General features: G+C 71.7%; 50 protein-coding genes and 1 pseudogene. 20 read left to right on the forward strand and 31 right to left on the reverse strand.

Annotation, left to right across the window (positions count from 1 at the left end; translation table 11 throughout):
* The 3 genes from ACFY6U_RS46450 to ACFY6U_RS46460 all read right to left on the reverse strand — a co-directional run.
* The coding region (locus tag ACFY6U_RS46450; RefSeq protein ID WP_390048355.1) for an enoyl-CoA hydratase/isomerase family protein at window positions 1–411 on the reverse strand (411 nt) is incomplete at its 3' end.
* Window positions 408–1,310: a fumarylacetoacetate hydrolase family protein gene (locus tag ACFY6U_RS46455; protein WP_390048357.1), complete on the reverse strand. Its 903-nt coding sequence runs from the start codon at window positions 1,308–1,310 to the stop codon at window positions 408–410. The genes ACFY6U_RS46450 and ACFY6U_RS46455, both read right to left, overlap by 4 nt.
* Before the next feature lie 17 nt (window positions 1,311–1,327).
* Complete coding sequence (locus ACFY6U_RS46460; RefSeq protein WP_390048359.1) at window positions 1,328–2,623, reverse strand: CaiB/BaiF CoA transferase family protein; 1,296 nt, start codon at window positions 2,621–2,623, stop codon at window positions 1,328–1,330.
* 991 nt (window positions 2,624–3,614) lie between these two features.
* Between ACFY6U_RS46460 and ACFY6U_RS46465 the strand changes: the two genes are divergently transcribed.
* Window positions 3,615–4,172, forward strand: coding sequence for a TetR/AcrR family transcriptional regulator (locus ACFY6U_RS46465; RefSeq protein WP_390048361.1), 558 nt, complete (start codon window positions 3,615–3,617; stop codon window positions 4,170–4,172).
* A gap of 102 nt (window positions 4,173–4,274) precedes the next feature.
* Here the strand turns inward: ACFY6U_RS46465 and ACFY6U_RS46470 are convergent, their stop codons facing one another.
* The gene (locus ACFY6U_RS46470; RefSeq protein ID WP_390048362.1) at window positions 4,275–5,048 is read right to left on the reverse strand and encodes an IclR family transcriptional regulator; all 774 of its coding nucleotides are present in this window, start codon (window positions 5,046–5,048) and stop codon (window positions 4,275–4,277) included.
* A gap of 289 nt (window positions 5,049–5,337) precedes the next feature.
* Here ACFY6U_RS46470 and ACFY6U_RS46475 point away from each other — a divergent pair.
* Window positions 5,338–5,511 (forward strand): annotated as a pseudogene (locus ACFY6U_RS46475) (aldehyde dehydrogenase family protein); the annotation flags it as partial.
* A gap of 173 nt (window positions 5,512–5,684) precedes the next feature.
* Here the strand turns inward: ACFY6U_RS46475 and ACFY6U_RS46480 are convergent.
* Window positions 5,685–5,966, reverse strand: a complete 282-nt coding sequence (locus ACFY6U_RS46480; RefSeq protein ID WP_390048364.1) for a transposase — start codon at window positions 5,964–5,966, stop codon at window positions 5,685–5,687.
* A gap of 5 nt (window positions 5,967–5,971) precedes the next feature.
* Window positions 5,972–6,625 (reverse strand): winged helix-turn-helix domain-containing protein, encoded by a 654-nt coding sequence (locus ACFY6U_RS46485; RefSeq protein ID WP_390048366.1) that lies wholly within the window; start codon window positions 6,623–6,625, stop codon window positions 5,972–5,974.
* 483 nt (window positions 6,626–7,108) lie between these two features.
* Between ACFY6U_RS46485 and ACFY6U_RS46490 the strand changes: the two genes are divergently transcribed.
* Window positions 7,109–7,600 carry a hypothetical protein gene (locus ACFY6U_RS46490; protein WP_390048367.1) on the forward strand — a complete coding sequence of 164 codons (492 nt, stop codon included), beginning with the start codon at window positions 7,109–7,111 and terminating at the stop codon, window positions 7,598–7,600.
* A gap of 61 nt (window positions 7,601–7,661) precedes the next feature.
* Here the strand turns inward: ACFY6U_RS46490 and ACFY6U_RS46495 are convergent, their stop codons facing one another.
* The 8 genes from ACFY6U_RS46495 to xylB all read right to left on the reverse strand — a co-directional run bounded on the left by ACFY6U_RS46495 (window position 7,662) and on the right by xylB (window position 17,257).
* Window positions 7,662–9,185, reverse strand: coding sequence for an aldehyde dehydrogenase family protein (locus tag ACFY6U_RS46495; RefSeq protein WP_390048369.1), 1,524 nt, complete (start codon window positions 9,183–9,185; stop codon window positions 7,662–7,664).
* A 96-nt stretch (window positions 9,186–9,281) separates the two neighbouring features.
* Window positions 9,282–10,538, reverse strand: coding sequence for a GAF domain-containing protein (locus tag ACFY6U_RS46500; RefSeq protein WP_390048370.1), 1,257 nt, complete (start codon window positions 10,536–10,538; stop codon window positions 9,282–9,284).
* Between the two features lie 102 nt (window positions 10,539–10,640).
* Window positions 10,641–11,243, reverse strand: a complete 603-nt coding sequence (locus tag ACFY6U_RS46505) for an N-acetylmuramoyl-L-alanine amidase (RefSeq protein ID WP_390048372.1) — start codon at window positions 11,241–11,243, stop codon at window positions 10,641–10,643.
* A gap of 52 nt (window positions 11,244–11,295) precedes the next feature.
* Window positions 11,296–12,309, reverse strand: coding sequence for an acetamidase/formamidase family protein (locus tag ACFY6U_RS46510; protein WP_390048374.1), 1,014 nt, complete (start codon window positions 12,307–12,309; stop codon window positions 11,296–11,298).
* Entirely contained in the window at window positions 12,306–13,793 is a 1,488-nt protein-coding gene (locus tag ACFY6U_RS46515; protein ID WP_390048376.1) for an APC family permease, read from the reverse strand. Before ACFY6U_RS46515 ends, ACFY6U_RS46510 begins: the two co-directional genes overlap by 4 nt.
* A gap of 162 nt (window positions 13,794–13,955) precedes the next feature.
* Window positions 13,956–14,447: an NUDIX hydrolase gene (locus ACFY6U_RS46520; protein WP_390048377.1), complete on the reverse strand. Its 492-nt coding sequence runs from the start codon at window positions 14,445–14,447 to the stop codon at window positions 13,956–13,958.
* Between the two features lie 101 nt (window positions 14,448–14,548).
* Window positions 14,549–15,757, reverse strand: coding sequence for an ROK family protein (locus ACFY6U_RS46525; protein ID WP_390048379.1), 1,209 nt, complete (start codon window positions 15,755–15,757; stop codon window positions 14,549–14,551).
* 54 nt (window positions 15,758–15,811) lie between these two features.
* A complete protein-coding gene (gene xylB / locus ACFY6U_RS46530) occupies window positions 15,812–17,257 on the reverse strand; it encodes a xylulokinase (protein WP_390048381.1) in 1,446 nt (481 codons plus the stop codon).
* A 228-nt stretch (window positions 17,258–17,485) separates the two neighbouring features.
* Between xylB and xylA the strand changes: the two genes are divergently transcribed.
* From xylA to ACFY6U_RS46545, 3 genes are all read left to right on the forward strand, one after another.
* The gene (gene xylA / locus ACFY6U_RS46535; protein WP_390048383.1) at window positions 17,486–18,652 is read left to right on the forward strand and encodes a xylose isomerase; all 1,167 of its coding nucleotides are present in this window, start codon (window positions 17,486–17,488) and stop codon (window positions 18,650–18,652) included.
* Between the two features lie 196 nt (window positions 18,653–18,848).
* A complete protein-coding gene (locus ACFY6U_RS46540) occupies window positions 18,849–19,355 on the forward strand; it encodes a hypothetical protein (protein ID WP_390048385.1) in 507 nt (168 codons plus the stop codon).
* Window positions 19,356–19,576: 221 nt separating this feature from the next.
* Window positions 19,577–19,759 carry a hypothetical protein gene (locus tag ACFY6U_RS46545; protein WP_181809683.1) on the forward strand — a complete coding sequence of 61 codons (183 nt, stop codon included), beginning with the start codon at window positions 19,577–19,579 and terminating at the stop codon, window positions 19,757–19,759.
* Window positions 19,760–19,777: 18 nt separating this feature from the next.
* On the opposite strand, the gene ACFY6U_RS46550 is transcribed toward ACFY6U_RS46545, so the two are convergent.
* From ACFY6U_RS46550 to ACFY6U_RS46560, 3 genes are all read right to left on the reverse strand, one after another.
* Entirely contained in the window at window positions 19,778–20,632 is an 855-nt protein-coding gene (locus tag ACFY6U_RS46550; RefSeq protein ID WP_390048387.1) for a hypothetical protein, read from the reverse strand.
* A 159-nt stretch (window positions 20,633–20,791) separates the two neighbouring features.
* Window positions 20,792–21,097, reverse strand: a complete 306-nt coding sequence (locus tag ACFY6U_RS46555) for a hypothetical protein (RefSeq protein ID WP_390048389.1) — start codon at window positions 21,095–21,097, stop codon at window positions 20,792–20,794.
* A gap of 185 nt (window positions 21,098–21,282) precedes the next feature.
* Complete coding sequence (locus ACFY6U_RS46560; protein WP_390048391.1) at window positions 21,283–21,882, reverse strand: class I SAM-dependent methyltransferase; 600 nt, start codon at window positions 21,880–21,882, stop codon at window positions 21,283–21,285.
* Between the two features lie 150 nt (window positions 21,883–22,032).
* On the opposite strand from ACFY6U_RS46560, the gene ACFY6U_RS46565 reads away from it, so the two are divergent.
* The 5 genes from ACFY6U_RS46565 (at window position 22,033) to ACFY6U_RS46585 (ending at window position 27,025) form a co-directional block, all read left to right on the forward strand.
* Window positions 22,033–22,806: an MHYT domain-containing protein gene (locus ACFY6U_RS46565; protein ID WP_390048393.1), complete on the forward strand. Its 774-nt coding sequence runs from the start codon at window positions 22,033–22,035 to the stop codon at window positions 22,804–22,806.
* Between the two features lie 36 nt (window positions 22,807–22,842).
* Window positions 22,843–25,365: a nitrate- and nitrite sensing domain-containing protein gene (locus ACFY6U_RS46570; RefSeq protein ID WP_390048395.1), complete on the forward strand. Its 2,523-nt coding sequence runs from the start codon at window positions 22,843–22,845 to the stop codon at window positions 25,363–25,365.
* Complete coding sequence (locus tag ACFY6U_RS46575) at window positions 25,362–25,799, forward strand: roadblock/LC7 domain-containing protein (protein ID WP_350781344.1); 438 nt, start codon at window positions 25,362–25,364, stop codon at window positions 25,797–25,799. The genes ACFY6U_RS46570 and ACFY6U_RS46575 overlap by 4 nt, the downstream gene beginning before the upstream one ends.
* Before the next feature lie 18 nt (window positions 25,800–25,817).
* On the forward strand, window positions 25,818–26,231 hold the full coding sequence (locus ACFY6U_RS46580; RefSeq protein WP_390048397.1) for a DUF742 domain-containing protein: 414 nt from the start codon (window positions 25,818–25,820) through the stop codon (window positions 26,229–26,231).
* A gap of 188 nt (window positions 26,232–26,419) precedes the next feature.
* Window positions 26,420–27,025 (forward strand): ATP/GTP-binding protein, encoded by a 606-nt coding sequence (locus ACFY6U_RS46585; RefSeq protein WP_390048399.1) that lies wholly within the window; start codon window positions 26,420–26,422, stop codon window positions 27,023–27,025.
* Window positions 27,026–27,028: 3 nt separating this feature from the next.
* Here ACFY6U_RS46585 and ACFY6U_RS46590 read toward each other — a convergent pair whose 3' ends face one another.
* Window positions 27,029–27,457: a PPOX class F420-dependent oxidoreductase gene (locus ACFY6U_RS46590; RefSeq protein ID WP_294002205.1), complete on the reverse strand. Its 429-nt coding sequence runs from the start codon at window positions 27,455–27,457 to the stop codon at window positions 27,029–27,031.
* 95 nt (window positions 27,458–27,552) lie between these two features.
* Between ACFY6U_RS46590 and ACFY6U_RS46595 the strand changes: the two genes are divergently transcribed.
* Together ACFY6U_RS46595 and ACFY6U_RS46600 are read left to right on the forward strand one after the other, a co-directional pair.
* A complete protein-coding gene (locus ACFY6U_RS46595; RefSeq protein ID WP_351492031.1) occupies window positions 27,553–27,966 on the forward strand; it encodes a roadblock/LC7 domain-containing protein in 414 nt (137 codons plus the stop codon).
* A gap of 126 nt (window positions 27,967–28,092) precedes the next feature.
* Window positions 28,093–28,962: a DUF6397 family protein gene (locus ACFY6U_RS46600; RefSeq protein WP_390048402.1), complete on the forward strand. Its 870-nt coding sequence runs from the start codon at window positions 28,093–28,095 to the stop codon at window positions 28,960–28,962.
* 46 nt (window positions 28,963–29,008) lie between these two features.
* Here the strand turns inward: ACFY6U_RS46600 and ACFY6U_RS46605 are convergent, their stop codons facing one another.
* Together ACFY6U_RS46605 and ACFY6U_RS46610 are read right to left on the reverse strand one after the other, a co-directional pair.
* Window positions 29,009–29,875: an acyl-CoA thioesterase II gene (locus ACFY6U_RS46605; RefSeq protein ID WP_351492027.1), complete on the reverse strand. Its 867-nt coding sequence runs from the start codon at window positions 29,873–29,875 to the stop codon at window positions 29,009–29,011.
* 64 nt (window positions 29,876–29,939) lie between these two features.
* A complete protein-coding gene (locus tag ACFY6U_RS46610; protein ID WP_390048404.1) occupies window positions 29,940–32,453 on the reverse strand; it encodes a DEAD/DEAH box helicase in 2,514 nt (837 codons plus the stop codon).
* A gap of 145 nt (window positions 32,454–32,598) precedes the next feature.
* Between ACFY6U_RS46610 and ACFY6U_RS46615 the strand changes: the two genes are divergently transcribed.
* Complete coding sequence (locus ACFY6U_RS46615; RefSeq protein WP_390048406.1) at window positions 32,599–33,393, forward strand: metal-dependent hydrolase; 795 nt, start codon at window positions 32,599–32,601, stop codon at window positions 33,391–33,393.
* Window positions 33,394–33,434: 41 nt separating this feature from the next.
* Here the strand turns inward: ACFY6U_RS46615 and ACFY6U_RS46620 are convergent, their stop codons facing one another.
* The 4 genes from ACFY6U_RS46620 to ACFY6U_RS46635 all read right to left on the reverse strand — a co-directional run bounded on the left by ACFY6U_RS46620 (window position 33,435) and on the right by ACFY6U_RS46635 (window position 37,975).
* Window positions 33,435–33,695, reverse strand: coding sequence for a type B 50S ribosomal protein L31 (locus tag ACFY6U_RS46620; protein WP_293999140.1), 261 nt, complete (start codon window positions 33,693–33,695; stop codon window positions 33,435–33,437).
* Between the two features lie 45 nt (window positions 33,696–33,740).
* Window positions 33,741–34,211, reverse strand: coding sequence for a DUF5709 domain-containing protein (locus tag ACFY6U_RS46625; protein ID WP_390048408.1), 471 nt, complete (start codon window positions 34,209–34,211; stop codon window positions 33,741–33,743).
* Window positions 34,212–34,415: 204 nt separating this feature from the next.
* On the reverse strand, window positions 34,416–36,197 hold the full coding sequence (locus ACFY6U_RS46630) for an ABC transporter ATP-binding protein (RefSeq protein WP_390048410.1): 1,782 nt from the start codon (window positions 36,195–36,197) through the stop codon (window positions 34,416–34,418).
* Window positions 36,194–37,975 carry an ABC transporter transmembrane domain-containing protein gene (locus ACFY6U_RS46635; RefSeq protein WP_390048412.1) on the reverse strand — a complete coding sequence of 594 codons (1,782 nt, stop codon included), beginning with the start codon at window positions 37,973–37,975 and terminating at the stop codon, window positions 36,194–36,196. Before ACFY6U_RS46635 ends, ACFY6U_RS46630 begins: the two co-directional genes overlap by 4 nt.
* Window positions 37,976–38,172: 197 nt before the next feature.
* Here ACFY6U_RS46635 and ACFY6U_RS46640 point away from each other — a divergent pair, with 197 nt between their 5' ends.
* Window positions 38,173–38,976: a L,D-transpeptidase family protein gene (locus ACFY6U_RS46640; protein WP_390048414.1), complete on the forward strand. Its 804-nt coding sequence runs from the start codon at window positions 38,173–38,175 to the stop codon at window positions 38,974–38,976.
* 26 nt (window positions 38,977–39,002) lie between these two features.
* On the opposite strand, the gene ACFY6U_RS46645 is transcribed toward ACFY6U_RS46640, so the two are convergent.
* Together ACFY6U_RS46645 and ACFY6U_RS46650 are read right to left on the reverse strand one after the other, a co-directional pair.
* Window positions 39,003–40,985: an N-acetylmuramoyl-L-alanine amidase gene (locus tag ACFY6U_RS46645; RefSeq protein WP_390048576.1), complete on the reverse strand. Its 1,983-nt coding sequence runs from the start codon at window positions 40,983–40,985 to the stop codon at window positions 39,003–39,005.
* Between the two features lie 278 nt (window positions 40,986–41,263).
* Window positions 41,264–42,778, reverse strand: a complete 1,515-nt coding sequence (locus tag ACFY6U_RS46650; RefSeq protein ID WP_390048416.1) for a M1 family metallopeptidase — start codon at window positions 42,776–42,778, stop codon at window positions 41,264–41,266.
* Between the two features lie 142 nt (window positions 42,779–42,920).
* Here ACFY6U_RS46650 and ACFY6U_RS46655 point away from each other — a divergent pair, with 142 nt between their 5' ends.
* Window positions 42,921–44,516 (forward strand): peptide-N4-asparagine amidase, encoded by a 1,596-nt coding sequence (locus ACFY6U_RS46655; RefSeq protein ID WP_390048418.1) that lies wholly within the window; start codon window positions 42,921–42,923, stop codon window positions 44,514–44,516.
* Between the two features lie 205 nt (window positions 44,517–44,721).
* Window positions 44,722–46,062: a cation:dicarboxylate symporter family transporter gene (locus ACFY6U_RS46660; protein ID WP_390048420.1), complete on the forward strand. Its 1,341-nt coding sequence runs from the start codon at window positions 44,722–44,724 to the stop codon at window positions 46,060–46,062.
* A 64-nt stretch (window positions 46,063–46,126) separates the two neighbouring features.
* Here the strand turns inward: ACFY6U_RS46660 and ACFY6U_RS46665 are convergent, their stop codons facing one another.
* Window positions 46,127–46,579, reverse strand: coding sequence for a MarR family winged helix-turn-helix transcriptional regulator (locus ACFY6U_RS46665; protein WP_390048422.1), 453 nt, complete (start codon window positions 46,577–46,579; stop codon window positions 46,127–46,129).
* A gap of 94 nt (window positions 46,580–46,673) precedes the next feature.
* Between ACFY6U_RS46665 and ACFY6U_RS46670 the strand changes: the two genes are divergently transcribed.
* Window positions 46,674–48,596, forward strand: a complete 1,923-nt coding sequence (locus ACFY6U_RS46670) for an ABC transporter ATP-binding protein (protein ID WP_390048424.1) — start codon at window positions 46,674–46,676, stop codon at window positions 48,594–48,596.
* Window positions 48,597–48,667: 71 nt separating this feature from the next.
* The gene (gene mltG, locus ACFY6U_RS46675) at window positions 48,668–49,576 is read left to right on the forward strand and encodes an endolytic transglycosylase MltG (protein WP_390048426.1); all 909 of its coding nucleotides are present in this window, start codon (window positions 48,668–48,670) and stop codon (window positions 49,574–49,576) included.
* A 12-nt stretch (window positions 49,577–49,588) separates the two neighbouring features.
* Here mltG and ACFY6U_RS46680 read toward each other — a convergent pair whose 3' ends face one another.
* On the reverse strand, window positions 49,589–50,674 hold the full coding sequence (locus ACFY6U_RS46680) for an NAD(P)-binding domain-containing protein (protein ID WP_390048428.1): 1,086 nt from the start codon (window positions 50,672–50,674) through the stop codon (window positions 49,589–49,591).
* A gap of 93 nt (window positions 50,675–50,767) precedes the next feature.
* Here ACFY6U_RS46680 and ACFY6U_RS46685 point away from each other — a divergent pair, with 93 nt between their 5' ends.
* Window positions 50,768–51,196, forward strand: a complete 429-nt coding sequence (locus ACFY6U_RS46685) for a secondary thiamine-phosphate synthase enzyme YjbQ (protein ID WP_390048430.1) — start codon at window positions 50,768–50,770, stop codon at window positions 51,194–51,196.
* A gap of 23 nt (window positions 51,197–51,219) precedes the next feature.
* Here ACFY6U_RS46685 and ACFY6U_RS46690 read toward each other — a convergent pair whose 3' ends face one another.
* The 3 genes from ACFY6U_RS46690 to ACFY6U_RS46700 all read right to left on the reverse strand — a co-directional run bounded on the left by ACFY6U_RS46690 (window position 51,220) and on the right by ACFY6U_RS46700 (window position 55,888).
* Window positions 51,220–52,710: a glycoside hydrolase family 76 protein gene (locus ACFY6U_RS46690; protein WP_390048432.1), complete on the reverse strand. Its 1,491-nt coding sequence runs from the start codon at window positions 52,708–52,710 to the stop codon at window positions 51,220–51,222.
* A gap of 49 nt (window positions 52,711–52,759) precedes the next feature.
* Complete coding sequence (locus ACFY6U_RS46695; RefSeq protein WP_390048434.1) at window positions 52,760–54,244, reverse strand: glycoside hydrolase family 76 protein; 1,485 nt, start codon at window positions 54,242–54,244, stop codon at window positions 52,760–52,762.
* 132 nt (window positions 54,245–54,376) lie between these two features.
* Window positions 54,377–55,888, reverse strand: a complete 1,512-nt coding sequence (locus ACFY6U_RS46700) for a glycoside hydrolase family 3 protein (RefSeq protein WP_390048436.1) — start codon at window positions 55,886–55,888, stop codon at window positions 54,377–54,379.
* Window positions 55,889–55,960: the final 72 nt, after the last annotated feature.

Consider the following 55,960-nt stretch of genomic DNA (forward strand, 5'->3'; position numbering starts at 1 on the left):
GATGGCCAGGACACTGCGGGTGTCCGCGTAGCGCAGGTCCGCGCCCAGGGCGAGGGCCATGCCCGCGCCCAGGCAGTAGCCGTGGATACGGGCGACGACGGGCACCGAGAGCGCCGACAGCTGCGTGAACAGGGTCGTGGCCGCGTCGTCCGCCGCCTGTCGCGCTACATCGTCCTGCCGGCCGGGGAATTCGCTGATGTCCGCGCCGGATACGAAGGCCTGTTCGCCGGCGCCGCGGAGGACGACCACGCGCACCTGCTGGTCCTCGTCCATCTTCCGTAGCGCGGTGGCGAGTTCGGTCATCATCGCCACGGACAACGCGTTGCGCCGGGACGGGTTGCTGATCTCGACAGTGCCGACGGCGTTCCGGACCTCGGTGCGAATGCGTGGTGCGGTGGTCGCGCCGGTCATTCGGCCTTCTCCGCCACGAAGCGGTTGCGCAGCGCGCCGATCCCCTCGATGCGCACTTCGAACTCCGAGCCGTCGCGCAGCAGGACCTTCGGCTCGCGAACGAAGCCCACCCCGGAGGGGGTGCCGGTGAGGATCAGGTCACCCGGCTCCAGGGTCATCACGGTGGTGATGTAGGCCAGCAACTCCGGTACACCGAACAGAAGTGAGGAGGTGCGGTCGTCCTGGAGAACCTCACCGTCGAGCGTGCCCTTGATGGCGAGGTCGGGCCGTGCGCCGCCGAGTCGCGTGGCGGGCACGACGACCGGCCCGACGGGGGTGAGACCGTCCCAGGCCTTGCCGGCGACCCGCTGCGTGGTGTGGAACTGGAAGTCACGCACGGAGACGTCGTTGGCCGCGGTGTACCCGAAGATGATGCTCTCCGCGTCCTCGGCCGCGATCCGACGCGCCCGGGCACCGATGACCACGGCGAGCTCGCTCTCGTAGTCGATCTGGTCCGACTCCGGTGGCAGGGCCACTTCGGCGAAGGGCGCTGCCAGTGAGGTGTGCCATTTCGGGAAGAGATCGGGGTGAGCCGGTCCCGTGTCGCGGCCGCCCTCGTGCACGTGCGCGAGGTAGTTCTGGCCGATGCAGATGACCTTGCCAGGGCGTCCGACCGGGCTCAGCAGCCGATGGTCCGGCGCGTCGATCACAGCGCCGGCCTCGATGGCGGCCAGGTCGCCGCCGGCCGCTTCGAGCAGCGCGGGCAGGTCGTCGAAGACGTCTTTGTCCACCAGGGCCAGGCGTGCCTTGGTCGCCCCGTCCCGACGCAGCGCGACCACGGGGCCGCCGCCGTGCAGGACCCGCGCTAGGCCGAGACCGTCCGTCCAGTCCACCGGTGACGTGTGTGCCGCAGTCATCATGAAAGTGCCCTCCTGGTTCATTTCCGCGCCTCGGCGCCGAGGACGGCCCGGGTGGCCGCCTTCGTCTTCGCGTGATCGGCGCCGGTAGCGGCGTCCCCGGCGGCGTGCACGCCGACGACACCGTCCGTGACCAGTGCGGCGATCCGATCGTCGTCGTATCCCAGTCCGGTGAGGACCGCGACCGTGTTCGCGCCCAGCTCGGGTGCGCGGCCCCGGGCGCGCGGTGCGCCGTCGGCGACGATGGGAGTGTTCACGATCGTCGGCTCCGCGAAGCGCTCCTCGTCGTGCACGAACAGGCCGCGCACGGCGAACTGTTCGTCGGTGAGGATGTCGCCGATGCCGTTGACCGGACCGCACGGGACCCCTGCCGCGCGCAGCGCGTCCATCCAGCGATCCCGCGGGGCCGTAGCGAAGCGTGCCTGGATGATCTCCGAAAGGGATGCCCGGTGCAGGAAGCGTTCGTACTCCGTGGCGAAGCGTGAATCGTCGCTCAGATCGAGCTCGAGCACCGTGCAGAGCGCCTCCCACGCCCGGTCGACCGCACCGAGCACGAGAGTGACGCCGTCCTGGCAGGTGAACGCCTCGTAGGGGGCGGCCAGTCGGTGAGCGGTGCCCAGCGGGGCCGGTTCCACCCCCGTCGCCACGTAGTCGGCGACCTCCCACAGCGACCAGGCGGCCACCGAGTCCGCGAGCGCGACGTCGATGTACGCGCCGCCGCCACCGGCGCGTGCGCGCAGCAGGGCGGCCAGGACGCCGATCGCTCCCCACATGCCGGTCCCCACATCGGACACGGGGAACCCCGCCTTGGCCAGTTGCCCCTCGACCGACCCGGTCACGGACATCAGTCCGCTGTAGGCCTGCGCGATCAGGTCGATGCCCTTCGCGTCGCGCATCGGGCCGAACTGCCCGAAACCGGAGATGGAGCAGTAGACGAGGTCGGGGCACTGTGGCCGCAGGTCCTCGTAGCCGAGGCCGAGCCGCGCCATGGCGCCCACCCGGAAGTTCTCCACCAGGACGTCGCTGCGTCGTGCCAGGGAGCGCACGATGTCGGCGCCGGCGGGGGACTTCATGTCGACCGCGAGGCTCTGCTTGTCGCGGTGGGTCAGGTCGAAGGGGATCGACCTGCGCTCCGGGCCCATCCGCCGGGCGCGCATGCCGTCACCCCTGACCGGTTCGATCTTCAGAACGTCCGCGCCGAGGTCGGACAGGATGGTCGTGCAGTAGGGGCCGGCCAGGGCCCCGGTCACGTCGAGGACGCGTACGCCTCGAAGGAAGGCCGGGCCGGGCCCGGCGAACTCCGTTGTCGCTGTCATGGCGCCCTTCACTTCACCTCGGTCCGTAATGTGGACCAGTGGACCGCAATAAGGACCTTCGGTAAACTTAGGCCCGTAATTCCAGGAGCGTCAAGCGGGTGGGGGAGATGCTCCCGGGGCCCGTGGGCTGGGCGCTACGACACGGTGAGCTCGCACCACCGGGCAGATCCGGTGGCTGATGAGGTCACCTCAGGGGCGCGTCCAAGAGCAACGCGTCCGGAAGTGGACCGCATGTTGGATCGGTGGATCTACTGGCGGTCCGAAGCATCTTGGCGGTAGGTTCTTGAACGCCTCCGAGCGTTCGGACATTGCCGAGAGGCTTCTCAGGGGCGGCCGACGGCCACGCACCCGCCGGCTGTCTCGCGAGGGTTCAGGAGCGCAGATGCCTGTGAATGCTGACCCCGCGATCGTCGGGTTGGGGCCGGGGAGGCGTTCGCGCCCCACTGGGTCAGTCCGGTCACCGCGGTGCGCTCTCAGGGGCCGCCCGGGTGAGCGCGCCGGACAGCGAGATCGCGTGGCTCACGCAGGACGCGGCGGACCTTCGCCGACTCGGCGAGACGCACCTTTCGTCGACCACCGCGACGCCACCACACTCCTCGTGCGTCCCGGTATCGACGTCTTCGCGGGCGCATCCGGAGCGGTACAGGCGCCCGCGCTCGTCGATGACCTCATGTCCCAACTGTCCCCGGCCGCCGCAACCACCGCATCGACGGGAAGCGCTGATGAGCATCCCCCATGGCGATCGCCATGTCTGCCGTCACGACGGCCCACCCCCGCAAAGAGGACGTCGTCCGCGAGGGTACGGCCCAACTGGGCCCGGCCACGCGTGCCGAACCCGGGTGTGGGCCGACAAGCTGCCTGAATCGCTGTGAGACGGCGCGTTGGATCTCACCTGCCCTTTCTCAGCGCCCGGCTGGTTTGTTCTGTACGCATCCATCTCGTTCCATTCGGAGGCCCTCGTATGCCGGACCAGCCGATCAGCCGCAGACGAATGACGGACGAGAGGTGGGTCGAACTGCTCACCACCGCTCTCGACGTGATGCGCGAGGTCGGCTACGAGGCCTTGACCATGGAGGCGGTGGCGGTTCGGGCCCGCTGCAGCAAGGCCACGCTGTACCGCATATGGCGGGGCAAGCCGCAGATGATCGTGGAGGCCCTGTACGCCGCGCGGCCGGTGGACATAAGCGCCATCGATACCGGTACGTTGCGCGGTGACCTGCTGGCCCTGTACGGCCAACTGGTGGTAGGTGTGCAGCGGGACACCGAGTTGTTGGCGGCGCTCGCCCATGCCGTGCTCATCGACCCGGATCTCGCTGCGGCCATGCGCACGTCACTCGTCGAGCCCGAGTCCGCCGCGATGGGCCAGTTCGTGGACCGGGCCGTCCGACGCGGCGAACTGACCGCCCGGCCTGCCGCCGTCGAATTCCTGCCGCAACTGATGTTCGTCGCGCTGATGGCCCGGCCGCTGACCGAGGCCGCCTTCCTCGACATGGACTACGCAACACGTTACATAGACCTGGTCATCATGCCGGCGCTGCTGACCGACTGACCCGTATTCCTTCGACACTTGTCGTGACTCATGAGCCATGTCCCGGACTTCCGCCGATGTCCACGGACGTTCGGTACGCACCTGGCGGACGTCGGGCGTTCGTCAACGGCGTGCGAGTTCCGCCGAGATCCGCTCGGTCGCCTCTCTTACCAACTGACCGTAGGGCTCGTGGAGTTCGTCGGTGAGTCGGTAGCTGGGCAGTGAGATCGACAAGGCCGCCACTGGTTGCCCCTGTCGATCGTTGATCGCCGAACCGATCGCGGAGACGTCCGGTCGCCACCGCCCGGGGTTGACAGCAACACCTCGTCTCGCGACGGCTTCGATCTCGGCCAGAAGTTCCTTACGGGTCAGGCGCGTGCCGTTGGCCAGTTCGACGACGGACGGGATCCGGGTGACCAGTTCCGCAGCCGGGAGGCGGGAGAGAAAGGCCCAGCCCGACGCCGTGAGGATCATGGGAACCCGTTCGCCGACCTGTGCGACCGTTTGAACGGGTCGTGAGGACGGCATCTTGTCGATCAGGACCAGCGACTCGCTGTCCGGGGCGGACAGGTGGATGTTTTCGTCGGTTCGTCGGCCGAGTTCTTCGAGGACGGGGCGGGCTCGTTCCCGCAGGTCGTCCTGAGTCATGACCCTTGCTCCGACTGCGAGTGCCCGGGCGGTCAGGACCCAGCGCTGTTCTCCCGGTGCTCCCTGCGGGGCCAGCCAGCCGGCCTCGCCGAGGGTGCGCAAGATCCTGTGGACCGTCGCCTTCGGGATTCCCAGCGACCTCGCGAGGGCGCTGATGCCGACGGGCTGTGACTGGGCCACAGCTTCGAGGACATCAAGGGATCGCAGCACCGACTGCATTCCCTGCCGCGTGTCCGACGACTCGCTCACGCTTTCTCCTTCGCTGGTGGTCCCCATCATCGTAGTGAGGGCGCCCTGGCAAGTGCTCCTGATCGGAGCTGAGGCTCTTCGGTCTGCATGATGGATCGCCTGACCGCATGATGGTTCGATTCTATGCTTCGTGATGGTCAGCGCAATGCCGTCATTGGGACATCCGTGTCATTACACGCCGAACCTGTCGGCATGAAGACCTGGCCCGGCACGCAGTCAAGGCCGTCAAAGACGCCGCCGAGTCCTTATCTGCAACATCGTTCACGATGCGATCTGTCGTGTCCCCTGGGCCGCCGCCCACGACCTCCAGCGCGTCACGCTCGAACTCGGCGGCAACGACGCGGCGATCGTCCTGGACGACGTCGACATCGATGCTGTCGCAGAGCCGCTGTTCCAGTCCGCCGTCGCCAACTCCGGCCGGATCTGCGAAGCGACCAAGGGCGTCTACGTCCCAGAGCGCCTGTAGGCAGGCTCCTTGTGCTTGGCCCGCGGAGACAGCGCAGACTTCTTCGCTCGACGGTCCGGTGCCGCTCTGCAGTAGACGTCTCGGATTCTGATGCACTCGGAAGTGCATGTATGAGGTGTCCTCTTGCCCGGCCTGCTCTGGCTGAACTCACTGACCTTGGCGTTTTGGGGTCAGTTCGGTCTGCCGAGGGCGAGGCCCGTCCCGGCGAGGAACCCGCCGAGGATGGTGTGCCGGTACTGCACCGCCTTGAGACTCCTGCGGACGAGGGTCTCCAGCTCGCTGAGGGTGCGGGCGGCGAGGTTGGCCAGGCTGCGCTTGATATGCGCCCACAGGCCTTCGACCGGGTTGAGCTCGGGCGCATACCCGGGCAGCAGGATGACGGTCAGCCATTCCCGCTCGGCCACGAGTGCCTTCATCGTCTTGGAGATGTGGGTGCTCAGCCGGTCCCACACCGCAATCAGCGGGGCCTTGAGCAGTTGGTGGGCACCGTCGAACAGGTGGATGTAGTCGCTTTCGCCGAGCGAGCGGCGCTCGCCCCTGCGGCCGGTATGCCAGCGCAGCCGGTAGCACAGGCGGGCGGGGAGGCCGGTAGCACAGCAGCCCGGCCGCCGAGAGCCGTCCCCGGCTGCGGCCGGATACCTTGACTCTCGGGGTGATGCCGCGTCGGCCCCAGGTGCGGCCCTTGGGCGGACGGCCGGTCACGCCCGCTTCGTCCTCGAAGCAGACGAACGCGCCGGTCGCCGCCCGGAGGGTTTACCTCCTGCCAGGTCGCCTCCCGCCATGTGGTGATCGCGTCCTCGTCACGTTCGGCGGCGGGCCGGGCGGGCATCTGCACGCTGAAGCCCATCCGGTGCAACAGCCGGGTGACTCCGGAGACGCTGTAGGAGAGGTGAAACTTCCGCCCGATCAGCGTGCGCACCCGTGCGGCGGTCCCCACCTGGTCGTCCGACCAGCCGTGCGCGGCCGGCCCTTCTTCCAGCCAGGCGGCGAGCTTGGCCTGCAGGCCGGGACGGAGTCGGCAGTCGTAGCCCGGGGGTCCCTGGGACCGCAGCGCTTCCCGCCCGCCCGACTCCCAGGCACGGCGCCACTGGTAGACCGACTTCTCACTCACCCGTAACTCCCGGGCGACTCAAGGGACTCTTACGTCCTCCTCGAAGAGGCCAGCGGCCCGCATGCGTACCTCTTCGCGACGCTTGCGCTGCTCGGCGGTCAGCCCGCCCCCGTCCGGATACCGCATACTTCCGAGCTACCAGTCAAGAGGGACCCTGTCACCAGTTCCGACGACGCCCCAGACGCTATAACGCCAAGGTCAGTAAGTACCAAGGGTTCGTCCTCCAGCGAGACGTGCCCAGGGGCGATCCGCGACGGCTCCGGGCTGCAAGTGCGGTACGACGGTACCGACGCCGACGAGCATCCGGTAGGCCGGTGGGTCGCCCAGGGAAGTGGCAGTGCCTCGGTCGATGCCGTCGGTGAACCCGCTCCGAGCACCGGTCCCGCGATAGGCGAGAGCCTGGGCGCGGCATTGATCGGTGCCTTGCGTGGGACCCATCGTCCCGGCGTCGGTCACTCGACACGCCCGGTGCCGATTCCTCCAGTGCTCGTCCGCATGTTGTGCCAACACATAGGAAGCTTCGGTGTTGCACCCGACGGACGCCTGTTCGACAACGCAGAGGGGAACTACATCGACGCCTCGGCGTACGGCATCACCTGGGGGCGAGCGCGTGAGGCTGTTCTTGCGCTTGACGAGCACACCCTTGACCTGGCGAAGTGTCCCTACGACCTGCGCCACGCCGGCATCTCGTTCTGGTTGGCCTCCGGCGTCGACTCCGCAGAGTGTGCGCGCCGGGCTGGACACAGCATCCAGGTCCTCTTCCGCTACTGCGCCAAGTTCCTGGCTGATGCGCGGAACCACGCCAACATCCTGATCGAAGACTACATGCGGCGATGGGAGGAGGCGACGGACGATGACGATGCGGAGAGCGCCTTAGCGGGACCTTGGCCCGGAAATGCCCCGGAACTGCTGGTCAGATCTGGGATACGGGTGGGAGATATCGGGAGTAAGGGCGTGTTTCGACTCGCTGCTTAGATGTGCGCTGAGAAGGGCGCCTGCCGGGCATCTGCCCTGGTCAGGCGCCCTTTTTCTGCGTCTAGAAGAAGCCCAGCTTGCGTGGCGAGTACGAGACCAGGAGATTCTTCGTCTGCTGGTAGTGCTCCAACATCATCTTGTGCGTCTCGCGGCCGATTCCCGACTGCTTGTAGCCGCCGAACGCCGCGTGCGCCGGGTACGCGTGGTAGCAGTTGGTCCACACCCGGCCGGCCTGGATCGAACGGCCCGCGCGGTACGCGGTGTTTATGTCGCGGGTCCAGACGCCCGCGCCGAGCCCGTACAGGGTGTCGTTGGCGATCTTGATCGCGTCGTCGAAGTCGTCGAAGGACGTCACCGAGACGACCGGCCCGAAGATCTCCTCCTGGAAGATCCGCATCCGGTTGTCGCCCTCGAAGATGGTCGGCTGGACGTAGTAGCCGCCCTTCAACTCTCCGTCGTGGTCGATGCGTTCGCCGCCGGTGAGGATCTTCGCACCCTCCTGCCGGCCGATGTCGAGGTAGGAGAGGATCTTCTCCAGCTGGTCGTTGGACGCCTGGGCGCCGATCATCGTGTCGGTGTCGAGCGGGTGCCCCGGCTTGATCTGGCGGGTGCGGGCGACCGCCGCCTCCATGAACTCGGCGTAGTGGCCGCGCTGGACGAGGGCCCGGGACGGGCAGGTGCAGACCTCGCCCTGGTTGAGCGCGAACATCGTGAAGCCTTCGAGGGCCTTGTCACGGAAGTCGTCGTCGTGCGCCCAGACGTCGTCGAAGAAGATGTTCGGGGACTTGCCGCCGAGTTCGAGCGTGACCGGTTTGATGTTCTCCGAGGCGTACTGCATGATCAGCCGCCCCGTGGTGGTCTCGCCGGTGAAGGCGACCTTCGCCACCCGAGGGCTGGACGCGAGCGGCTTGCCCGCCTCCACGCCGAACCCGTTGACGATGTTCACCACACCCGGCGGCAGCAGGTCCGCGATCAGGCTCATCCAGTAGTGGATGGAGGCCGGGGTCTGCTCGGCCGGCTTGATGACGACCGCGTTGCCGGCGGCGAGGGCCGGTGCGAGCTTCCAGGTGGCCATCAGGATGGGGAAGTTCCAGGGGATGATCTGTGCGACGACCCCGAGCGGCTCGTGGAAGTGGTACGCCACCGTGTCGTCGTCGACCTCGCCCAGCGAACCCTCCTGCGCGCGGATCGCCCCCGCGAAGTACCGGAAGTGGTCGATGGCCAGGGGGATGTCGGCGGCCAGCGTCTCGCGCACCGGCTTGCCGTTCTCCCAGCTCTCGGCGACCGCGAGCGGTTCGAGGTGGGCCTCCATCCGGTCGGCGATCTTCAGGAGGATGTCGGAACGCTCCGTCACCGACGTACGGCCCCAGCCCGGCGCGGCCGCGTGCGCCGCGTCCAGCGCCCGCTCCACGTCCTCGGCGGTGCCACGCGCCACCTCGGTGAACGGCTGCCCGTTCACCGGCGACGGGTTCTCGAAGTACTGCCCGCGGGCGGGCGGCACGTACCCGCCGCCGATGAAGTGGTCGTAGCGCGCCTGGTAGGAGACGATCGCGCCCTCGGTGCCGGGCGCCGCGAAACGGGTCATGGTGGCCTGCCTCCTTGCAGATGCGCTGCCCTCCGTCGGGCAGCTCCCGGCGCGGAGGCTAGGGCAGCGGACGTTGCGAACACGTTGCGCGGCAGGTCAGCCGGCCGGCGCCGCGAGCTCCGCCTCCAGGGCCGCCAGCCGGGACCGTACGACCGCCGTCGGCCGCACCGCCGCCAGCGCCCGCCACACCTCGACGTCGTCCTCGCCCCACGGCGCGTGCGCCCACTCCGCGAGCAGATCCGGGTCCTGACACCCGATCAGCCCGGCCCGCAGCCCGTCCGCCAGCCGCTGCCTGAGCCGTACGACCGCGGGTGCCTGCGAGCCGGGCAGCAACGGGCCGGCGTACGCCCCTACGGCAGCCGTCACCGCGCCCGCCTCCAGCCGCCGCTCCACCACGGTCACGTCCGACTCGACCGGCGCGGCCAGCCGGTACGGCCGGGAGGCGAGCAGCCCCGGGCCCAGCAGCCGGCGCAGCCGGACCAGTTCCGCCCGCAGCGTCACCGGCGTCACCTTCTCGTCCTCGTACAGCGCGTACAGCAGCTCGTCACCGGTCAGCCCCTCCGGGTGGCGGGACAGCAGCACCAGCAACTCGCTGTGCCGGCGGCCGAGCCGGATCCGGCGGCCGTCCAGCCGGAGCTCGGCCTCGTCCCGGCCGAGCGCCGTCAACGCGGGCGTCTCGTCGGTGGGCATCGGCGGATCGAGCAGCGCCAGCTGAGACTCGGCGGCCCGCGCCACCGCCTGGACGAAACCCAGGCTGTGCGGGTGCGCCAGCCGGTCGCCGCCGGTGATGTCGACGGCACCCAGCACCCGCCCGGTGCGCGGATCGTGCACCGGCGCCGCCGCGCACGTCCACGGCTGCACCCGGCGGATGAAGTGCTCCGCCGCGAACACCTGCACCGGCCGGTCCACGGCCACGGCCGTCCCCGGCGCGTTGGTCCCGACCGCACTCTCCGACCAGCGGGCGCCCGGCACGAAGTTCATCCGGTCCGCCCGGCGCCGGGTCGCCGGATGCCCCTCGACCCACAGCAGCCTGCCGTTCGCGTCGCACACCGCCAGCAGGTGCTCACCGTCCGCCGCGAACGTCCCCATCAGCTCCCGGAACAGCGGCATCACCCGGGCCAGCGGATGCTCCGCCCGATACGCCCCGAGGTCACCGTCTGTCAGTTCCACGCGCGCCGCGCCGTCCGGCCCCACCCCGGCCCGGGCGGAACGCCGCCACGACTCGGCCACCACGGACCGCACCGGGCGCGGCACGGTGCCTGCCGTGGTGAACGTCTCGTGCGCCCGGCGCAGCACCCGGACGCGCTCGGCAGGGTCGGTCCCCGGCTCCAGGGCCACCCACGGATCGGTCAACTCGGCCTCCCGACGGCGATGCGGCTGGGGACATCGTCATGCGGGGTGTTCGCGCCGACAACCGTTTCGACCACCCTCCCTCCGAGGACCGGTCCACCAGCCTCACTCCGACTGCCCCACCAGCCTCATGTAGCGGACCCAGTCCCAGTGCCTGCCCGGATCGGTGTGGTCGGTCCCCGGCACCTCGACATGCCCGATGACGTGCTCCCGGTCCTTCGGGATGCCGTATCTCTCGCAGATCGACGCCGTCAGCCGCGCCGACTCCTTGTACAGGGCGTCGGTGAAGTACTCCGGCCTGTCCACCCAGCCCTCGTGCTCGATGCCGATGCTCCGCGTGTTGTACTCCCAGTTCCCCGCGTGCCAGGCCACGTCGGTCTCCCGCACGCACTGCGCGACGTGCCCGTCGGCCGAGCGCACCAGGTAGTGCGCGGACACCCGCTTCTTCGGGTTCTGGAAGATGGAGAGCGTGCCGGCGTACGCCTGCTGCGTCACATGGATGATCACCCGGTCGATCGCGTACTCGTCGGGACGCTGGGCCGGGGTCCGGTTCTCGCTGCTCGCCGCCTGCCACTCGGCCGACGGATAGTCGACGACTCCGGTCTGCGCGCCCGCCCGGCCCGCGGGCAGCAGCGTGTACGGGACGGCGGCGAGGGCCGCGCCCTTCAGGAGCCGTCGTCTGCTGGGGAGCGGTCGTACCCGGTCCATGGATGGGGTGCCTTTCGGAAGCGTGCTCGAAGCACGGGGAGCCGAGGGGCGGTCAGCGGCCCAGGGCCGCCGCCGTCTCGCGCAGTCGCGCATGCAGTCCGCGGTAAGTCTCGCGCGCGGGCAGCCACTCCTTGCGGAGCTTGGCCACACACGTGTAGTTGGTGTCGCACACGTTGGCCAACGGCGCTTCCACCGTCTGGGTCGCGTACTGGTACGCGTCGAGTTCGCCGAACCCGTAGTCGCGCACCAGCCACTGCACCAGGTCGAGCTGCGATATCCGGAAGGCGTCCTCCAGCGGACGCGCCGACCCCGTCGAGACGATGTGCGTGTCCGACTCCAGCCGGGGCCACGGCGTCGCGATCCCCTTCAGCAGTTCGACGATCACCACGGTGTTCATCGCGCACTCCACCGCCACCCCGCAGGTCTCGCCCTCGCCCTGCCGGGCGTGCCCGTCGCCGAGGCTGAGCAGCGCTCCCTCGACGTTGACCCCGAGATAGCAGGTGACGCCCGCCCGCATCTCGGGCGTGTCCATGTTTCCGCCGTGCGCGTCCGGCACCAGGGCCGAGCGGACCTCCAGGTTCGCGGGGGCCACCCCGACCGTGCCGTGCATCGGGTCCATCGGCAGCTCCAGCTCGATGCCGCCCTCGTGCGCCCGGAACAGGGCCGTGCGCCGGGCCCGGTCCAGCTGCCAGATCCAGACCGTCTCCGGCAGCGGCGGCTGAAGGGTGGCAGTGGTGTGCGTGGAGGTGAGCGCGCCGAACAGGGGTACCGTCGTCGACGCCGCCCAGTCCCGGGCCGGTTCGATCGACACGAAGTGCACGGCGACGGTGTCGCCCGGCTCCGCGCCCTCGATGTGGAAGGGGCCGGTCTGCGGGTTCAGGAACGGGAACTCGCACACCTCGGAAACCAGGTCCTTCTCCGACCGCACCCGGCCGGCGAAGCAGTCCTCCGTGTACAGGTCGAGGACCGTGCCGGGCGCGATCCGCGCCACCGGCGGCACCCCGCCGAACGTCCAGGCGTAGTCGTCCGGTCCGGGACGGACGGTGAGGATACGGGGGTCGCTCATCGCGGTGGTGCTCCGTTCTGTGCGGCGACGGTGCCAGGGGTGTCCTCTTCGAGGTGGACCCGTGCGGTCTCGGCTATGCGCTCGGGGTGACGCCGGATCAGCACCAGCAGGACGACCACTCCGAGCGCCATCCACACCCCGACCACCGGACCGGCGTACGACACCGGGGCGGTCAGCTCCGTCACGAAGTCGAAGACGGGCAGACCGGCCGCGGTGAGCAGGGCGGGGACGAACGCCACGATGCCCAGCACCGGGAGGAGCAGGTGCCGTACGGGCTTGAGGGACGGGCGACCGCGACGCAGGAAGTAGCCCGCGCAGGCCAGGTTCACGACGATGTAGACGCCGATGACGACCGTGACGATCACCGTGGCCAGCAGCAGGAACGCGGTCACCGGGTCGTAGCCGAAGCCCAGCCCCAGCACCGCGCCGACCGCCACGACCGTCTGGACCGCGATGCCGGCGACGGGGGAGCGGTACCGGGGGTGGAGCGTGCCGAGGACGCGCGGGAGGACCCGGATGCGGGCCAGCGCGAAGGCCGTTCGCGTGGAGACGTTGGCACAGGCGTTGGCGTTGGCGATCGTGGAGTTCACGACCGCCAGGAACACGAGCACCCAGAAGAGCCCGAAGGAGGCCCGGGCGACTCCCTCCCAGGACGCCTCGCCCGCCGCCCCGAAGGAGGCGAACCTGCCGGGGCCGAAATACACGCTCATCGCATAGGTCGTCACCACGTAGAACAGGCCGATCCCCACGGCGGCGCCGAGCACCGCGCGGTGCATCGTGCGGCGCGGGTCGCGGGTCTCCTCGGCGAGCGGCGCGGCCGCCTCGAAGCCGGCGAACGCCAGCACGGTGTAGACGGAACCGGCGAAGACCCCGCTGACCCCTCCGTAGCCGTCCGCGGTGTGCGACGTACCGAACACGGAGAGGGTGTTGTGGCCGCCGGCCCGGATGATCAGCCATCCTGAGAAGACGAGGAACACCGCGATCTCGAAGACCCCGAGGACGGTCCCGAAGCGCGCCGAGGCCCGCACCCCCAGATACCCGGCGACGGCGATGACGGCGGCGCCGGCCAGCGCCCACGGCCACCACAGGTCGGCCGGACAGGAGGCCCACTCGTCATGCAGGGTCCCCGCCGCGGTGAACCCGAGCTGGAGCAGCAGCAACGGCGGAACCAGCGCCTCCACGAACACGTAGCCCCAGCCGACCAGGAAGCCCACGGCCGGATGCAGCCCCTGCGCCGCGTACGTGGCCACCGAGCCGGCCGCCGGCAACTCGCGCGCCAGCTCGGCCACGCACGACGCGGTGAACAGGCAGGCCACCAGAGCGATCAACACCGCCAGCGGCAGGCTGCCTCCGGCGAATGCCGCCCCCGCCGGAATGGACGCGGCGACGGCGGCGGCGGGCGCCATCGCCGTGATGCTCTGGAACAGCACCTCCCGCAAGCCCACCGCGTCCCGCCGCAGTCCCGCGGCCGCCTCTCCCGACATACGTCCCCCTGACGTGCGTGTTCCCCTCGTTCCGGCGGATGCCTCGCGTGAATCACGGTACGGCGCTTGTGGGTTGGGCAGAAGAGTGCCTGGGGGATCCGTGGACGGAGCGGCGACTGTGGACAACCGCGCCACTCGGACGGGTGATGGGGAGGGCGAGCCTCACACGGGCTCGCCCTCCCGCAGACAGACGCAGGAACCCGAACTCGCCGCCGAATGGAGCGCGACGAGGGCCGAGAGCGGCGCGACGAGCGGCGTCGACGCCAACTCCCGCAGGGAGAACAGCGCATACCGGTCGTGCTCGTCGCTGAGCCGTACCGCCGTCTCCTCGGGGAGGATCCCGCCGTCGAAGAAGCAGTCCAGGACGGGGCCGGTGCCGTGCACATCGGCCCGATGGTCGATACCGAGCAGCCTGAGCGTCGGACCGAGAACGATGCCGGTCTCCTCCAGGGTCTCCCGCCGGGCCGCGGTCAGGGGATCCTCGCCGTGGTCGAGCATCCCGCCCGGCAGCCACCACTCGCCCGCCACCGGCTGGCCGGGGCCGTAGCGCAACAGCAGGACCCGATCACGTTCGTCCCGTATGAACACGCATGAGGCGATGAGAGCCTGGGGCTGGGTCCTGATCCACTCCTCGCGGGGAACCCACTCGGCCACGCCAACCTCCCGAAGTCCGACGGAACTTCAGGGTGACTCCCCACGGCGTGGCCGACCCGAACCACCGCGCGCGAAGGCGGAGACTTCCGGCCGCGACTCGGTCAGATCCGCTCAGCCACGGTCGCCGGATCGTCCAGGACGGCACGGATCACCGAGTGGGCCGCGCCGAGGAGAGGGCCCTCGGAGCCCAGGCGGGAGACGGAGACCGGGCAGGCCGGGCCCGTTGTGCGGTCGGCCAGTTCCGCTTCCAGGGACGGCAGGAGCCAGGGGGCGAGGCCCGCCAGGGCGCCGCCCAGGACCACGGACTCGGGGTCGAGGAGGTTGACGGCACCGGTCAGGGCGATGCCCAGGGCCGTACCGGCGTCCCGCAGGGCGCGTCGTACGCCCTCGTGGTCCGCGCCCGCCCGCTGCGCGAGCAGCCCTACCGCGTCCTCGCGGGATTCGAGGCCGGCCGCGCGCAGCACCGCCTCCTCGCCGGCGTACTGCTCCAGGCACCCGCGCCCGCCGCAGGCGCAGCGCGGCCCGTCGGGGTGGACCGGCACATGGCCGAGCTCGCCCGCGAAACCGCGCTTCCCGCGTAGCAGTTGTCCGTCCACCACGACGGCCGCGCCGATACCGATCTCCGCCGACACGTGCAGGAAGTCGCTGGGTGTCGCGTCCCCGAGCCACAGCTCGGCGAGGGCGCCGAAGTTGGCCTCGTTGTCCACCGTCGGCGGGAGGTCGGCGGGCAGCAGCGCGGCCAGGTCCGTGTCGTGCCAGTCCAGGTTCGGGGCGTGGACGACCGTGTGTCCGTCGCGGGCCACGAGACCGGGGACGGCGACCGCGAGACCGGCCGGCCACAGACCGTCCCGTTCCGCGTCCGCCGCGACCCGCCGGACCAGCCCGGTCAGCTCCGCCAGCACCGGGCGTGGATCCCGGCCCCGGTTCGCACCGTGCCGCACGGCACGCGCGCGTACCTCGCCGCGCAGGTCCACCGCGCACACGGCGAGATGGTCGACCCCGACCTCCGCCCCGAGACCGGCCGGTCCGTGCCCGCTCACCGCGAGCGCCGAGCCCGGCCGTCCGACCCGGCTGGGCCGCTCGGGACCCAGCTCCTCCAGCAGCCCCCAGCGGATCAGCTCGTCGACGAGGGTCGACACGGCCGCTCTGGTGAGGCCGATGCGTGAGGCGACCGCGGCCCGCGACAGGGAGCCCTCCGCACTGACCGCGTGCATCACGCGCGCGAGGTTGCGCCGGCGCATGCCCTGCTGGGTGTCCGGCAGGGCACGGCCGGTCGCCGTCGGACGGGCCTCGTGCAGCGGTGCGGTCATGCCTCCATCAATCCTCTGGGACCTTCTGGAACCCTCTCGACAGTCCTCTGCCGATCAGTGGTTCTCCGGCGCCCGCTCCAGCAGCGGGGCCGCGTCGGAGAGTACCCCGGAGATCCTGGACAGCGTCGCGGAGTCCCGCTCCACCGCGTCCAGCACGGGCCCCGCGGCCGTGTTCCAGCGCCGCGCCACCGCCGCCGGGTCCTCACCGGTGAGCAGCCCGGCCGCCTGCGCGGCGGCGCCGAGGGCGACCAGCTCCTTCGCCTCGGGCACCTGCACCGGCCGTCCCGACAGCCGCCGTACCGTCTCCTGCCAGGCCCGGCCCCGGGCGCCGCCGCCGATCAGCAGCAACGGGCTGGTCCGGTCGGCGTCCTCGTCGAGCACCAGGTCCAGGGCGCCGAGCAGCGCGTGCACGGCGCCGTCATAGGCGGCCTGGAGGAGCTGGCCGGCGGTGGTGTCGTGGCGCAGACCGTGCAGCAGCCCGGAGGCGTTCGGCAGGTTCGGGGTGCGCTCGCCGTCCAGGTACGGCAGCAGGGTCACCGAGGTGCCGGGCTCGACGGCCTCGCGGTCCAGGCCGAGGAGCGCCGCGACCCGGTCGACCGCGAGGGTGCAGTTCAGCGTGCAGGCGAGCGGCAGCCAGTCGCCATGCGCGTCGGCGAAGCCCGCGACCGTACCGGTCGGGTCGGCGGGACGGTGCTTCGAGACCGCGTACACCGTCCCCGACGTGCCGAGGCTGAGCACGGGCGTGCCCGGGCGCAGCCCGAGCCCCAGCGCGGCCGCCGCGTTGTCACCGGTGCCGGGCGCCACCAGGGTGCCCTTGGAGAACGGCAGGTCGTGACTGTCGCGCACGGTGCCGGCGACCTCGCCGGGACGGACCACCCGGGGGAGGAACGCCGGGTCCAGGCCCACGTGGGCCAGGGTCTCCTCGTCGTACGCCTCGGTCGCCGACGCCCACCAGCCGGTGCCGGAGGCGTCGCCGCGGTCGGTCGTGCCCTGCCCGGTCAGCCGCTCCGTGAGGTAGTCGTGGGGGAGCCGTACGGCCCTGGTCGCGCGCACCGCCTCCGGTTCGTGCTCCGCGAGCCAGGCCCACTTGGTGACCGTGAACGACGCGCCCGGCACGCTCCCGGTGCGCTCCGCCCAGGCCTTCGGGCCGCCCAGCTCCTCGATCAGCCGCTGGGCCTGCGGCGCCGAACGGACGTCGTTCCAGAGCAGTGCGGGCCGCACCGGCTCGCCGTGCTCGTCCAGTGTGACCAGACCGTGCTGCTGCCCGCCGATCGACACGGCCGCCGCCTCGTGCGCGGCGTCCCCGCACTGGCGCAGCGCCTCGCACAGCGCGTCCCACCACTGGCGCGGATCACTCTCCCGGCCCGCGCCGGTGGTCACGGTGTGCGGTGCCTGGCCGCTCGCCACGACCTCGCCGGTGGACGCGTCGACGACCAGCGCCTTGGTGGACTGGGTGGACGTGTCCACGCCGACGACGAGCGGACCCTCGGCTGCTGACATCGGGCTCTCCCTTTTTCCGCGGCTCGCGGTTTATCTGACCTGCAGTTTTCCCGGTTCGTCGGGGTGTCGCGACCCGGTTTTTCGTCCTTCGGGGACAGGGTGACCCTTCCCAGGGACGCGTCGGCATACTAATTTGTAAACCGCGATGACGAAATAGTCGGCACGACAGTCATCCATCAGTCATCCACCGCAGTCATCGAGCACAGCCCCCGAGCAAGGAGCCGCGGCATGAGCTTCCAGCCCACCCCCGAGGACAGGTTCACCTTCGGCCTGTGGACCGTCGGCTGGCAGGGAAGGGACCCGTTCGGCGACGCCACCCGCCGCGCCCTCGACCCCGTCGAGACGGTCCAGCGCCTGTCCGAACTGGGCGCCCACGGTGTGACGTTCCACGACGACGACCTGATCCCCTTCGGGTCCTCGGACACCGAGCGCGAGTCGCACATCAAGCGCTTCCGGCAGGCCCTCGACGCCACCGGCATGAAGGTGCCGATGGCCACCACCAACCTCTTCACCCACCCGGTCTTCAAGGACGGCGCGTTCACCGCGAACGACCGTGACGTGCGTCGCTACGCGCTGCGCAAGACCATCCGCAACATCGACCTGGCCGTCGAGCTGGGCGCCGAGACGTACGTCGCCTGGGGCGGCCGGGAGGGCGCCGAATCCGGCGCCGCCAAGGACGTCCGGGTCGCCCTCGACCGCATGAAGGAGGCCTTCGACCTCCTCGGCGAGTACGTCACCTCCCAGGGCTACGACCTGCGCTTCGCCATCGAGCCCAAGCCGAACGAGCCGCGCGGCGACATCCTGCTCCCCACCGTCGGCCATGCCCTCGCCTTCATCGAGCGCCTGGAGCGCCCCGAGCTGTACGGCGTGAACCCCGAGGTCGGCCACGAGCAGATGGCCGGCCTGAACTTCCCGCACGGCATCGCACAGGCCCTGTGGGCGGGCAAGCTCTTCCACATCGACCTCAACGGCCAGTCCGGCATCAAGTACGACCAGGACCTGCGCTTCGGCGCCGGTGACCTGCGCGCCGCCTTCTGGCTGGTCGACCTCCTGGAGAGCGCCGGCTACGCGGGCCCGAAGCACTTCGACTTCAAGCCGCCGCGGACCGAGGACCTCGACGGCGTGTGGGCGTCGGCCGCCGGCTGCATGCGCAACTACCTGATCCTCAAGGAGCGCGCCGCCGCCTTCCGCGCGGACCCGGAGGTCCAGGAGGCCCTGCGCGCCTCCCGTCTGGACCAGCTGGCCCAGCCGACCGCTGCGGACGGCCTCCAAGCCCTCCTCGCCGACCGCACGGCCTTCGAGGAGTTCGACGCGGACGCGACCGCCGCACGCGGAATGGCCTTCGAGCAGCTCGACCAGCTGGCGATGGACCACCTGCTGGGCGCGCGGGGCTGATCACGCACGCGCGCGTGAAGGCCGCTTTCGCAGCGACGCCCTCACGCGCGCGTGTCGTCCTCTGTGCCCGGATTCCGCGCCCGCACGGCCGGTTCGTACCGGAAATGCTCCGGAATCGTGCGGTCCACGGCATGAGTCCGTGCCAACTCCCGCGCCGGGCTCGCGCGATGACCGGAACGCGGTGACTCTGGGCGGTATGGCCACGCCGCCCGTACCGCCACGACCGCCCGGCCCGCCACCCGGCACTCCGCCGCCCGGCGGAGGCTACGACCCGCCTCCGCACGGACGTTACGGCCCGCCTCCGTACGAAGGCTCCGCGCCGCCCCCGCACAGCGGCTTCGGCGCCCCGCCCGGCGACCAGGAGCCGCCCACCGCCGTCGGGTGGACGCCACCACGCCCACCGGAGCCGCCCCGCCGGCGCAGGGGCCCGTTGCTCGCCGTTCTGGCCCTGCTGGTGGCCGCGGTGGCCGTCGCCGCCGTCGTCCTGATGGTGTCCGGCGGCGACGGCTCGACCGACCGGAAACCCGGCGCGAGTAGCCCGAGCCCCTCCGGCCCGGCCCGCCCTTCGCTCGGCCTCCCGACCGAGCTGCCCAGCAGCCTGCCGTCGGGCCTGCCGAGCGCACTCCCTTCGCAATGGCCCTCGGAGCTGCCCAGCGAGCTGCCGAGCGGCCTCGACTCACTGCTGCCCTCACTGCTGGGGTAGCGAGTCGTCCCCGGAGGTCCGGCACGGCAGGCGACCGGGAGTGGTTACGCTGAGAGGGGGCTGCTTCACAATCTGTTCGAGCCGGTACGCCGGGGGCCGGTATCGGGGGCCAGTAGGGGGAGCTCGTCAGGGATGTCTCAGGGTCGTGGTCCGGAACCGCGGGAGGCGCGGGCCCGTTTTCAGATCAGAGAGCGGCAAGGGCCGCGAAGGAGGCGACGCTGATGTCGAAGAACGCGAAGATCGCCGCAGGAGGTGTGGCGGTCGGGCTCATCCTGCTGATATGGCTGCCCTGGTGGGTGACGTTCCTGATCGTGGTGGGCGTCCCGGTGGCCGCGTACCTCACCCTCGACCCCTCGCAGCGGCGCAGGCTGCGCAGGGTCACACGCAAGGAGATCGGCCGCTGAGCCACCGGCCCGGGAGGCTCACAGGGGCCGTACGGCCACCTTGTCGAGGGCTTCCAGGAGGCCGGGGAGCTCGGGCCCCCGGCCGACCGGGAGGACTTCGCCGGGTTCCTCGTCGAGGAGCACGAAGGCGATGTCGTCGGTCCGGGCCACGAGCGACCAGCCGGGCCCGTCGGCGCGCAGGGTGCGGGCGTCGCCCGGGGCGAACGAGGAGCGCACCCGGCCCAGCGGCGGAGGCGTGTCCACGTAGGCCCACGCCTCGGCCAGGACCCGCCGGACCCCGGCATGACCCTTCGGGGCCTCCGAGGCCGCCTCGGCGTCCTGCGGAGCCTCCTGGCGGGTTTCTGAGGCCACGGCGGCCGCCGCCGGTGCCGGGAAGTGGTCGTCGCTGATCTGTTCCCGCCAGATCGCCCACTGCAGCGCGATCTCGTCGGCGCCCAGCCGCCGCTGCGCCGGACCCCAGGTGCTGGTGTCCGGCGGGGCCAGCGGTGCCTGGTCCGCCACCTCCGGGCCGGGGTCGTGCGGCGCGGGGACGTCGGGAGCCGCCACGGCGACCGCCAGCGGCCAGCCGGGCAGGGCGGCGACCACCGTGCGCTCGTCCGGCGACAGGTCGTACTCCATGCCGCAGTCCCAGGACGCGATCGCGACGGCGACCAGCGAAACGTCGTCGATCACGACCGTCCAGCGCGCTCCTTCGCCGTCCTGGCCGAGCACCAGACCGTACCCGTCGGCGCGCGGTGCCAGCCCCAGCGCCGCACACGCCTCCGGGTAGTCGTCGCCCAGCACACTCGGAAACTTCGCCGGCGTCAGCAGCACCGCCGTGAGCACGTACAGTGCTTCGTCCGCGGCGACGGCCTCCTCATCAGTCCCGGCCATCCCTGCCTCCCCAGTGGTTCGTCCAACGGCGCGCACCCTAGTGCGACGGGAAGGCCGTTGTCACGACCGGCCTCCACACCTAGCTGCAGGTTTCCACCGGGACGGGACGAAACGACCTGGCGAGCACGGAAGAGCCACGACCTCGGCGGTACCGAAGGGTCAGGCCACCGGCAGCCCGAGGAGGTCCCGCGCCACCGTCGCCGGCGACTCGTCGCGCTCGCGGGCCAGGGCGACCACGGCCCGGCACGCCAGCTCGCTCACCCCGAACGACAGCGCCTCCGGCGACACCCAGCCCGCCGCCTCCTCGATCCGGTCCTGGTCGTCCTCCGCCCGGGCCGCGACATAGGCGGCCGCGGCCTCGAACAAGTTGTGCGCGCGACCCTCACGGTTCGCACGCCGTTCCGGCACCGCTCCGCCGTCGGCGCCACGTCCTCTGCCTACGTACCTGCGGATCCGGTCGAACACGCGGGTCTCCTTCCCCTGCCGGCTCTCGCCTGCGAACGACTGCCCTTCTCCGTCGAACGTAGGGTTGAAGCTCCGGCAACAGAAGAGGGCGTGGCGAAGAGGGATCAGCCCCGACGCCTGAGCCGGGGTGCCGGGCACAACGTCATGTTCGGCCGTCCCGCCGCCTTCGCCGCGGCGGTCACCGGCTAGCGTCCGCGGACCGCCAGTGCCAGGAACCGGGCGTCCTCGTCCACGTACGACGTCATGTGCCAGCCCGAACCGGCCAGCAACGGGTCGAGGTTGGCCTCGGCGCGCAGGTCGTCCGGCGTGATCTGCCGCCCCTGGCGCGCGGCCAGGGCGGACCGGCCGATCGGGTGGAACAGGGCGAGGGTGCCGCCGGGGCGGACCGCGCGCGCCAACTCCCGCAGGTTCTCCGCCGGACGGGGCAGATGGGCGATCAGGCCCGCGGCGAAGACGGCGTCGAGGGACTCCGACCGCACCGGCAGTGCGGCGACGTCGGCGAGCAGCAACTGCCCGTCACGGTCGCGGCCGGCCCGCCGGGCGGCGTGGAGCATCGCCGGCGTGAGGTCCGTTGCGAGGACCACGCCGGTGGGCCCCACGGCCCGCCGAAGCGGCGGCAGGGCGCGCCCGGTGCCGCACCCCGCGTCGAGGACCCGGTCACCCGGGCGCAGCCCCAGCTGGGTGACCGCGGCCGCGTACGCGGGACCGTCGTCGGGGAACCTGCTGTCCCAGTCGGCCGCCCGTGCGGTGAAGAACTCCCGGACATGTGTGTGGTCGTCGCTCATGGTCTGCATGATCCCTCACCGTCACGGATGACGACCCTGCGCGCATGTTCGAGCGGGACGCGATCGTTCCGGCACATCTCTGAGTCATATTGCGGCACCTTTCGAAATGCGCCCCCTTTGTGCGCCCGTGCCCCCTAGCGTCCCTGGGCCATGGGACATCTGCACCACGCCACCTTCGGCTGGCTGACCCCCGTGCTGTCGTACGCCATGGCCTGCATAGGCGCCGCACTGGGGCTGCGCTGCACCGTCCGCGCGCTCGGCAGCACCGGCCGTTCGCGCCGCAACTGGCTGCTCACCGCGGCCTCCGCGCTCGGCACCGGCATCTGGACCATGCACTTCGTGGCCATGCTCGGCTTCAGCGTCAGCGGCACCGACATCCGCTACGACGTACCGCTGACCATCCTCAGCCTGCTCGTCGCCGTGGCCGTCGTCAGCGCCGGCGTCTTCGCCGTCGGCTACAGCCGCGACCGCAACCGGGCACTCCTGCTCGGCGGACTCACCACCGGGCTGGGCGTCGCCAGCATGCACTACCTCGGCATGGCGGCCGTCCGGCTGCACGGCGCCGTGCGCTACGACCCGATGCTCGTCGGGCTCTCCGTCCTCATCGCCGTGGTCGCCGCGACCGCGGCCCTGTGGGCGGCGCTCAACATCAGGTCGCCCGTCGCGGTCACCGTCGCCTCCCTGGTCATGGGAGCGGCCGTCAGCAGCATGCACTACACCGGCATGTTCGCCGTCAGCGTGCACGTCACGCCGTCCGGCAGCCCCCTGCCCGGGGCCACGGCGATGCAGTTCATCTTCCCCCTCGCCGTCGGCCTCGGGTCCTACCTGTTCCTCACCTCGGCCTTCGTCGCGCTCTCGCCCACGGCCGGGGAACGCGAGGCGTCCGCCTCGGCCCAGCGGCCCGTCGCGGGCGCCGCGCGCTGACCCGGTGCCGCCCCACCTTTCCTGAGCGAGGAGGCCATGCGTACACCCCGTAGGACCCCGACAGCAGGCCCGGAGACACCGTCACCGCGGCCGGTGCGCGGCCGTCGCGCGCACGCCGGACCACCCGCCGACGAACAGGTCGACGACCTTGGTGGCACCGCTGCGGACAACGCGGCCACCCGGCCCGGCGGCTGGCGGATCCGCCCACGGACCGTGCGGGCCAAGGTCGTCTGCCTGCTCATGGTGCCGGTGATGTCCCTGCTCGCCCTGTGGGCGTACGCCACGGTCACCACGGCACAGGACGTCGCCCGGCTGCGCCAGTCCCAGCACGTCGACGCCGCGCTGCGCACCCCGGTGGCCACCGCCGTCGCCGCGCTCCAGGCCGAACGGGCCGCGGCGGTCCGCTACGCGACCGACCCCGGCGCCGAACAGGCCGCGGACCTCAGGAAGCTGGGCACCGACACCGACCAGGCCGTCTCGGCACTACGGCTCGGCAAGGACAGCACCGTCGCCGACGGCGAGGAACTGCCCTCGGGCGTCGCCCAGCGCCTGAAGGCCTTCGTCACCGGCGCCGAGCAGTTGCGCACCCTGCGGCGCGCGGTGCAGAACCGAGGCGCCGGCTGGGACGCGGTCTACAGGCAGTACACCCAGGCCATCGCCTCGGCCTTCGGCGTGGACGGCGCCCTCACCGGCGTCCAGGCCGACGACATGGGCTCCGACGCGCGCGTGCTCCTCGAGTTCTCCCGGGCGGGCGAGGCGCTGGCCCAGGAGGACGCGGTCCTCGGCGGTGCCCGGCTGGCCGGCAGCCTCGACGGCGAGCGGCTGCGGCTGTTCACCGGCGCCGTGGACACCCGCCGGATCCTCACCGACGCGGCCGTCGCCGATCTGCCCGCTGTCCAGCGCACCGCCTGGCATCGGCTCGCCGACGGCGACGACTACACCGCGCTGGGCGCCGCCGAGGACAGGATCCTCGCGAGCTCACCCGGAGCCAAAGCGGTCGGTGCGGCCCCCGAAGCCACCTGGAACACCGCGCACGCGCGCGTGCAGGACGGCATGTGGAGCATCCAGGCCGGTACGGCACGCGCGGTGGCGGGCCGGGCCGACCCGTTCGCGCGCGGCCTGCTCACCCCGGCCGGCGCCGCCGTCCTGTTCGGTCTGCTCGCCGTGGTCGCCTCGCTCGTGATCTCCGTACGCATCGGACGCGGCCTCGTCGTCGAGCTGGTGAGCCTGCGCAACAGCGCCCTGGAAATCGCCCGCCGCAAACTCCCCGAGGCGATGCGCAGACTGCGGGCCGGCGAGGAGATCGACGTCCGTGCCGAGGCGCCCCCCGGGCCGCCCGCGGAGGACGAGACCGGACAGGTCGCCGAGGCCCTCGGTACCGTGCACCGCGCCGCCCTGCGCGCCGCCGTGGAACGCGCCGAACTCGCCAGCGGCATCTCCGGGGTCTTCGTCAACCTCGCCCGCCGCAGCCAGATCCTGGTCCACCGGCAGCTGAGTCTGCTGGACAGCATGGAACGCCGCTCCGACGACCCCAGCGAACTGAGCGATCTCTTCCGCCTCGACCACCTCACCACCCGAATGCGCCGGCACGCGGAGAGTCTGATCATCCTTTCCGGTGCCGCCCCGGGCCGGGCCTGGCGGATGCCCGTGTCCCTGATCAACGTGGTACGGGCCGCCGTGTCCGAGGTCGAGGACTACGCGCGGGTGGAGGTACGACAGCTCCCCGAGGCGTCCGTCGTCGGCGCGGCCGTCGCCGACCTCACGCATCTGCTCGCCGAGGTCGTGGAGAACGCCGCGCAGTTCTCGCCGCCGCACACGCGCGTGCGCGTGACGGGCGAGCCCGTCGGCAACGGCTACGCCCTGGAGGTGGAGGACCGCGGGCTCGGCATGGGCCAGGAGACCCTCGCCGAGGCCAACCGGCGCATCGAGCAGTCCGAGGCCCTCGACCTGTTCGACAGCGACCGGCTCGGGCTCTTCGTGGTCAGCAGGCTCGCGGCCCGACACGGCATCAAGGTGCATCTGCGCACGTCACCGTATGGCGGCACCACCGCGGTGGTCCTGCTGCCGAAGGCCCTGCTGCACGGTGGCCAGGCGGAGCGTCCCGCCCGCCCGGCGGCCGACACCGAGCAGGCACCGGAACGCGCCTACGCGCGCGTACCCGGCACCGCCCTCCCGGAGCCCGCCCCCGTCGGCCGGCCCGCCCTCGCCGCCACCCACACCTCACCGCGCCCCGCGCCCGAACCGCCGCCCCCCGGAGTCACCACCTTGAGGCCGCACCGCCCACCGCGCGACTCCGATCACTCCGATAACTCCGATCATTCCGACGACGACCTGCCACGCCGGGTGCGGCAGGCGAGCCTCGCCCCCCAACTGCGTGATCCCCGCGCCGAGGAACCCGCGCCCGCCCGTGGCCGGGACGAGCGCACCCCCGAACTCGTCCGCGACCGCATGGCCGCCTACCGCGACGGCTGGGCGCGCGGCGGCGGCAGACGACCCGGCCGCGGCGCCGCCCCGGAACCCGAATCGGGCACCGACCGCACCGAAGGAGACCGCCCATGATCCAGGACCCGAGCACGAGGGCAGACCGGCGCTCCGGCGAACTCGACTGGCTGCTGGACGACCTGGTGCTGCGCGTCACCGAGGTACGGCACGCCGTCGTGCTCTCGAACGACGGCCTCGCCGTCGGCGCCTCGACCGGCCTCAAACGCGAGGACGCCGAGCACCTCGCTGCCGTGGCCTCCGGCTTCAACAGCCTCGCCAAGGGGGCCGGACGGCACTTCGGGGCGGGCGGGGTGCGCCAGACCATGGTCGAGATGGACGATGCCTTCCTCTTCGTGGCCGCCGCAGGCGACGGCTCCTGCCTCGCCCTGCTCACCGACGTGACCGCCGACATCGGCCTGGTCGCCTACGAGATGGCCCGCCTGGTCAAGCGCGTCGGCGAGCACCTCTACACCGCGCCGCGCGTCGCCGCCAGGCCGCCCGCCGCCGGCTGAGCCGGAAGACCGCCACCGATGACCGAGTACATGACCGACACCCCGCACGAGCCGGGCAGCCAGTGGTACGACGGCGAGGCCGGGCCCCTGGTCCGCCCCTACGCCATGACCGGGGGCCGCACCGAACCCGGCCCCGCCGGCGTGAAGTTCGACCTGATCGCCCTGGTCACGCTCGACCCGGGCAGGTCCGGCGCCGACGACGACACCCCGCTCGGCCCCGAACACCGCGCGCTGGTCGACCTGTGCCGGCTGGAGACGCAGTCCGTCGCCGAACTCGCCGCCGGTGCCGACCTCCCCGTCGGCGTGGTCCGGGTGCTCCTGGGCGACCTGCTGGAAATGGGCCGCGTCACGGTGAGCCGCCCGGTGCCACCCGCCCAGCTTCCCGACGAGCGGATTCTGCGCGAGGTCATCGAGGGATTGCGGGCACTGTAGATGAGCATCCGGAACCAACCGGGCCCGAGCCGGTCAGAACAGACGCGTTCCGGTCCAACCGCCCGCGACGGAACCGCAGTTGCCATGATGCTGGCTTCGCGTCGTCCCCTGCCGCTCCGCCGCTGTCCCGACGTCCGCCGCAGCAGGTCCTCCAGGCACTCCCGCAGGCCCTCCCGAGAGAAGTGATCATGGTCTCCGAGCACCCCGAGTCCACCACCGACGACACGTCGGCCATGGCGCTCAAGATACTGGTCGCCGGCGGCTTCGGCGTCGGAAAGACGACCCTGGTCGGCGCCGTCAGCGAGATCCGGCCCCTGCGCACCGAGGAGATGCTCAGCGAAGCGGGCCAACTGGTGGACGACACGGACGGCGTGGACCAGAAGGTCACCACCACCGTCGCCATGGACTTCGGACGTATCACCATCCGCTCCGGCCTCTCCCTGTACCTCTTCGGCACCCCCGGCCAGGACCGCTTCTGGTTCCTCTGGGACGAACTGTCGCAAGGAGCACTCGGTGCCGTCGTCCTCGCCGACACCCGCCGCCTGGAGGACTGCTTCCCGGCAGTCGACTACTTCGAGCACCGGCACATCCCGTTCGTCGTCGCCGTCAACTGCTTCGCCGGCGCCCGCTCCTACGGTGCCCACGACGTCTCCCGCGCCCTCGACCTGGACCAGGGCACGCCCGTGGTCCTGTGCGACGCCCGCGACCGGGACTCCGGCAAGGAGGTGCTGATCCGGCTCGTCGAGTACGCCGGGCGGATGCACACCGCCCGGCTCCTCGACTCGGTGGGCTGAGCCTCAGCCCGTCAGGTCCTTGAGCGCCACCACCTTCTCCACGGTGACCCGGACCAGCAGTTCGCCCGGGACGCCGTTGCGGGCACCGAACTCCTCCGCGCGCTCCGCTCCCATGTAACGAGCCGCGATCCGGGTGGCCGAATCACGCAGTTCGCCCAGGTCCTCCGACAGCCGGGCGCGCCCGTTCAGCACCACGAAGTGGAAGGGGGGCCGGTCGTCGTCCACGCAGAGGGCGACACGCCCGTCACGGGCGATATTGCGCCCTTTCACCGTGTCCTTGCCGGTGTTGAAGACCAGCTCGTCACCGTCGAGCAGGAACCAGATGGGGGCCACATGAGGGCTGCCGTCTGCGTTGACGGTGGACAGTTTGCCGGTGCGGGTGCCGTGCGAGACGAACGCCCGCCATTCCTCGTCGGTCATCTTCTCTGCCATACCCCCATCCTCCTTGCCCGGACGCCGGTGGTGGGGAAGGCTGGCGGGGAGATCCTCCAGCCAGGGGGAGACGGCACACGGGGAGACGCGACGACATGGCGCAGAACCAGGGACTCGGCTGGCTGCTCGACGACCTGACCGAGCGCGTGGAGCACGTACGGCACGCGCTGGTCCTCTCGAACGACGGGCTGGTCACGGGAGCGAGCACCGGCCTCCGCCGGGAGGACGCGGAGCATCTGGCCGCCGTCGCCTCCGGGTTGCACAGCCTTGCCAAGGGCTCCGGACGGCACTTCGGGGCCGGCCAGGTCCGCCAGACGATGATCGAGTACGACGAGGCGGTCCTGTTCGTCACCGCGGCCGGAACCGGCAGCTGCCTGTGCGTGCTCAGCGGTGCCGAGGCCGACATCGGTCAGATCGCCTACGAGATGACCCTGCTGGTCAACCGCGTCGGCGAGCACCTCGCGGTGGACGCCCGGCAACCGGAACGCTCCTCCGCGATGGAGCTCTGACCAGCGGATTCACCCCCGCCCTGGAGTTATCCACAGGCCCGTCACGGGTCTCGCCGAACCGGCTACGGTTTTTTGCACGGCTAGCGCACCCGGCGCGAGCCACCCGCTCCACGGGGGAGAACGACCATGTCCGGTACCACTCTTGCCCACAACCGCCCGCCCACCTGCGCACCGAGCCGCGCCGCCCGCGAACTGGGGCTCAAGCGGGGTGAGTTCGACCTCGCGATGCACCTCGGACGGATCCGCACCGTGCCCGACGAGGGAGGCGGTGGAGGCCGGCGGGTGCCACGGACCGAGATCGACCGGCTCCGGGGCCGATCCGCATCCCTCAGCGAGAGCGTGCGGGTCGTGGGGACGACCGAGGCCGCGGCCCTGATGGGGATCCCGGCGGGCAGGTTCACCCGCGTCGCGAAACTCGGCCTTGTGACTCCGGTGAAGTGGTACCCCAATCGCTACCGGGCCGTGGTCTGGCTCTACCTCGCGGAGGAGCTGCGGCGGTTCGCGGCCGAGGAGAAGAACACGCGGCTGCTCACGGGCCGTACGCCCGCGGAACTGAGCGACCGGCTGAGGGGCGGCGCGGACCAGCGGGCCCGGAACTGGCGCGGACGCCACTGCGGCTTCCTGCTGAGGCAGGCGGACGGACCGTGGGAGCGGGCCGGGGTGGTGGCCGGTTTCCTGGACCCCGGTGAGATCGACGACGTGCTCACCGACCCGCACGAGCGCGCCCACGTGACGGCCCTGCGGCCGGCCCCGCCCGCGCACGGCGCACCGGGTTCGCCGGCCGCGCAGCTCGCCGAGGACATCATGACGGCGGCCGACCCGGACGAGATCGACTGGTTCAGGCACGACCTGGCACGGGAAGCGGCGCAGGCCCGCGCACACCGGCCGGCACCCCGCCCGGCCGTACCGTCCAGGCACCCTGCACCCGACCGGCCGGCACCCACCCGAGGCCTGCGGGGCTGGCTGCCCCGCAGAAGCCCGCGGCCCGTCCGGTGACCGGCGGCCCGGACCGTGCCCGCACCGGCATCCGCTTCCGCCTCCGTCAGAGCGCGCGGAACAGCCCCTCCTGGACGACCGACACCAGCAGCCGTCCTTCGAGGTCGTAGACCCGCCCGCGGGCCAGGCCCAGGCCGCCCGTGGCGATGGGGGACTCCTGCTCGTAGAGGAACCACTCGTCCGCGCGGAACGGCCGGTGGAACCACATGGCGTGGTCGAGCGAGGCGATGTCGAAGTTCCGCGGCCCCCACAGCGGTTCGACGGGGACGCGGACAGCGTCCAGGAGGGTCATGTCGCTGGCGTAGGTCAGCGCGCAGGTGTGCACCAGCGGATCGTCGCCCAGTGGGCCGACCGCGCGCATCCACACGGCGCTGCGCGGCTCGGTGCCGGTTATCTCCTCCGGGTGCCAGCGCAGCCGGTCGACGTAGCGGATGTCGAAGGGCTGGCGGCGCGCCATCCGCTCCAGCTGCTCCGGCAGCTCGCCCAGATGCTTGCGGATCTCCTCCGCGAGCGTCGGCAGCGACTCCGGGTGCGGCACCTCGCGGAACTGCGGCAGCTGGTGCTCGAAAGCTCCCACCTCAGGCTCGTGGAAGGAGGCGGTCAGGTTGAAGATCGTGCGGCCCTGCTGCACGGCGGTGACCCGGCGCGTCGTGAACGACCGCCCGTCGCGTACCCGCTCGACCTGGTACACGATCGGAACGCCAGGCCGGCCCGGGCGCAGGAAGTACGCGTGCAGCGAGTGGACAGGGCGGTCGCCCTCCACGGTGCGGCTGGCGGCGACCAGCGCCTGGCCCGCCACCTGGCCGCCGAAGACCCGCTGGAGGGACTCCTGGGGGCTGCGGCCACGGAAGATGTTGACCTCGATCTGCTCCAGGTCGAGCAGGTCGACCAGTCTCTCGGCCGGGTTGGTCATCGGTTGGATTCTCCTGTGCTGGGACCTGTGCGCGGTGTGCGCGAAGCTGTTCCGGGGCTCGTGCTCAGAGCTGGCCGACATCGGTGACGCGGACGACCGCGCGGCCCTCGGCGTCGGAGGCCGTCAGGTCGATCTCCGCGCTGATGCCCCAGTCGTGGTCGTCGTTGGGGTCGTCGAAGATCTGCCGGACCCGCCACAGCCCGTTCTGCGGTTCCTCCCGGATCACGAGAAGCTTGGGACCGCGGGCGTCGGGGCCGGTGCCCAGGTCCTCGTACTCGTCCCAGTACTTGTCCATCGCCTCGCCCCAGGCATCGGCGTCCCAGCCGGAGTCCGCGTCCATCTCGCCCAGTTCGTCGACCTTGTCGAGGGCGGCGAGCTCCACCCGGCGGAACATCGCGTTGCGCACCAGGACCCGGAAGGCGCGTGCGTTGGCGGTGACCGGCTTGACCTCGTCGGCCTTCTCCTGGGCCTCCTCGGCGGTCATCTCCTCCGGGTTGGCGAGCTGTTCCCACTCGTCCAGCAGACTGGAGTCGACCTGGCGGACCATCTCGCCCAGCCACTCGATCAGGTCCTGCAGGTCCTCGGACTTCAGGTCGTCCGGGATGTTGTGGTCGAGGGCCTTGTAGGCGCTCGCGAGGTAGCGGAGCACGATGCCCTCGGTGCGGGCCAGCTCGTAGACCGACACCAACTCCGTGAAGGTCAGCGCCCGTTCGTACATGTCCCGGATGACCGACTTCGGCGACAGCGGGTGGTCGCCGACCCAGGGGTGGCTCTTGCGGTACGTGTTGTACGCGTGGAAGAGCAGCTCCTCCAGGGGCTTCGGGTAGGTGATGTCCTGGAGGCGCTCCATGCGCTCCTCGTACTCGACGCCGTCCGCCTTCATCGCGGCGACGGCCTCACCCTTCGCCTTGTTCATCTGGGCGGCCAGGATCTGGCGCGGGTCGTCCAGGGTGGACTCGACGACGGACACCATGTCGAGGGCGTAGGACGGCGATTCGGGGTCGAGGAGTTCGAACGCGGCCAGGGCGAAGGTCGACAGCGGCTGGTTGAGCGCGAAGTCCTGCTGGAGGTCGACGGTGAGGCGGACGATACGGCCGGTGGCGTCGGGCTCGTCGAGCTTCTCGACGATGCCGCCGTCGAGCAGCGAGCGGTAGATGGCGATCGCCCGGCGGATGTGCCGCAACTGCTGCTTGCGCGGCTCGTGGTTGTCCTCCAGGAGGTGGCGCATCGCATCGAAGGCGTTGCCCGGGCGGGCGATCACCGACAGCAGCATCGTGTGCGTCACCCGGAACCGCGACGTCAGCGGCTCCGGCTCGGACGCGATCAGCTTCTCGAAGGTGTTCTCCGTCCAGCCGACGAAGCCCTCCGGCGCCTTCTTGCGCACCACCTTGCGCCGCTTCTTCGGGTCGTCGCCCGCCTTCGCCAGCGCCTTCTCGTTCTCGATGACATGCTCGGGCGCCTGCGCGACCACCAGCCCCGCCGTGTCGAAGCCGGCCCGGCCGGCGCGGCCGGCGATCTGGTGGAACTCACGGGCGCGCAGGGTGCGCACCCGGTTGCCGTCGTACTTGGTGAGGGCGGTGAACAGCACCGTGCGGATGGGCACGTTGACGCCCACGCCCAGGGTGTCGGTGCCGCAGATGACCTTCAGCAGACCGGCCTGGGCGAGCTTCTCCACCAGGCGCCGGTACTTGGGGAGCATGCCGGCGTGGTGCACGCCGATGCCGTGCCGGACGTAACGGGAGAGGTTCTGGCCGAACTTGGTGGTGAAGCGGAAGTTGCCGATCAGCTCGGCGATCTGCTCCTTCTCCTCCTTCGAGCACATGTTGATGCTCATCAGCGCCTGCGCCCGCTCCACCGCCTGTGCCTGCGTGAAGTGCACGATATACACCGGCGCCTGCCTGCTCTCCAGGAGCTCGGTGAGCGTCTCGGTCATCGGGGTGAGCTGGTACTCGTAGGAGAGCGGCACCGGGCGGGTCGCCGAGCGGACCACCGCGGTGGGGCGGCCGGTGCGGCGGGTCAGGTCCTTCTCGAAGAAGGAGACGTCGCCGAGGGTCGCCGACATGAGGATGAACTGCGCCTGGGGCAGTTCGAGGAGCGGGATCTGCCAGGCCCAGCCGCGGTCGCCCTCGGCGTAGAAGTGGAACTCGTCCATGACGACCTGGCCGACGTCGGCCTGCTTGCCGTCGCGCAGCGCGATGGAGGCGAGGACCTCGGCGGTGCAGCAGATGACGGGCGCGTCGGAGTTCACGGAGGCGTCGCCGGTGAGCATGCCGACGTTCTCGGTGCCGAAGAGCTTGCACAGCTCGAAGAACTTCTCCGACACCAGCGCCTTGATCGGGGCCGTGTAGAAGGTGACCTCGTCCCGGGCCAGCGCGGCGAAGTGCGCGCCCGCGGCGATCATGCTCTTGCCGGAGCCGGTCGGCGTCGACACGATCACGTTCGCCCCGGAGACCGCCTCGATGAGCGCCTCCTCCTGGTGGGGGTAGAGCGTGAGACCGCGCTCCTGGGCCCACGCCTCGAAGGCTTCGTACAGGGCGTCGGGGTCGGCGGTCGGCGGCAGCTGATCGATGAGGGTCACGCCCCCATCTTGCCTGGCCCACCCGCCGAGGGGGGAATCGGCTTCGAGGACGAAGATCATGGCCGCTACGCTGTGTCGCCGACGGAGCGTCAACGCACCCGGTCAACTGGACAGCGGTACACGAGGAATGGGGCGGACAACGGCCATGATGGGACCAGCACACTCACTGTCGGGAGCCGCCGCCTGGCTCGGCGTCGGAGCGGCGGCCGCCGCGGCCGGGCACGCGATGCCCTGGCCGGTGCTGCTGGTCGGGGCGCTGATCTGCGCCGGCGCCGCGCTCGCCCCCGACCTCGACCACAAGGCCGCGACGATCTCACGCGCCTTCGGACCGCTGTCGCGCTGGCTCTGCGAGATCGTCGACAAGCTCTCCTACGCCGTCTACAAGGCGACCCGGAAGCAGGGCGACCCGCGCCGCTCCGGCGGCCACCGCACCCTGACCCACACCTGGCTGTGGGCGGTGCTGATCGGCGGGGGCTGCTCGGCCGCCGCGATCCTCGGCGGCCGCTGGGCGGTGCTGGCGATCCTCTTCGCGCACATGGTGCTGGCGATCGAGGGGCTGCTGTGGCGGGCGGCCCGCGGCTCCAGCAGCGACGTCCTGGTGTGGCTGCTGGCCGCGACCAGCGCCTGGATCCTGGCCGGCACCCTGGACAAGCCGGGCAACGGCTCGGACTGGCTGTTCACCCAGCCCGGCCAGGAGTACCTGTGGCTGGGGCTGCCGGTGGTGCTGGGGGCGCTGGTGCACGACATCGGGGACGCGCTGACCGTCTCCGGCTGCCCGATCCTGTGGCCCATCCCGATCGGCCGCAAGCGCTGGTACCCGGTGGGCCCGCCGAAGGTGATGCGGTTCCGCGCGGGCAGCTGGGTCGAGCTGAAGGTGCTCATGCCGGTGTTCATGGTGCTCGGCGGCATAGGCTGTGCGGCCGCCCTGAACGTGATCTGAGCCGTGGCCCGGCCGGTCGCCGGACCGGTGCGCCCCGCGGGTCAGCCCGCCGTCCCCGAGCCGCTCCCGTAACGGCGCTCGAACGCGGCGACGCGCCCCTCGGTGTCCACCGTGCGGGCCTTCCCGGTGTAGAAGGGGTGGCTCTCGGACGAGATCTCCACGTCGACCACCGGGTAGGTCTCGCCGTCGTCCCACTCGATGGTCTGGTCGCTGGTCGCCGTGGACCGGGTCAGGAAGGCGTATCCGGCGGCGCGGTCGCGGAAGACCACGGGGTGGTAGTCGGGGTGCTTGTCCTGCTGCATGGCGGCTCCTCGAAGGACGGGGCGGACGGGCAGGGGCGGGCGGGCTCAGCCGTAGGCGGTGTCCTCGTCGACGATGTGCATCGCGGCCTCCTCCGCAGAGGCCCCGGCGCCGTCGATGCCGATGTCGGTCGCGACGAGGCCGTTCTCGTCGTCCTCGTGCGCCCCCTCGTTCGGGGCCACGAGCCGGCCGGAGCGCAGGTCGCCCACCTCGTTGTCCAGAAGTTCGCCGTCGCTGCCCTGGCAGTCGCCGATGCCGTCGCCGTCGGGGACGGCCGGCTCGGGCAGCTCCTCGGCGAGCCGCTGGTCCAGGGTCTCGCCCCGGTGGCGCTCCGCCGCGGTCACCCCGGTGTGCTCCACCGCCCACGGCCGCTCGGGCGGGGACCAGCCACGGTCCAGGGGATCGCTGACGCCGTCGGACTCCAGTGTGTCCTCCACGTCGAGCAGCCCCGTGTCCTCACGGATCTCGGATCCGTCGGGCTGGTAGACGTCGTCCCCCCATCCGTCGGCGGTGGTCACGGCTACCTCCAGGGAGTGAGGACGCGGTCCGCGGGGCGGGCCGCCGGCACGCCCGGCACGGGTGCGCGGCGCGAACCGTACGGTTCCCGGCCGGTCCCCGAACCGGTGCCGCTCTCCAGCCTTCCACCCCAGCTCGCACCCGCGCAACGGCACGGGGCGCGACCTGCGGCGCACCGCACCCCGTGCCCCGGCCGCCGCGGCCTGTCACCCGTGCCACGACCGCCACAGCGCCGCGTAGGCGCCGTCGGCGGCCACCAGCGCGTCGTGGCTGCCCAGCTCGCTGATCCGGCCGTTCTCCACCACGGCGATGACGTCCGCGTCATGGGCGGTGTGCAGCCGGTGCGCGATGGCGACCACCGTGCGGCCGTCCAGGACCCGGGCCAGGGACCGCTCCAGGTGGCGGGCCGCGCGCGGGTCCAGGAGCGAGGTCGCCTCGTCCAGGACCAGCGTGTGCGGGTCGGCCAGCACCAGACGGGCGAGCGCGATCTGCTGCGCCTGCGCCGGGGTCAGGGCGAGCCCGCCGGAGCCGACCTCGGTGTCCAGGCCCTCCTCCAGGGCCCGTGCCCAGCCGTCCGCGTCGACCGCCCCGAGCGCCGCCCACAGCTCGGCGTCCGCCGCGTCGGTCCGGGCCAGCAGCAGGTTGTCGCGCAGGGAGCCCACGAAGACGTGGTGCTCCTGGTTGACGAGGGCGACGTGGGAACGGACCCGTTCGGCGGTCATCCGGGACAGTTCGGCGCCGCCCAGGGTGATCCGGCCGGCCCGGGGCGCGTAGATCCCGGCGAGCAGCCGGCCGAGAGTGGACTTGCCCGCGCCCGAAGGGCCGACCAGGGCCAGCCGGGTGCCGGGCGCCACCTCCAGCGAGACCTGGCGCAGCACGTCGACGCCTTGCAGGTACCCGAAGCGGACCTCGTCGGCGTGCACCTCGCGGCCCGCGGGGGCCAGCGAGGCGTCGCCGGGGTCCGGCTCGATGTCCCGCACGCCCACCAGCCGGGCCAGCGACACATGCGCGACCTGGACCTCGTCGTACCAGCGCAGGATCAGGTTCACCGGTTCGACGAGCATCTGCGCGATGAGGGCGCCCGTGGTCAGCTGGCCGACGTCGAGCCAGCCGTGGAGGACGAAGACGCCCCCGATCAGCAGCACCGAGCCGAGCACGGTCGTGTGGGTGGCGTTGGTGACCGGGAAGAGCACCGAGCGCAGCCACAGCGTGTACCGCTCCCAGGCGGTCCATTCCTTGACCCGGCGATCGGACAGGGCGATGCGGCGGGCGCCGAGACGGTGCGCCTCGATGGTGCGCCCGGCGTCCACGGACTCGGTGAGGGCGGCGGCCACGGACGCGTACCCGGCGGCTTCGGACCGGTAGGCGGAGGGGGCCCGCCTGAAGTACCAGCGGCAGCCGACGACCAGGGCCGGGAGGGCGAGCAGCACGGCCGCGGCCAGCGGCGGCGCCGTGACCACGAGCCCGCCGAGCAGCAGCACCACCCACACGACACCGATCGACAGCTGCGGCACGGCCTCCCGCATGGCGTTGGCGAGCCGGTCGATGTCGGTGGTGATCCGGGACAGCAGATCGCCGGTGCCCGCCCGCTCCAGGACGCCCGGCGGCAGCCCGACCGACCGGACGAGGAAGTCCTCGCGCAGGTCGGCCAGCATCCGCTCGCCGAGCACGGCACCCCGCAGCCGTACCTCCCGCACGAACACGGCCTGCACGGCGAGCGCGAGCACGAACAGGCCGATGGTCAGGCCCAGACGCAGCTCGCGGGCACCGTCCGACACCCGCTCGATCAGCCCGCCGAGCAGGTACGGGCCGACCATGGAGGCGATCACGGCCACCGTGTTGACCAGTACGAGCAGGGAGAAGGCCCGGCGGTGCCGGCGGAACAGTTCGGCCACATAGGCGCGCACGGTGGAGGCGGCGCCGACGGGCAGGGTGGTGGCTGTCGTCGGGGCCGCCGGGTCGTAAGCCGGTGGTGCGACGCCGATCATGCGCTTTCCTCGATCTCTTCCAGCGCGCCGCTCAGCAGCGCGGTTTCGTCGGCCGTCTCCCGGGTCACGACCGCCCGGTACCGAGGCTCGGTGCGCAGCAGTTCGCGGTGTACTCCGACCGCTTCGACCTTGCCCTCGTGGACGAGGACGACCCGGTCGGCCCGGTCGAGCAGCAGCGGCGAGGAGGTGAACACCACGGTCGTACGGCCGGACCGCACCTCGCGGATGCCTTCCGCGATCCGCGCCTCGGTGTGCGAGTCGACGGCGGAGGTCGGCTCGTCCAGGACGAGCACCCCGGGGTCGGTGATCAGCGACCGGGCCAGCGCGAGCCGCTGGCGCTGGCCCCCGGACAGGGACCGGCCCCGCTCGGTGATCCGGGCGTCCAGCGGGTCGGTGACGTCCAGCGAGCCCTGGACCAGGGCCTCCAGGACGTCGGCGCACTGGGCGGCGGCCAGCGCGTCCTCCGCGCGCACGGACCCGGAGGCCGGCACGTCGAGCAGCTCCCGCAGCGAACCGGAGAGCAGCACCGGCTCCTTGTCCTGGACGAGCACCGCGGTGCGGGCGGACTCCAGCGGCAGTTCGTCGAGGGGGACATCGCCGAGCAGTACGGAGGGGGCGGCCTCGGCGGGGTGGCCGCCGAGTCGTTCGGCGAGGCGACCGGCCGCGTCGGGGTCGCCGCAGACCACGGCGGTCAGCCTGCCCGCGGGCGCCAGCAGACCGGAGTCGGGGTCGTGCAGGTCGCCGTCCGGCACGGCCTCCGCGCGCGAGCCGCCGATGTCCGTGGCCCGCTCCAGGGAGAGCACCCGGGCGGCCCGTTTCGCCGACGGCCGCGAGAAGGAGTACGCCATGGCGATCTCGGTGAAGTGCTGCAACGGGTAGTTGAGGATCATGACGGAGCTGTAGACGGTGACCAGTTCGCCGACGGTCACCCGGCCCTGCCGGGCGAGGTGGACGCCGTGCCAGACCACCGCGATCAACAGCAGGCCCGGCACCAGTACCTGGATCGCGGCGATCAGGGACCACATCCGGGCGCTGCGTACGGCGGCGTGCCGCACCTCCTGGGAGGCGCGCCGGTAGCGGTCGAGGAAGAGGTCCTCGCCGCCGATGCCGCGCAGTACCCGCAGCCCCGCCACGGTGTCCGAGGCCAGCTCGGTGGCCCGGCCGGCCTTGGCTCGCTGGAAGTCGGCGCGCCGGGTCGCCCGGGGCAGCAGCGGCAGCACGGCGAGCGCCACGAGCGGCAGCCCAGCCGCGACCACCCAGCCGAGCGCGGGCTGGTAGAAGAGCAGGCCGACGCCGACCACGACGACCGTCAGCGCGGCGGCGGTGAAGCGGGAGACCGCCTCCACGAACCAGCCGATCTTCTCGACGTCGCCGGTGGAGACGGCCACCACCTCGCCGGCTGCCACTCGCCGGGTCAGCGCGGAGCCCAGCTGGGCGGCCTTTCGGGCGAGTAGTTGCTGGACCCGGGCGGCCGCGGTGATCCAGTTGGTGACGGCGGCCCGGTGCAGGAAGGTGTCGCCGACGGCGATCGCCGTGCCGCACAGCACCAGCAGGCCGCCCGTCAGGGCCAGCCGGGTGCCGGAGCGGTCGACCACGGCCTGGACGGCGAGGCCCACGCAGAACGGGAGCGCGGAGACGGAGACGAAGTGCAGCAGTCCCCAGGCCAGTGCCTTGAGCTGACCGCCCAGCTGATTCCGCCCCAGCCACCACAGGAACCGGGGACCCGAACGCGCGTCCGGCACGCCTGGATCGGTGTACGGAAGATCTTGAATCTGCATGGCGTCCCAGCGGCTCGGGTCGGGGGAGGGGTGGCGACAAGCCGTGAAAGGTTCGCGTCGGAGCGTCGTCGAAATCAAACGGTTTTCCCGGCCGGCCGTCGAAATCCGCCCCCTTCCGGCCAGGGCTCGCCGCTCAACACGCACTGAATGGAAGGAGATCTAACAGATTGCCCGGTATGTGATGTCAGGATGGCCGGGTGCAGATCAAGAGCGTGCGGCGGACGACCGTCACGGCGGCGGCGGTCATCGGGGCCGTCCTGCTGACCCTGAGCGCCTGCGACGCCTCACCGAGCGGTGGCGCGAAGAACGGTCTGCCGCGGCCGCACGCCGGAGCCCCGAGAACCCCGTCGGCCCCGGGAACCGCCGTGTCGGCCCCGGACTGGCAGCAGCCGGACCGGGCCGTGCCCGCCGGGGATCCCGGCCGGCTGCCGGGGGTCGGCGAGCTGCTGCGGGCGGAGATCCCCGCGGACTCCCGCCAGGTCGTCGCCGTGTACGGGGAGGGCGCGGACTCGGCCGACTCCACGGTCGTGCTCTACACCCGGGACGAGGGCGGATGGCGCCCGGTGGGCAGCTGGCCCGCCCACAACGGGCGGTCCGGCTGGACCACCGACCACTTCGCGGGCGACGGACGCAGCCCGGTCGGCGTGTTCACCGTCACCGACGCCGGCGGTGTGCTCCCCGACCCGGGCACCCGGCTCTCCTACGCCCAGGGCCGGGATCTCTACACGCCCCCGCGCTACTGGAGTCCGGCCTACCGGCACGACTTCGACTACGTCATCGCCATCGACTACAACCGCCTGCGGGGCACACCGCCGCACGACACCACCCACCCGTGGGGCGCCGGCCGGGGCGGCGGCATCTGGCTGCACCTCGACCACGGCAGCGGCACCTCGGCATGCATCGGCCTGCCCAGGGAGGCCATGGAGTACCTGCTGCGCACCCTCGACCCGGCCCGGGATCCCGTCGTGGTGATGGGGGACAGGCCGAACCTGCTGTCCTAGCGCGGACCCGGGCCCCGGTGCGGTGGTCACTGTTCGTCCGGGACGGCCTCGCTCCCTGCCGAGCCCGTCGTGCCCGTCGTGCCGGTCGTGCCGGTCGTGCCGGTGGTGCCAGTGGTGCCGGAGGTGCGCGTGTCCAGCACGTCCACGTCGTCCGCCCGGACGTAGGCGAGCCGGTGACCGAACTGGATCTCGTAGTACTTCTCCTGACCCACCACCACGGGCTGAGGAGTGGCGGAGAAGGTCGACCGGTCGACGTAGGAGCCGCCGAGGGCGGACTGCGTCACATACCGCTGGCCCGCCCGCAGGCTGTACGGCAGCGGCGACTCGTCCTCCTCCTCCATCCCGTCCGGGTAGGCCTCCTCCTCCGGGAGGGCCCGTCCGAACACCGGGATCTCGTCCAGGCCCTCCTTGGGCGTCACCATGCGGCCGCTCGCGCCGACGGCCGTCGGGTGCGCCGTGGGGTTCTTGAACCACGCCTTGTTGCCCTGGTACCAGATCGCCGTCCACTCGCCGCTGCGGTCGGCCACGGCGAAGGTCTGGCCGGTGGAGACCCGCGAACCCAGGTCGCTCACGTCCTCCGTGGACGGGTCGCCGTCCGGCCTGCGGCCCGGGTCCTGGATCAGCGGTGCGTTCTCGTCCGGCCGGGTGTGGAGGCGGACGGCGCTGGAGCCGTGCGGCAGGCATCGTTTGCCGTCGCCGTCGCACCCCGTGTACCGCGGTTTGTGGGTGGCGTAGTCCGGAAGGATCATCACCATGGGACTGTCCGGTCCGGCCGTGGCCTTCAGCGGTGCGCCGAGGAGGTCGAAGTAGTGCCGCCAGTCCCAGAACGGCCCCGGGTCCTCGTGCATCTCGGGGATGCTGTCGCCGGTCGGGGACGGCACGTTGTCATGGCCGAAGATGTGCTGCCGGTCGATCGGGACGCCGTACTTCTTCGCCAGGTAGCGCACCAGCCGGGCCGATGACCGGTACATCTGCTCGGTGTACCAGGTCCCCGGGTGGGTGAGGAAACCCTCGTGCTCGATGCCGATCGAGCGGGCGTTCACGAACTTGCTGCCGGAGTGCCAGGCCTCGTCCTTGGTCCTGACGTGCTGGGTGATGTGGCCGTCGCTGGAGCGGATCGAATAGTGCCAGGACGCCTCGGTCGGGTCCTGCACGGTCTTGAACATGTTCGGCAGCGTCGACTCGGTGTCGTGGATGACGATGTACTCGATCCGCTGGTCCCGGGGCCGGTCGGCGAGGTCGTGGTTGCCGTAGTCGCCGTCGTCGTCGATCTCCTCGTAGGGCGCGGCGAGCCAGTCGCAGGCCAGTTCGGGCGGGCACTCGACGTTCTTGGGCCGTTTGGGGGCCTGCGGGCCGGGGTGCGGGCTGACGCCGGGGGTGGCGGGGAGGGTGACCTCCTGTCCGTCGGCGGTGGTGCGGTGCGCGCCCCGGCGGATCAGACCGAAGACGTCGTTGGCGTACGTCGTCGCCGACGCGACGTCACGGGTGCCGGGGAAACGTTCCACCGCCTGCCACCAGTCTTCCGGGTCGGCGCTGAGCGGCTTGCCGAGATGCCGTTGTGTCGCGGCCAGCAGCGCCGCGCCGCCGCGTACGTTGGCGACGGCGTCCGTCCGCAGCTTTCCGGCGGGTACCTTGATCAGCCGTGCGGCGTGTTCCAGGTCCGCCGGCTGCACGGCGTGGCCGCCCACCGCGAACGCCGTTCCCGCGAGCGGGTCGCGCTTCCGGCCGTCCGGCGCCGCGGGGCCCGCTGCGGGTGACCGCTCCGCGACGCGGGTACGGGCGGTGTCCACCAGGTGCATCGGACCGTAGCCACCCGCGATGCTCGGGGTGCCCGCGTGGATGTCCCAGCGCGACTGCATGTAGGACACACTCATGAGCACGCTGCGTGGCACGTGGAACTCGCGTGCGGCGTCCGTGAAGGCGTTCTGCAGGCGCTGGTCCTCCGCTTCGTCGGTGCCGGACGCCGGGAGGATCAGCAGGGGTGGCAGCAGCGCGGCCGTCGCGATCAGGCAGGCCGTCAGACGGCACGTCCGGAGGGCACCGGGCACACGTGGAGCGTCAGTTCTTCTCATACCAGAGGGTCTCCAACCGCTTGCTGAGGGTCTCCAAGCACGCTCGTCGCAACCAGGGCAAGGGGGTTGCCCTTCACGTCACCCCTCGTACGTTTCCGTGCCCGGCGCGACCCGGCGCGCCGAGCGTCGACCGGGTGGCCCAGCGGTCCGGCAGAGGCCACCCGGTCGGCGGCAGTGGCCGGGCAGCCTGGCGGGCCGCGACGCGCCGGGCGGGATCAGTCCTCGACCGGGTCCACGTGCCAGTCGGGGTGGCCCGGCATCGGCGGGGTGTCGGGCCCGTACAGCCACGGCGTCAGAAACGGCGTCAGATCCTCGCCCGCGACCCTGGAGGCGAGTGCGACGAAGTCCCGGGTGCCGGCCGCGCGGCCCCGGTACTCGGTCACCCAGGCCCGCTCGATCCGGTCGAACGTCTCGTCACCGACCTTCTGCCGCAGGGCATACAGCACCAGTGCCGAACCGTCGTAGCGCATCACCTTGAAGAGCGTCGGCCCGGTGGGCTCGGCGGGCGCCCCGTCGTCGTGGCGCCACTGGTCGTGCTGCTCGTACGCCGCCCGCATGGCGTCCTCCATGCCGACGCCGCCGTGCTCGTCGGAGTACAGCCGTTCGTAGTAACGGGCATGACCCTCACTCAGCCACAGGTCGGACCACTGCCGGACGGCGACGCTGTCCCCCGTCCAGTGGTGCGCCAGCTCGTGGATCAGATTGCGTTCGGCGTCGACCCGGTCGCCCAGCAGGTCGTCCTTCGGTACGAGGGACAGCGACTGCGTCTCCAGCGCCACCGGCAGATCGGTGTCCCCGACCAGTACGCCGTAGCGGCGGAACGGGTACGGGCCGAGCCGCCGTTCCAGCCAGGCGAGGTGTTCCGGGGTGAGCGAGCGTTCGGCCTCGGTGTCCGCGACCAGGTCGTCCGGCACCACGTCCCGCACGGCCAGCCCGCCCGGCCCCCTGCCGGCGACGAACGTGAACTTCCCGATCGCCAGCTGGACCAGCTGTGCCGCGATGGGCTCCTCGGAGTCGTACGTCCACTGCATCCGCCCGTCGGGCCGCCGGACGCGTTCGACGAGCCGGCCGTTGGCCACCGCGCTCAGACCGGGCGGGGTGGTGATGTGGAAGGTGACGGGCGCCCGGAGGCTGGGGTGGTCGTCGGCCGGGAAGATCATCTTGGCGCCGTCGGGCTGTGCGCAGACCAGGGTGCCGTCGGGGGTGGGCACCCAGCCGTACTCGCGGATCGCATCGCTCCGGTGCCGTCGCTGGGTCGGATCGGCCGTGTAGGCGACGCGGACGGTGAACGTGCTGCCGCGTGGGATCGGCCGCGCGGGCGTGACGACGAGTTCGTCGCCGTCGCGAACGGCGGTCGCCGGCGCGCCGTCGACGGTGACCCGGTGCAGCGTGTTGCCCGCGAAGTCGAGGTCGAAGCGGGACAGGGCCTGGGTGGCGGTGGCGCTGATGGTGGTACCGGCAGGGAAAGGTGTCCCGGGGGCCCGCCAGTCGAGGTCGAGCGTGTAACGGCGGACCGTGTAGCCGCCGTTGCCGTCCAGCGGCATGAGCGGGTCGCCGATCCCGGGGGCGCCGGGGGACGGGGCGGCGCCGGCCGGGACGGCCGAGGCGCCGGGGGCGGCGGAGCCGTGGCCCCGGTGCGGGACACCGCCCGAACAGCCGGTGCCGGTGAGCGCGACGACTCCCGTGAGCGCGAGGACGGTGCGCAGGGCGCGAGCGGTCATGATCTCCATGCCAGCACTGTGACAGCGTCATCCGCTTATAGCACTATTTGTGCCCATGGCGTGCGCCCGTCCGGGCCGGGTGGCCGAACGGGCCGCTGTCGACCGGCCCGGGCGTTGCGGCCGACGGCCAACTCCCCGTAGAACACCGGCCATGAGAAGACGGATCGTCATGTCCATGCTCGCAGGAGTGACCCTCCTGGCGAGCGCGCTCCTCGGTACGGGGGCGCCCGCCGCCCGTGCCGCCGACGTCCCGGCCGAGTTCGGCACCGACTGGCACGACCCGGTGACCGCGGCCCCGCCGGTGTCCGTGCCCAAGGGGGCCAGGTCCTGCCAAGTCACCCTGGCCGAGGCCCAGTTCCGCGACTTCACGCCGTACCGGGGAACGTACACGCCCCCGCAGGGCTGCGGCGACCGGTGGAGCAAGGTCGTCCTGCGGCTGGACGGCAAGGTGAAGGGCCGTCAGTACGACCGCCTGGGCTACCTGCACGTCGGCGGCGTCGAGGTGCTGCGCACCTCCACCCCCGAGCCCTCGCCGGACGGCATCGAGTGGCACGTGGAGAAGGACGTCACCCGCTACAGTGACACCTTCCGCGGCACGCAGGACGTCGAGATGCTCATCGGCAACGTTGTCGACGACACCTACACCGGCGTCATCGACGTCAAGGCCACGCTCACCTTCTACGCGGGACGCCCCGCGGCCTCGGTCCCCGACAAGGTGCTGACCCTGGCCGACGGCACCACCCTCACCACCCCGCGCAACAGCGAACGCGTCGTCGCCGAGGTGTACGCCACCGGATCCGGCGGCGGCTGCGAGGAGTTCTGGTATCTGACCGTGGCCGACCCGGCGTCGTACTCCTGCAAGGCGGACAAGGGCCCCTACCGGGAGGTGCAGATCAGGGTCGACGGCCGGCTGGCCGGAATCGCCGCGCCGTTCCCGAACGTGTGGACCGGCGGCTGGTCCAACCCGTTCCTCTGGTACGTCATACCGGGCCCGGGCGCCTTCGACGTCAGACCGATCGCATACGACCTGACGCCGTTCGCGGGACTCCTCGACGACGGCCGCCCGCACCAGGTCGAGGTCTCCGTCGCCGGCGTGCCCGAGGGCCAGGCCGGCTGGAGCGCCCCCGTGAACGTGCTGGTCTGGCAGGACGCGCACCGGTCCCAGGTCACCGGCGGGCTCACCGAGGTGAAGGCCTCCGAGCCCGTCAACTCCTCGGTCTACACACCGGGGTCGGGGGAGTACCGGGTCGACACCGACGCCGGGCACCGGCTCACCGTCTCCGGATACGTCGACACCTCGCACGGCCGGGTGACCACCACCGTCAGCCGCACGCTGGCCAACACCTCCGTGCACCGCTGGAACGACGGCGAGACGACGGACGCGCTCGACGCCACCTGGACGGACGACCAGGGCGTCACGGTGAAGGCCGGCGGTGCACCCCGGACGACCCGCACCGACCGGACCTACACCATGAACGGCGCCACCACCATCGGCACCGACGACCGGCTGCGCACCCAGCTCACCCTCGGCGACCGGGCGGCGGTCGGAGGGTCCGGAGGCGCCTGGGCACGGCTCGACGACATCTACAGCGGGGACGCGACGTACACGCTCGGCGTGCCGCGCGACCAGCGGCACGCGGTCGGGACGTCGAGCGAACGCTACCGGCGGTACGGCCCCGACGGCTGCTACGACCGCTCGCTGGCCACCGAACAAGGAGTGCTGACGGTGGACCGCAGCCGCTGCTGAGCGGTCGCTGCCGAGCGTCGGCCGCCGAGCCGAGCCGGCCGAGTTGTGTGCGACGCGTCACTCCGCCCGTGATTTACACGGCCGTGACACGGCGGTCTCGAACGGGATCAAGAACACCTCCAGAGTGATCGGCGCGGAAGCTGGTTTCCGTATCGCAGAAGTCCCGCTCGGCTTCGGCGAGTCGATCCCCCCACCAGGAGTGCCCGTGCCGCCGTCCGTACCGTCCCTGCCGGGACGCGTCGCACGCATACTGCGTACCTCTCTCTTCGCGCAGGTCGCCTGCGCGCTCGTGCTCGGCATCGTCGTCGGGCGGCTGTGGCCCGGGTTCGCCTCGGATCTCCAGCCGCTCGGCGACGGTTTCACCCGGCTCATCAAGACGATCATCTCGCCGCTGGTGTTCTGCGTGGTCGTCGTCGGCATCGCCAAGGCCGGCGACCTCAGGGCCTTCGGGCGGATCGGACTCAAGGCGCTGGTCTGGTTCGAGGTGGCCAGTACGCTCGCGCTGGTCATCGGACTCCTCGCCGCCAACCTCGTCCAGCCCGGCGCCGGGATGCACGTCGATCCGGCCACGCTGAGCGCCAAGGCGGTCGACGCCAAGACGGGCGGCGGCTCGCTGCCCTCGACCACCGAGTTCGTCCTCGACGCCCTGCCCACCAGTTTCATAGGCGCCTTCGCCGAGAACTCCCTGCTTCAGGTGCTCGTCCTGGCCTGTCTGGTGGGCGCGGCGCTGCTCCACCTCGGGCACACCAAGGTGCCCGAGGTGCTGCCCGCCGTCGAGCAGGCCCAGGAGGTCGTCTTCGCGATCGTCGGCTTCGTGATGCGCCTCGCCCCGATCGCCGTCTTCGGGGCGACGGCCGTCCTGATCGGCCAGTACGGGCTCGGGGTCATCGAGACCTACGCCAAGCTCATCGTCCTCTGCTACGCGGCCGCCGCGCTCTTCGTCGCCCTGCTCGCCGTCGCCCTGAAGGCGCTCACCGGGCTCAGCCTCTGGAAGTTCGTCCGCTACATCCGTGAGGAGTTGCTGCTCGCGCTCGGCACCGCCTCCACGGAGTCCGTGCTGCCGCGCGTGATGCAGAAGCTGCGCGGGGCGGGTGCCCGGGACGACGCGGTCGGCCTGGTGGTGCCCACCGGCTACTCCTTCAACCTGGACGGCGCCTCGCTCTACCTCTCCATCGGCACCTTGTTCATCGCCCAGGCCGTGGGCGTCGACCTGAGCCTCGGTCAGCAGATCACCGTGGTCCTGGTGCTGATGCTCACCAGCAAGGGCATGGCCGGCATCCCCGGTTCGGCCTTCCTCGCCCTGTCCGCGACCGTCTCCTCGCTCGGGGCGATCCCGGCCGGCGCCGTCGCCCTGCTGCTCGGCGTCGACCGCATCATGGACTCGATGCGCGTCGTCACCAACCTGCTCGGCAACTGCGTCGCCGTCTTCGCGGTCTCCCGCTGGGAGGGCGCACTGGACGTGGAACGGGCGAAGCGGGTGCTGGGCGGTGGGACCGCGGTCGTCGAGACGGCGGAACAGGCCGAGGAACTGGTGTCCGAGAGCTGACCGGACGACGAGAAGCGGCTCCCCCATCCGGAAGGACGGGCAGGGTGAGCCGCTTCGCCGTGCCTCAGCAGTGCTTCGCCGCCACCGGCCCGTCGACCAGCGTGTCCAGGAGTCCGCCCAGCACCTCCCGCTGCTCCGGCGAGAGCGGAGCCAGGATCTCCGCGGCCGCCGACCTCCGCGCCGCCCGCAGCTCGCGCAGGGTCTCGTGCCCCTCGTCCGTGATCTCGATCCGGGTCACCCGGCGGTTCGTCGGATCCGGCACCCGGCACACCTTGCCGCTCGCCTCCAGGCCGTCGACCAGGGTCGTCACCGCGCGCGGCACCACCTCCAGACGCTCGGCCAGGTCGGCCATGCGCGGGGGTGCCTCGTAGTGCGCGAGGGTGCGCAGCAGCCGAGACTGGGCCGGGGTGACGCCCAGATCGCGCGCCGCGAGATGGTGCTTCTGGATGCGCCACACCCGTCGTGTGAGGCGCAGCAACTGCTCGGCGAGCGGGCCGTCGGGGTCGGGGGTGCTCATACGGGAACAATATCAGGACTATGTTCATTGTGAGTATAGGTAACAGTGAGCTAAGCTCCGTGAGTCCGTACACACCGAACCATCCGTAGGAGCCATGCCCCGAGACGAGATCAACTGGACCCCTGACGGCACCGCGGCCGGTCAACCCCGCCAGGTGCGCCGCATCCTCAAGCTCTTCCGCCCCTACCGCGGCCGGCTCGCGATCGTCGGCCTGCTGGTCGGCGCCGCCTCGCTGGTCTCGGTCGCCACCCCCTTCCTCCTGAAGGCGACCCTCGACACCGCCATCCCGCAGGGCCGCACCGGACTGCTCAGCCTGCTCGCGCTGGGCATGATCCTCAGTGCCGTCCTCACCAGCGTCTTCGGCGTCCTGCAGACGCTGATATCCACCACGGTCGGCCAGCGCGTCATGCACGACCTGCGCACCGCCGTCTACGGCCGGCTGCAGCGCATGTCGCTCGCCTTCTTCACCCGCACCCGCACCGGCGAGGTGCAGTCCCGCATAGCCAACGACATCGGCGGCATGCAGGCCACCGTCACCTCGACGGCCACCTCCCTGGTCTCCAACCTGACCAGCGTCGTCGCCACGATCGTCGCGATGATCGCCCTCGACTGGCGGCTCACCGTCGTCTCGCTCGTCCTGCTCCCGCTCTTCGTGTGGATCAGCCGCCGGGTCGGCAACGAGCGCAAGAAGATCACCACACAGCGCCAGAAGCAGATGGCCGCGATGGCCGCGACGGTCACCGAGTCGCTCTCCGTCAGCGGCATCCTGCTCGGCCGCACCATGGGCCGCGCCGACTCGCTCACCGCCTCCTTCGCCGAGGAGTCCGAGCAACTGGTCGGCCTGGAAGTCCGGTCGAACATGGCGGGGCGCTGGCGCATGGCCGTGATCACCATCGTGATGGCCGCGATGCCCGCCGTCATCTACTGGGCCGCCGGCATGGCCCTCCAGATGGGCGGCCCGCAGATCTCGCTCGGCACCATCGTCGCCTTCGTCTCCCTCCAGCAGGGCCTGTTCCGCCCGGCCGTGAGCCTGCTGGCGACCGGCGTCCAGATCCAGACCTCGCTCGCTCTCTTCCAGCGCATCTTCGAGTACCTCGACCTGCCCGTCGACATCACCGAGCGCGACGAGCCGGTCCACCTCGACCGCGTGAAGGGCGAGGTCCGCTTCGAGAAGGTCGAGTTCCGGTACGACAGGGACAACGACAAGGTGGGTCCCGTCCTCGACGGCATCGACATCACCGTCCCGGCCGGCACCGGCCTGGCCGTCGTCGGCCCGACCGGCGCCGGCAAGTCCACGCTCGGCTACCTGGTGCCCCGGCTCTACGACGTGACCGGCGGCCGGGTCACCCTGGACGGCGTCGACGTCCGTGACCTCGACTTCGACACCCTCGCCCGCGCGGTCGGCGTCGTCTCCCAGGAGACGTACCTCTTCCATGCCTCGGTCGCCGACAACCTGCGCTTCGCCAAGCCGGACGCCACCGACGAGGAACTGCACGCGGCCGCCCGCGCGGCCCAGATCCACGACCACATCGCCGCGCTGCCCGACGGCTACGACACCGTCGTCGGCGAACGCGGACACCGGTTCTCGGGCGGCGAGAAGCAGCGGCTGGCCATCGCGCGCACCATCCTGCGCGACCCGCCGGTCCTCATCCTGGACGAGGCGACCAGCGCCCTGGACACCCGCACCGAACACGCGGTCCAGGACGCCATCGACGCCCTGTCGGCCAACCGGACGACCATCACCATCGCCCACCGGCTCTCCACGATCCAGGACGCCGACCAGATCGTCGTCCTCGACTCCGGGCGGGTGGCCGAACGCGGCACGCACGAGGAACTGCTGGAACTCGACGGCCGGTACGCGGCGCTGGTGCGCCGGGACGCCCGGCTGGAGACGGCGGCGGAGTCGGCACCGGAGCAGCCCGGAACCGGCGAGCCCGCTCAGCGGGAGACGGCCCTGCGGCCGGTGCGCAGGCGGGGCGACCGGGGACGCAGGCACGCGACACCGCCGACAGGCTGAGGCCGACACATCGCAGCCGACAAGCTGAAGATATGTCGGGTTTGTGGCGTTGTGCGAGCTAACGTGCCCGCATGCAGATCAACACTCCGCCACGGAACCCGGGCCGTCGGACGGCCGACGGCCGTGGCGCCTCGACGCGCGGCAAGTCGATGCGGCTGACCCGCCGGGGCAGGCTCGTGCTCGTCGTGGCCGCTGCCGTCGTGGCCGGTGCCGCCGTGGCGGTGCCCCTGCTGTCCCTGGCCCGCGGCACGGCCGGACCCGCCGCCCTGGTCATCCCGGAGGGCTGGCGCGCGTCCCAGGTCTACGACGCCGTCGACAAGGCCCTCGCCCTCCCCGCCGGAAGCACCAAGAGCTCCGTCGGCACCGCGGGCCTGAAGCTCCCCGGCGACGCCGGGGGCAACCCGGAGGGCTACCTGTTCCCGGCCACCTACCCCCTGGACAAGGACGCGACCCCGCAGTCGGTGCTGCGGTTCATGGTCGACACGGCGAACCGGCGGTTCGGCTGGGCGCCCGTCGCGGCCGGCGCGCAGCGCGACGCGATGAACGTCTACCAGGCGGTGACCATCGCGAGCATCGTCCAGGCCGAGGCCGCCGACAAGGCCGACATGGGCAAGGTGGCACGCGTCGTGCTCAACCGGCTGCAGCGCGGCATGCCGCTCCAGATGGACTCCACCCTCAACTACGCCCTCAACCGCAGCACCCTCAACACCACGGTGAACGACACCCGCATCGAGAACCCGTACAACTCCTACCAGCGCATGGGCCTGCCGCCCACGCCGATCGACAACCCGGGCGAGGACGCCATGCGTGCCGCGCTCAACCCGCCGTCGGGCAACTGGCTGTACTTCGTCACGGTCAAGCCGGGCGACACGCGGTTCACCGCCGACTTCGCCGAACACCAGCGCAACGTCGCCGACTTCAACGCCGTGCAGAACGCGAAGACGCGGCGGCCGCCGCAGGTCACGCAGCCGCCGCGGTGAGCCGTCGGTGCGTCAGGCGGCGACGGGTTCCCCGGCCAGCAGCCGTCTGATGTCCCGCACGGCGTCGCGCCCCGCGCGGTTGGCGCCGATGGTGCTGGCGGACGGGCCGTAGCCGACGAGGTGGACGCGGGGGTCGGCGACCGCGCGGGTCCCCTCGACCTTGATCCCGCCGCCCGGCTCGCGCAGCCGCAGCGGCGCCAGATGGTCCAGGGCCGCCCGGAAACCGGTGGCCCACAGGATGACGTCGGCGTCGACGTGCCGCCCGTCGTTCCAGGCCACGCCGTCGGGAGTGACGCGGTCGAACATCGGCTGCCGGTCCAGGATCCCGTCCTGGAGGCCCTGCCGGATCGCGTCGTTGAGCGGGAGTCCGGTGACCGAGACCACGCTTCGCGGCGGCAGTCCCTGCCGTACCCGCTCCTCCACCAGCGCCACCGCGGCCCGGCCCGCGCCCTCGTCGAAGGGGCCCTCGCGGAAGACCGGCGGGCGCCGGGTGACCCAGGTGGTGGCGGCCGCGTACGGGGCGAGTTCCAGCAGGTGCTGGGTGCCGGAGGCCCCGCCGCCGACGACCACGACCCGCTGACCGGCGAACTCCTCGGGTCCGGCGTACTGCGCGGTGTGCAACTGCCGTCCGCGGAAGGTCTCCTGGCCCGGGTAGCGCGGCCAGAACGGCCGGTCCCAGGTGCCGGTGGCGTTGATCAGCGCCCGCGTCGACCAGTCACCGCGGTCGGTCTCCACGAGCAGCCGCCCGTCCTCGCCCTCGCGCACCGCGCGGACGTCGACCGGCCGGTGCACCCGCAGATCGAAGGTCCGCTCGTAGTCCGCGAAGTACTCCCCGATGACCTCGGCGGACGGCCGCGCCGGGTCGGCCCCGGTCAGCTCCATGCCCGGGAGCGCGTGCATCCCGTGCACCTTGCCGTACGTCAGGGACGGCCACCGGAACTGCCAGGCCCCGCCGGGCGCGGGGGAATGGTCGAGCACCACGAAGTCGCGGTCCGGCTCGAAACCGGTGCGCCGCAGGTGATAGGCGCTGGACAGACCGGCCTGACCAGCGCCGATGACGACTACCTCGACCTCTTCGACCGCACGCGCATTGTTCACGCTTCTCCCAACAGCCGGGACGGCCGTGGATCTTCCCGGCCCGGCCGCATGCCCGCTCGCCCGCGCGTCCGGGGCATGGGCCACGATGGGGGCATGTCGGATGCCTTCACCACACGAGAACTCGATGTCGCCACCGGTAGCCGGGAGCGGGTCGTCGACCTGACCGGCGACTGCGAGGCCTTCCTCCGCGAGGCCGCGGCCGGCCGTGACGGACTGCTCAACATCTTCGTCCCGCACGCGACGGCCGGTATCGCGGTCCTGGAGACCGGCGCCGGCAGTGACGACGACCTGCTGGCCGCCCTGCACACCCTGCTCCCCGCCGACGACCGCTGGCAGCACCGGCACGGCAGCCCCGGCCACGGCCGCGACCACGTCCTCCCGGCGATCGTCCCCCCGCACGCCACCCTCCCGGTGATCGACGGCCGCCTGGCGCTGGGCACCTGGCAGTCGGTGTGCCTGGTCGACACGAACCGGGACAATCCGCAGCGAAAGGTTCGGCTCACCTTCCTTGCGGGCTCCTGAACCCTCCCGGGCGGCCGCGACGCTCACCGGCCGTCCGCGGCCGTCAGTGCTTCCAGCGCGCCGGCCTGGGTGCGCCAGTCCGACTTGTGGGGCGCGGTGCCGGACCAGCGTTCGCCGAGGCGGTTCAGGGGGTCGCGGTCGGTGGCCCAGACCGAGTCCGCCTGCTTGCGGATGTACGCGTCGTAGGCGGTGGACCCGGTGGCGTCCGCGAGGTCGGCGAGATACCGGACGAAGATGCCCTTGAACTGCTTCTGGTTGTCGTCGCAGGTGCCGGCGCCCGTCTCGCAGGACTCGGTGAGCACGCCGTCGCGGGTCAGGACCGGTGAGGCGAGGGCGGCGTCGGCCAGACGCCTGGCGGTGTCCAGGTACCGGTTGTCACCGGTGGAGCGCCACAGCTCGGTGAAGGCGCCGACGGCGAGGCCCTGGTTGTAACTCCACACGGTCTGGCCGTTGTTGGCGCAGCCCGCGGTGAGGCCGTCGTTGACCAGACCGGCCGGGTCGATCAGGCCGCTGGAGAGGTACCAGTCCGCGGCCGTGACCGCGCGGTCCCCCCACACGGTGTCGCCGCCGATCCGCTGGTGCAGGGCGGTGGCGAGCCAGAGGTACAGGCCGTTGGTCACGGCGTTCTTGTAGGTGCGCTCCCGGTCCCACCAGACCCCGCCGCCGCAGGTGCCCGTGTCCCAGAACTGCTGGACGTAGTCGGTGATGGTGACCGCCTCGTCCAGATAACGCTGCTCGTGCGTGTGGTCGTAGGCGGCCACCCAGGCGACGGCCCACCAGGCCGCGTCGTCGACGGCGCGGCTGATGAAGTCCCCCTCGATCGGGTCGGTGCTGCGGACGCCCGCGGCGAAGACGCCCCGGTTCTGCTCGAAGGTGCGGGCGATCGCCCAGTCGTAGTCGTGCCGCCCGGTGCGTTCGGCGAAGTCCACGACCGCGGTGAGGGCGGCGGCGGAGTTCCACCAACTGCTGCGCCACCAGGCCTCGTAGGGGTTGTACGAGGCCATCAGCGCGTCGGCCGCCGCGCGCGCCCGGGTCGGCGCGGGCCGGACCCAGGCGGTACAGCTGCCCTCCTGGTGGCCCGCCTCCCGGCCGCAGGCACGGACCGCGCCGCCGTACAGCAGGCCGCGCGGGTCCCGGGTGGCGAACATGGCGGTGCGGGCGGCTGACGCCCCGGACGGGATGGAGGTACGGCCGAGGGAGGAGCCCTCGGGCCAGGCCGCCCCCTCGTCCCAGGAGCGGTCGAGCCAGACCGAGTCGCCGCTCACGCCGTCGTCGATGCCGGCCCAGGCCATGTCGTCCGCGTCGGAGACGTGCAGCCGGAGCACGCGGCCGTTGATGTTCCGGTCCGGCACCGGAAAGGTCTCCTGCCGCGCCTTCGACGGGTCGAGGGTGTCGCATGCCAGCGCGCAGACCTGCGTCGCGGCCCGCGCGGCCGTGGGCAGGGCGACGAGGCAGGCCAGGGCGAGGGCCAGGGCCGACAGGGCGCCGAGCATGCGGTGTCCGCGCGCTGACATGACGTACCCGCTCTCTCTGTGTGTCGGTTCGGACAACGTTGTCGATCGGTCAGGACGCCGCGTCGAGCAGATCGACGGCGCTCTGCTGGCGGGCGGCGTCCACCTGGTCGAGCGGCCCGTACCAGCGCAGCCCGTACTGATCGAGGGCGTTGCGGTCGCTCGCCTGGGCGCGGTCGGCCTGGCGCTTGAGGTAGGCGGTGTAAGGGTGGTCCGGGAGCACCGAGTTGAGCTTGCCGAGGCCGCGTACGGCGGCGCCCTTGAAGGACGGGCCGTCGCCTCCGCAGTCGCCGCTCTCGCACGGATCGCGCAGGATGCCGTCGGAGGTGTGGAGCAGAGAGGTCGTGGTGGCGGCATCGGCGATCTGCCGGGCGCTGGTGAGCAGCCCGCCGTCGCCCGTGGCCCGGTACAGCTCGGCGAGCGCGCCGAGGAGCACACCCTGGTTGTACGACCAGACGGCCTGTCCGTTGTTGCCGCAGGTGGACAGGTCGATGCCGTCGTTGACCAGGTGTGAGCCGTTGACCATGCCGGTGCCCTGGAACCAGGTCCAGCCGGCCCGGGCCCGGGCGAGGTATGCCGTGTCGCCCTGCACGCGGTTGTGGAGGGCCGCGTTGAGCTGGATGTAGAGGGAGTTGGCGATCGCGTTCTTGTACGTCCGCGCCGTGCTCCACCACACCCCGCCGCCGCAGGTGGAGTCCCAGTAGGCGGCCATGTGGTCGGCGTCCGCGCGGGCCGTGTCCAGGTAGCGGCTGTCGCCGGTCAGGTCGTAGGCGGCGACCCAGGCGAGGCCCCACCAGCCGGTGTCGTCGATGTAGTCGTTGCGGAACTGCCCGCCCTGCGCGTCGACGTTGAGGTCGTAGGTGCGGGCGATCGCGTACCGGTAACTGCCCATGCCCGTCACACGGATGTTGTCGATGACCGCGGTCAGGGCGTTGGCGGAGTTCCACCAGCCGGTGGTGTCGAACAGGCCGGTTCCGTAGTCGTAGAAGGTCATCAGGCCGGTGGCCGCGGCGGTGCGCGGCTCGCCCGCGTTCCAGGTGGCGCGGGCCCAGGGGGTGCACGCGATCTCGGCACGGTCCCCGGCCTTTCCGCAGGCGCGCAGGGCGCCGACGCCGAGGTTGTTCCAGTCGTCGACGTTGTACATGAGCGTGCGCCAGCCGCGCTGACCCGTGGGCACGCTGGTGTCACCCAGTTTGCTGCCCGAGCTCCAGGTGCGGCCCCCGTCGAAGGAGCGGTCGAGCCACACCTCGTCGCCGGGGTTGCCGTTGTCGATGGAGGCCCAGCCCATGGCGTCGGCGTCGTCGAAGTGCAGGACGATCGACCGTGCGTAGATGCTCGCCGAGACCGGGGTGCGGTCGCCCGGGGAGAGTGCGGGGTCCCGGGTGTCGCAGTACTTGTTGCAGACGGCGGCCGCCGCGCTGGTGTCGGCGGCGGACGCCGGGGGCGTGAGGGGGACGAGGACGGTGAACAGTGCCGGAGCGAGTGCCGTCGCCAGCCGGTGAAGGGTGCGGCTGACGGGTCTGCGCACGGGGAACATGGCACCTCCCTGCTTCGAGGGACGGATGTGAGAGCGCTCTCGGAAGGTAGGGAAGGGGAGGGCGGCCGTCAACGTTGCTCACGGGTACGGACGTTGCACTCAGGTCCGTACCAAGGTGCACTCAGGTCTGCACTAAAGGGCACCCGCCAGCACCTCTGCGGCGGCCACCCCGGAGGCGGCCGTGGCGCCGTGCGTGAAGATCTGCGCGGCCGAGGGGACGACGGTGCCCGGCAGGCCCATCTCCACGACGATCGCGTCGGGCCGGGCGGCGACGAGCTCCGCGAGGGCCTGCGCCATCCACGCGTGCCGGGCGGCATCGCGCACCACCACGACCAGGGGGCGCCCCGACGCGGGCGCTAGCGCCCGCGTCTCCAGGGTGCCGGCGCGGGACAGCAGCTCCTCGTGGCCCACCCGGACGGAGGTCGTCCCGGGCAGCCGCTCGCCCAGCGGGGCGGCCACGCCCCACGGGGTCTCCTTCCCGATGGCGAGGTTGGTGGTGGGCACCAGCTCCACCACGTGCGGCGCGTTGACCAGGGGCAGGGCGTGCCGTACGGCACCGGTCAGCCGGATGGCGCGGCGGGCCGCCGTGAAGCCGATGCCGTCCGCGTCCCAGACGGCGGCTCCGGCCGGGTTGAGCCCCGCCGACCAGACCGCGAACTCCCGCACGCGAAGGCTCGCCTCGGCGAGCCGCTCCTCCGGGAGGCCGCCCGCCAGGACGGCGTCCGCGAGTGCGTTCACGAGCAGGCCGGCGGTGGCCTCGTCGGCGTTCTCGCCGCCGACGCAGACGGCGTCGGCACCGGCGGCGACGGCCCGGACCGTGGCCCCGCCGATCCCGTAACGGCCGGTCACGGCGCCCATCTCGATGGCGTCGGTGACGATGATGCCGTCGAACCCGAGCTCCTGGCGCAGCAGTTCCTCCAGGATGCGGCGGCTCAGCGTGGCGGGCAGGTCGGGGTCGTAGGCGGGGACCAGCAGGTGGCCGCTCATCACCGCACGGACGCCCGCGTCGACGGCGGCCCGGAACGGCGGCAGGGCCTGCTCGGCGATCCGTTCGCGGTCGGCCTCGTAGACGGGCAGCCCGTGGTGGGAGTCGACGGCCACATCGCCGTGGCCGGGGAAGTGCTTGGCGCAGGCGGCGACACCGGCCGACTGGAGCCCCCGGATCCAGGCGCCGGTGTGCCGCGCCACCACCTTGGCGTCGACGCCGAAGGACCTGACCCCGATGATCGGGTTGTCGGGATTGGAGTTCACGTCCGCGCTCGGCGCGTAGTCGAGGCTCACGCCGGCCGTGCGCAGCTGGCGGCCCAGATCGGCGGCGACGGCCTCGGTCAGCTCGGTGTCGTCGACGGTGCCGAGTGCGAAGTTGCCCGGCCGGGTCGAGCCGGTCGCCGACTCGATCCGGGTGACGTCGCCGGCCTCCTCGTCGATCGCGATGATCAACTCCGGGTTCTCCGCGCGTAGTTGCCCGGTCAGGCGCGCCACCTGCTCGGGCGTGACGATGTTGCGGGAGAAGAGCACGACCGAGGTCAGCCCGTCACCGATCTCGCGCAGCACCCAGTCCGGGGCCTCGGTGCCCACGAATCCCGGCTGCAGGACGGAGCGCGCCAGTCGTCGCAACTCCTTGCTGTGCTTGCTGGAGACCATAGCGTGCGCCCTCCTGTTGGTACAGACCAATGCGTCTCCGTCAGGCTAACCGCACGTGTCAAGTGGGCCCGG

Source organism: Streptomyces sp. NPDC013157, assembly GCF_042899865.1.
Taxonomy (GTDB): domain Bacteria; phylum Actinomycetota; class Actinomycetes; order Streptomycetales; family Streptomycetaceae; genus Streptomyces.

What these genes read in the sequence shown, in the direction of transcription:
- ACFY6U_RS46525 (WP_390048379.1), bottom strand. Translation starts at nt 15,757, where the DNA reads ATGACCGCACCGCTGCACGAGGCCCGTCCGACGGCGACCGGCCGTGCC.
- ACFY6U_RS46465 (WP_390048361.1), top strand. Translation starts at nt 3,615, where the DNA reads ATGACGGACGAGAGGTGGGTCGAACTGCTCACCACCGCTCTCGACGTG.
- ACFY6U_RS46650 (WP_390048416.1), bottom strand. Translation starts at nt 42,778, where the DNA reads ATGGAGATCATGACCGCTCGCGCCCTGCGCACCGTCCTCGCGCTCACG.
- ACFY6U_RS46570 (WP_390048395.1), top strand. Translation starts at nt 22,843, where the DNA reads ATGCGTACACCCCGTAGGACCCCGACAGCAGGCCCGGAGACACCGTCA.
- xylA (WP_390048383.1), top strand. Translation starts at nt 17,486, where the DNA reads ATGAGCTTCCAGCCCACCCCCGAGGACAGGTTCACCTTCGGCCTGTGG.
- ACFY6U_RS46545 (WP_181809683.1), top strand. Translation starts at nt 19,577, where the DNA reads ATGTCGAAGAACGCGAAGATCGCCGCAGGAGGTGTGGCGGTCGGGCTC.
- ACFY6U_RS46455 (WP_390048357.1), bottom strand. Translation starts at nt 1,310, where the DNA reads ATGATGACTGCGGCACACACGTCACCGGTGGACTGGACGGACGGTCTC.
- ACFY6U_RS46655 (WP_390048418.1), top strand. Translation starts at nt 42,921, where the DNA reads ATGAGAAGACGGATCGTCATGTCCATGCTCGCAGGAGTGACCCTCCTG.
- ACFY6U_RS46460 (WP_390048359.1), bottom strand. Translation starts at nt 2,623, where the DNA reads ATGACAGCGACAACGGAGTTCGCCGGGCCCGGCCCGGCCTTCCTTCGA.
- ACFY6U_RS46550 (WP_390048387.1), bottom strand. Translation starts at nt 20,632, where the DNA reads ATGGCCGGGACTGATGAGGAGGCCGTCGCCGCGGACGAAGCACTGTAC.
- ACFY6U_RS46695 (WP_390048434.1), bottom strand. Translation starts at nt 54,244, where the DNA reads ATGTTCCCCGTGCGCAGACCCGTCAGCCGCACCCTTCACCGGCTGGCG.
- ACFY6U_RS46580 (WP_390048397.1), top strand. Translation starts at nt 25,818, where the DNA reads ATGACCGAGTACATGACCGACACCCCGCACGAGCCGGGCAGCCAGTGG.
- ACFY6U_RS46605 (WP_351492027.1), bottom strand. Translation starts at nt 29,875, where the DNA reads ATGACCAACCCGGCCGAGAGACTGGTCGACCTGCTCGACCTGGAGCAG.
- ACFY6U_RS46585 (WP_390048399.1), top strand. Translation starts at nt 26,420, where the DNA reads ATGGTCTCCGAGCACCCCGAGTCCACCACCGACGACACGTCGGCCATG.
- ACFY6U_RS46510 (WP_390048374.1), bottom strand. Translation starts at nt 12,309, where the DNA reads ATGAGCGACCCCCGTATCCTCACCGTCCGTCCCGGACCGGACGACTAC.
- ACFY6U_RS46565 (WP_390048393.1), top strand. Translation starts at nt 22,033, where the DNA reads ATGGGACATCTGCACCACGCCACCTTCGGCTGGCTGACCCCCGTGCTG.
- ACFY6U_RS46690 (WP_390048432.1), bottom strand. Translation starts at nt 52,710, where the DNA reads ATGTCAGCGCGCGGACACCGCATGCTCGGCGCCCTGTCGGCCCTGGCC.
- ACFY6U_RS46665 (WP_390048422.1), bottom strand. Translation starts at nt 46,579, where the DNA reads ATGAGCACCCCCGACCCCGACGGCCCGCTCGCCGAGCAGTTGCTGCGC.
- ACFY6U_RS46685 (WP_390048430.1), top strand. Translation starts at nt 50,768, where the DNA reads ATGTCGGATGCCTTCACCACACGAGAACTCGATGTCGCCACCGGTAGC.
- ACFY6U_RS46700 (WP_390048436.1), bottom strand. Translation starts at nt 55,888, where the DNA reads ATGGTCTCCAGCAAGCACAGCAAGGAGTTGCGACGACTGGCGCGCTCC.
- ACFY6U_RS46670 (WP_390048424.1), top strand. Translation starts at nt 46,674, where the DNA reads ATGCCCCGAGACGAGATCAACTGGACCCCTGACGGCACCGCGGCCGGT.
- ACFY6U_RS46495 (WP_390048369.1), bottom strand. Translation starts at nt 9,185, where the DNA reads ATGACCCGTTTCGCGGCGCCCGGCACCGAGGGCGCGATCGTCTCCTAC.
- ACFY6U_RS46515 (WP_390048376.1), bottom strand. Translation starts at nt 13,793, where the DNA reads ATGTCGGGAGAGGCGGCCGCGGGACTGCGGCGGGACGCGGTGGGCTTG.
- ACFY6U_RS46630 (WP_390048410.1), bottom strand. Translation starts at nt 36,197, where the DNA reads ATGATCGGCGTCGCACCACCGGCTTACGACCCGGCGGCCCCGACGACA.
- ACFY6U_RS46635 (WP_390048412.1), bottom strand. Translation starts at nt 37,975, where the DNA reads ATGCAGATTCAAGATCTTCCGTACACCGATCCAGGCGTGCCGGACGCG.
- ACFY6U_RS46620 (WP_293999140.1), bottom strand. Translation starts at nt 33,695, where the DNA reads ATGCAGCAGGACAAGCACCCCGACTACCACCCCGTGGTCTTCCGCGAC.
- mltG (WP_390048426.1), top strand. Translation starts at nt 48,668, where the DNA reads ATGCAGATCAACACTCCGCCACGGAACCCGGGCCGTCGGACGGCCGAC.
- ACFY6U_RS46560 (WP_390048391.1), bottom strand. Translation starts at nt 21,882, where the DNA reads ATGAGCGACGACCACACACATGTCCGGGAGTTCTTCACCGCACGGGCG.
- ACFY6U_RS46505 (WP_390048372.1), bottom strand. Translation starts at nt 11,243, where the DNA reads ATGGACCGGGTACGACCGCTCCCCAGCAGACGACGGCTCCTGAAGGGC.
- ACFY6U_RS46590 (WP_294002205.1), bottom strand. Translation starts at nt 27,457, where the DNA reads ATGGCAGAGAAGATGACCGACGAGGAATGGCGGGCGTTCGTCTCGCAC.
- ACFY6U_RS46595 (WP_351492031.1), top strand. Translation starts at nt 27,553, where the DNA reads ATGGCGCAGAACCAGGGACTCGGCTGGCTGCTCGACGACCTGACCGAG.
- ACFY6U_RS46540 (WP_390048385.1), top strand. Translation starts at nt 18,849, where the DNA reads ATGGCCACGCCGCCCGTACCGCCACGACCGCCCGGCCCGCCACCCGGC.
- ACFY6U_RS46575 (WP_350781344.1), top strand. Translation starts at nt 25,362, where the DNA reads ATGATCCAGGACCCGAGCACGAGGGCAGACCGGCGCTCCGGCGAACTC.
- ACFY6U_RS46600 (WP_390048402.1), top strand. Translation starts at nt 28,093, where the DNA reads ATGTCCGGTACCACTCTTGCCCACAACCGCCCGCCCACCTGCGCACCG.
- ACFY6U_RS46615 (WP_390048406.1), top strand. Translation starts at nt 32,599, where the DNA reads ATGATGGGACCAGCACACTCACTGTCGGGAGCCGCCGCCTGGCTCGGC.
- xylB (WP_390048381.1), bottom strand. Translation starts at nt 17,257, where the DNA reads ATGTCAGCAGCCGAGGGTCCGCTCGTCGTCGGCGTGGACACGTCCACC.